The organism is Aureicoccus marinus, assembly GCF_002954325.1.
Taxonomy (GTDB): domain Bacteria; phylum Bacteroidota; class Bacteroidia; order Flavobacteriales; family Flavobacteriaceae; genus Aureicoccus; species Aureicoccus marinus.
Genome location: NZ_MQVX01000001.1, coordinates 474,710 through 532,380 on the forward strand (window position 1 = coordinate 474,710; position 57,671 = coordinate 532,380).

Below are 57,671 nucleotides of genomic sequence, written 5' to 3' on the forward strand. Positions count from 1 at the left end.
GATCCTATTCCAAGGTCTTGGATAAGGGCCTCCATCGCTTGTATGTGTTCTTCGGTGTCATCCAGGAAGACGGCTGGCATCAAAAACTGCCCTACTTTTTCACGTAGACTCAGCTGTTCTTTGGCCGTTGGGTAAGGAGGAATCATGACTGACCTTCTTCTAATGATTTTTTACCGAAATCAGCCGGGAAGTCCAGCTTGGGAAGGAGTAGTAAAGCAGGCACTCCAGAGACCAAGACCCATAAAAAGAAGTTGGTATACCCCAGCCATTCTTGCAGGTCGCCACTGATCATCCCCGGGATCATCATGCCTAATGCCATGATTCCAGTCGCCAGTGCATAGTGACTGGTAGAGTAGGGGCCCTTTGCAAGGTAAATCAGGTACATTAAAAAGCCAGCAAAACTAAAACCGTATCCAAACTGTTCAATCATGACCACCGCAGAAACTAGGGTATAGCTGTCCCAGCCCATAAAGGCAAGCAGGGCATATCCGGCATTGGGTAGATTTAGACTCAATATCATGGGGAGCATCCACTTGCCTAATCCGTCGCGAGAGATCACCCAGCCGCCTAGCAATCCACCGACAACCAACAGGATTACGCCGAGGGTGCCGTAAATAAAACCGACTTCTTTGGCCCCGTAGCCGAGTCCCCCCATCTCGTTACTGTCGAGCAAAAAGGGAGAAGTCATTTTAACCAGTTGGGACTCGCCCAAACGGTAGGTCAAAACAAAAGCAAGGGCTACCCCGATCTGTGGTTTCTTGAAGAACTCGGCGAAGACTTTAAAAAATTCTTTGAGGCTGGCTTCTTTTTTGGGCGCTTTCTCTTGTTCTTCTTTTTGAATTTTCAGTTTTGGACTGAGTAAGGCATTGGCGCTGGTTAGGGCAAGCATCAGAAGTCCGGTCGCGGTCATGGTAAAGGACCAGGCTTTTTGTGGAGCCATTTGTTCTTCCAGGTAACCCGCTAATACAACAAGGAGGCCCTGTCCGGTGATGACCGCCAGGCGGTAGAAAGTGCTGCGAATTCCAACAAAGAAGGATTGCTGTTTTTCACTAAGGGCCAAAATATAGAAGCCGTCTGTCGCGATATCGTTGGTGGCCGAGGCAAAAGAAATCATCCAAAAGCAGGCCAGCGAACTGATTAAAAAGGCGTTCCCCGGCAGCAAGAAACCCATCAGCACAAAAGTAGCGGCCATCAGGAATTGCATGCCCAAAAACCACTTGCGTTGATTCCCAAGCAGTTCCAAAATGGGACTCCAAAGGGGCTTGATCACCCAGGGCAAATAGAGCAGACTGGTGTATCGACCGATTTCTGCATTACTGATTCCAAGCTGTTTGTACATGATGACCGATACAGAGATCACCATGATATAAGGGAGGCCTTGTGTAAAATAGAGTATGGGTACCCACAGGCCGGCCGGGCTTTGGCGTTTTTTCATGTACCCGAAAATACGGGAATTTTACATCCGGTAACGCACAAAGCCTTCAATTGCTTCGTACTCCGCCATGCCGAGATCGTTGTATTTGTTCGCTGTTTCTTTATTTCTTTGTTCCGCTCTCTGCCAAAATTCCCTTTCGTCATTTCCGGGGAACATGGCACTGTCTTTTTGGGATTGGTGCTTAAAGATAGCGTTGCGTTTTCTTTCCATGTCCTTGGGCCCGATTGGAACCGCCATTTCCATATCGGCAATGTCCCATTCCTGCCAAGCGCCTCGATAGAGCCAGATATAGCAGTTTTCGAGCCAGGGCGATTCTTCTTCAGCGTGCAGTTCCAAGGCTTCGTACAGAATATTTAAACAGACACGGTGAGTGCCGTGAGGATCGGATAGATCGCCCGCTGCATAAATCTGATGGGGTTGTACTTGTTCCAGCAGATCGTAAATGATTTCGACATCCTTTTCAGTATAGGGGTTCTTTTTCACTTTTCCTGTTTCGTAAAAAGGAAGGTTGAGGAAGTAGGCATTCTTTTCTTGCACTCCGCAATAGCGACAAGCCGCGAGAGCCTCTCCTTGACGGATTAGTCCTTTGTATTCCAAAATCGCAGGAGAATCGACTTCTCCTGGTTTTTTGTTTTTGATAAAGTCCCGCACATTGACAATCTGGTTTCTCAGCTTTTCATCGTCTGGTTCAATGGCAGCTGCAAAGTCCAAAAAGCGGACCACCTCGTCATCGAAGACGGCAATGTTTCCGGAGGTTTGGTAGGCAATATGCACATCGTGCCCCTGATCGACCAGGCGCAGCAAGGTGCCTCCCATTGAAATCACATCGTCATCGGGATGTGGACTAAAAATAAGCGCGCGTTTAGGAAAAGGCATAGATCGTTCCGGACGTTGACTGTCATCCGCATTGGGTTTTCCTCCGGGCCATCCGGTGATGGTGTGTTGTAGTTGGTTAAACACCAAAAGGTTAATTTGTTCTGCTGACCCAATTTCGGCAATGAGGTTCCCCATGCCGTATTCGCTGTAATCTTCGTTGGTCAGTTTCAGGATGGATTTTCCTGTTTTTTCGGCCAGCCAAAGGCAGGCCTTTTTGATCAAAGGCTCATTCCAAACGCATTCACCGACCAGCCAGGGGGTTTTGATCCGGGTGAGGGAAGAAGCGGCGGCTTCATCCAGAATAAAGAGGCAATTGGGGTGGTGCTGCAAAAAGGTAGCCGGAACGGATTCGGTGATCTCCCCTTCAACCGATTCCTGAATAACAGCAGATTTTCCTTCTCCCCAAGCCATCAGGATGACTTTGCGGGCTTTCATGATGGTGCCCACACCCATGGTGATGGCCCGTTGGGGTACATATTCCAGGCCGAAGAAATCACTTGCGGCATCCAGTTGGGTTACCCGGTCTAATCGAATAAGTCTTGTTTTGCTGGTCAGGGAAGAACCCGGTTCATTGAAACCGATATGCCCGGTGCGGCCAATTCCCAAAACCTGAATATCGAGTCCTCCAGCTTCCTCAATTTTGTTTTCGTAAGACAGGCAGTATTTCTTGATCTGCTCTTCACTGAGTTGTCCGTTGGGAATATGAACATTTTCAGGTTCGATATCGATATGATCAAACAGATGTTCCTGCATAAAACGGTGGTAACTGTGAATACTTCCGGGATCCATGGGGTAGTATTCGTCGAGGTTGAAGGTGATCACATTTCTAAAACTCAGCCCGTCTTCCCTGTGCATACGAACCAATTCTTCATACACCTTAATCGGGGTAGATCCGGTTGCGAGGCCTAGAACGGCCATTTTACCCAAACCTTGGCGCTGTCGAATCAAGCTGGCGATTTCTTCGGCAACCACTTGTGAAGCGTGCAGGGAGTTTTTAAACACCTCGGTGGTTAATTTCTCGTTTTTTCTGACCTCTGGATCCTGGGGGTCCGAAAGAAAGCTCAAAGGCAAGGTGCGATGTGTCATAATGAAGGAATTTTCTGCAAATAAAGGCTATATGCTGTTTTTATGCAAGAATAAATCAATATAAATGCCGTTTTTAATCATTTAAATATTTAAAACAGCAAAAAACAGCATATTTAAGAAAAGGCTACCTTTGCTGAAAATCTCGTAACAAACCGCATGCTGAAATCAGAAAGACATCAGATCATTCTAAAGGAAGTCGAAAAGCGCAACCGGGTCCAGTTGCAGGATTTGGTTCAGCGATTAAATGTCTCGATCGATACCGTACGTCGGGATGTCAAAGAGTTGGATGGGGAACACAAGTTGCGAAAGGTACACGGGGGAGCTGTGTCTCTGGGTTTTGCCAGTTTTAGCCCGCAACGCAATAGCATCTACGCTTTAGAAGCCAAGACACATATTGCAGAAAAAGCCATTGGAATGGTATCGGAAGGGCAGGTGATTTTTTTGGACGGAGGGACGACTTGCTTAGAAATGGCGCGAAGTCTTCCGGCTGAATGGGAGCTTAAGGTCTTTACTCATAGCATCCCTGTTGCCCTGGAACTGCTTCAAAAACCTCGATACACTGTAGAGTTTATTGGTGGGACGCTTTCTCCAGAAAGCCATTTGGCTCAGGGGATTGCAGCGGTGCGTCAGTTGGCGGAGTTGCATCTGGATATGGCTTTTATTGGAACGGGTTATGTCGATGCAGAACACGGCTTGTCCGAATCGGTTTGGGAAACAGCCCAGATGAAAAAATCCCTGATTGAAGCCGCTCGAAAAACGGTACTTTTATGCATCTCGGAGAAGGTGAATTCTCATCACCGGTTTCGAAGTTGTTCCCTGGACCGTATAGCAACCTTAATTACCGAAAAAGACCCGGGAGACTCCGAACTCAAAAACTTCCAAAACCTCCAACTAGATCTGCGTTAAATTCATGAAAGACTTTACCAAAATAACCGAACAGTCCTCCAATCACGATGGGCTGGAAAACCTTTCTACCCGCGAACTCCTCGAAGGAATCAATCAGGAAGACCAGGGAATTGCCCTGGCTGTAGAAAAAGCGATTCCCCAGATCGAGGCTTTGGTGGAGGCGATTTATCCACGATTTCAAGAGGGAGGACGTTTATTCTATATCGGGGCCGGGACCAGTGGACGACTTGGCATTGTGGATGCTTCTGAGATACCGCCCACTTTTGGCCTTGACCACGGTCGAGTCATTGGGATCATTGCCGGTGGAGACCATGCTATTCGAAAGGCCGTGGAGTTCGCAGAAGACAATCCCGATCAGGCCTGGGAAGACTTGCAGGCCTTCGGTTTCAACGAAAAAGACTCCCTCATTGGGATTGCGGCTTCCGGAACAACCCCTTATGTACTCGGTGGAATTGCCAAGGCAAAGGAAGCCGGTTGGGTTACAGGAGGAATAACAAACAATCCCGGATCCCCTTTAGCTCTGAATTCAGAATTCCCCGTAGAACTTGCCGTTGGCCCCGAATTTGTCACCGGGAGTACTCGGATGAAAAGCGGCACGGCTCAAAAATTAGCTCTTAATATGATCTCTACAGCCCTGATGATTCGCATCGGCCGTATTCAAGGAAATAAGATGGTGGACATGCAGTTGAGCAATAATAAACTCGTCGACCGGGGTACCCGTTATTTGCAACAAGCCCTGGATCTTCCATACGACGAAGCCAAAGCCCTGTTGCAGGAACACGGCTCTGTACGGGCGGCCCTTTCAGCTCGTTAACTCTTCGGTACCAAGCGGTAAATACCCTTGCCTTCTACAGCGACGTAGATGTAGCCATCAGGTCCTTGGCGTACATTGCGTACCCGGCCCATGTCTTCCATGAGTTTGATACGCTCACTGACCTTGTCTCCATCCATAACCAATCTTTCTAAGTATTGGAAGGATAAGGAGCCGACCAATAGGTCGCCTTTCATACCGGGGTATTTGTCAGAATTGATAAAGACCATTCCGCTGGGGGCTATGGAGGGAACCCAATAGTGCTGAGGCTGCTCCATACCCGGACGCTCTGTTTCGTCGGTGATCGTCGTTCCACTATAATTGATGCCGTAGGTAATAACGGGCCAACCGTAGTTTTTTCCTTTGTGAATAATATTGAGTTCATCGCCTCCTCTTGGACCGTGTTCGTGATTCCAGAGAACTCCTGTTTCAGGGTGCAGGGTCAGCCCTTGAGGATTCCGGTGACCGTAACTATAGATAGCCGTTTTGGCTCCTGCTTCATGCACGAATGGATTGTCTGCCGGTACGCTGCCGTCATCGTTCAGGCGATAAACTTTACCTCCATCACGGGTAATATCTTGGGGGTTGACATCGCGAGCTCCTCGATCTCCTACAGTAAAGAAGAGATAGCCTTCTCGGTCAAATTCAATCCGAGATCCAAAATGCTGCCCTTTGGTCGTGTTGGGCCCCGCTTTGTAAAGGAGTTCTTTTTCGACGAGTTCAGTGCCGCTGATCTTGGCACGCATCAAGGCTGTATTTCCACCTGAGCCTTCGCCCTCAGGGGAGGTGTAGGTAAAGTAGAGCCATCCATTAGACGCATAATCGGGATGCAATTCCAAATCTAAAAAACCGCCTTGTCCAATTTGTCCGATTTCCGGCAAACCTGTGATTTCTGTTCTTTGCCCATCTTTGATCTTAAGAAGGGTCCCGGACTTTTCGCTAATGAGCATACTGCCGTCGGGAAGGAAGGCTAATCCCCATGGGATATTCAGGCTATCGACAACAAGCTCAGGTTCTACTCCGGGGATTTCGGGTGTTTTAATGTCAGAATCCGTCGCTTGACCGCAAGCCAAATTGAGCAGTACAACGAAAAAAAGCGCAGCGATTAGATTGTTTTTCATAAATTTATCGTTAAAAGGGTAGAAAATTCCGACAAAAAGCGAATTTAACCCTGGTGAATAGCCATTAAATCAATAAAAATAAGATATAAGAAGCAATAATACCTTAGAATAAAAGACCCCAAATCGAATTATTCTTAACCTAACACGAATTACTTATGCTCCCTGGAATGTTGAGACAAGGTCTCGGCCTTGTCCTGTTGTTTGCCGCATCAATTCTCCTTTCCTCGGCAGAGCATTTCCCTAAGAATCGTTTTGGAAGCCAGAAAGCTCCTGAAGTCACCCAAACACTTCAGAGATCATCTGCGTTTCTGAGCTGGGGAAGCGCCGAGTTTGACAGTTTTGATACCCTTTCCAGCCCCTTGTATACTACGATTATACAGGGAGCGGATCAGGAGGTGACATGTCCGAACGATGGGAGCACACTGGCCAAATTCTTCCTCTGTGGTGCCAGTGATATTCGAACAATTAGTGTCAATCAAAGCGGATCCAATTACGAGTGGCAACGACTTGATCCCAATACCTGTGCCCCAACTGTTGTAGAAGACTGCCCGACCATCAATACGGGATGTACATGGGACGCGGTAGGAAGTAACGCAACTTATGAGCTCAACAGCCCAGGAGAATACCGTGTACGGGTGGACTCCGGACCTTTCTTTTACTTTAAAGTCACCCAGAATCCCCTGAATCCTCAGGCCATTTTTGAAGATATTATTTGTGGAAACCCAGGAAGGGTAGAGGTGACCAATGTTCCAAGTGGGTACGAATACAGCCTTGGAAATCCCAGCGGCCCTTACCAAATCGATCCTTTCTTTGATATTACTTCTCCAGGGACTTACCAAGTGTATGTTCGTCTGCAAAACGTCGCCTCAACAGCCTGTGTCTTTCCTTCGAATCTAGTTACTGTTCAGGATTTAGATATTGATGTCTCGGTGCAGGCCAACGATATTTTGTGTAGTGGGGAGCAAGGAAGTATTGAAGTATCGGTCAGTGGTGTCCCTGGTTTCTACACCTACCGACTCATAAAGAATGGGGTGACTGTCGATACCTTTGGCCCAAATGCGGCAGACACTTATGTATTTGCGAATGTGGGATCCGGAACCTACGAAGTACGGGTGCAAACCAACAAGTGTGATATTCTAGTCGATCAGGATAGTTCTGGAAATCCTTTGGCCATCGGTTCTGGCATCAGCCCGATTGCGGTAGTTGCAACCGCCTCAGACAGTTTTGGGTGCGGAGCAAGTACAGTAGACGTCAATGTTGATACCAGCGGAGGTACGGCACCTTACCGCATGAGTCTAGACGGGGGGACGAGTTTTGGTACACCTTATACCGGTACAGATGTCTTTCAGGTGAGCTCGGCCGGGACCTATAACATCCTGATTGAAGATGCGAACGGCTGTCAACAAACGGCCTCAGTGGAGGTTGCAGATATTCCACCACCGAGTTTTACCGTGACGACACAAGACACGGATTGCGGTGGGGTGAACAATGGCCAGGTCAGTGTCAATGTGACCAATAGCCTGGGCTATGCTTTAGAATACAGTATTGACAATGGAGTCAGCTACCAGGTGAGTAGTGTGTTTTCCGGTCTCCCAGCGGGAACTTACCCAGTCATGATTCGGTACAGTCAAGGCAGTTTCAGTTGTACAACAGCCAGTCAGTCCGCTACCGTTGGCAGCCCAACCACCATTACGGCTACAGCAACAGCGACCGCTGAGCCCAGCTGTGCAGACGAGGTAGGAGGAGCCATTGATATTTCAGGAGTTAGCGGAGGAACTGCTCCTTATGAATACAGCATTGGTGCAGGATTTGGTCCGGGCACCAGTTTTAGTGGCCTGGGAGTTGGAAGCTATACACCACTCGTTCGGGATGCCAACGGTTGTGTACAAGCCCTCCCCATGATCACCTTTGCTCCCCTGGACAAACCCACCGACTTGGATTTTGTGCTGTCCAGTCTGGACTGTATCACCGGTACAGCAACCGTTGATTTAACCGTAACCGGAGGAAGCGGACCTTATACCTATGCCTTGATTTCTCCTGCTGTATCAGCCGTCAATAACGGAACGAATTCCTCCTTCACTGGATTGGGATTGGGAGCCTACATTTTTGAGGTGACCGATACGGAAGGATGTAGCTACCAAGAAAGTTATGCCATCACCGATATCAGCTCCATCGGTGTGCAGGCACAACAGCTGAGCCCTGTAAGTTGTTTTGGGGCTGCCGATGGTGGAGGCCGCTATTTGGTGGATGGTTTCGTCAATACTTATTCCTATCAAATTGACGCGGGTCCTCTGCAAACAGTTCAAACGAATAATGAAATAATTTTGAGCGGATTAGCCGCAGGTACTTACACCATTACGGTAACAGACGAAGACACCAATTGTACCGATACGGCTTCCCTACTTATTGAACAGCCCGCTGCTGCTTTTGTGATTGATCAAGTGGTGGTCGAGGACATGAACTGCCAGAACGGGAATATCGGTAGTGCCCAAGTACAGGTTTCTGGCGGTTGGGGTGGATACCAGTACCAACTGACTCAGCCAGATTCCAGTATAAGAGGACCTCAAGCAAGTGCTGTCTTTTCAGGACTGAGCCAAACGGGTCCGTACACTGTTGAAGTAACCGACCTCAATGGATGCGTTCTTACGGACACCTTTACCCTAACCGCTCTTCCAAGTCCTATGGTGAGTTTGGATCCGAGCTCTGATTTTTGCTACGACCCCTTCGATGCTGCGACCGTCATGCTGCTGGGAAGTGGGGGAGCCACTCCTTATGAATACCGAATGAATTCTGGTGTTTGGCAAAGTGGGGCGAGCTTTGCAGGCTTGGCACCTGGGAGCTATACCTTTGATATCCGCGATGCCAATGATTGCCGTGATCAACTCAGTGTGACCATTGCCCCACAGCTCAATGCTGAGGCTTCCGTTATTCAGGAGTTAGAATGCTCTGGCCCCGATGCCGAAATTCAAGTTAATATTTTTGATGGTTATCCTGCAGGAAGCAGTTATGTCTCCTATGAAGTAAGTATCGATGGGGCTCCGTTTACAACGGCCAGTAACCCCATTGCCGGAAACTCTTTCGTCCATACCGTACCTAATAATGGTTCCATTACTACGGCAACTACTTTTCAATTTGAGGTAACCGATAGCCAAGGCTGTACCGCTGTAACCAATACCGTGACTCTGTTGCCTCAGGAAACTATTGCAGGGACCCTGAATATTACCGATACCCAATGTGGGGATGTGAGCAGTGGAGTCGTGGAGATCGTTCCTGATTTCAATCAGGGAATCCCGCCCTATGAGTTTTCGAATGATGGAGGTCTGAGCTTTGGTAACCAAAATGTCTTTTCGGGTTATGGCCCAGGGAGTTATTCGGATTTTGTCATTCGCGATAGTCGAGGATGTACCAGTCCTGTCCTTACGGCGGTTATCGGAAACAGTGATCCCTTAGATGCCAGTTTAACCCCCGTACCAGCGACTTGTGCTGCGGGAGTAATCGAAGGAGATATACAGGCTTCGGTAGCCAATGGTACAGCGCCGTTTACCTACACGCTTTTTGATGCCAGTGGAACACAAGTGAGTACGACGACCACCGCTTCCACCAGTCATACGTTTACCAACTTAGCTCCAGGTACCTACAGTGTGCAGACCCAAGACGCACTTGGATGTACGGATCTGGACGTCGTGGAATTAGAAGATAGTGAGATTGATGTGGTTCCTGTACCTACCATTCCACCGGATTGTACAACGGACTTAACCAACACCATCACCATCGTGGGTGGAGTTGGTCCTTTCTTAATTCGCTTGGTCGGTGAAGGGGTACCGCGTTATTCTCCGAATAGTCCACCACGTACCCATACCTTCACTGGTTTGGATTTTGGAACCACCTACTACGTAGAAGTTGAAGACACCGGAACAGGCTGTTTGTATATCGAAGAGATTCCGCCCGTTGCAGCACCTTCACCGTTGGATGTGAGTATCAGTAGTACCGATGATTCCTGTGATATAGCCGGGAGTGGAACCTTAACCTATACCGTTAGCGGGTACAGCGGAACCAATGTTGATATCACGGTGCGCAATACAAGCGATGGCAGCATTGTGTTTGGACCTGCCACAGTCGCTGGTGCCGGGCCGTTCAGTCCCATTACCGGACTCGCTCCAGGCAATTACCAAATCACTGTTCAAGACCTCACTTCAGGATGTGAAGACAGTGATGTGACCACCATTGGAATCAATTCTCCGAGTATTCAAGTAGTGAGTAATATCCCGGCGAATTGCTTGGTCAACGCCCAAGTGAGTGTTCAAGGCTTCGGAGGGACGGCTCCTTATCAGTATGCTTATGTTCCCACCGGAGACCCCGCGCCATCCACTTTTGGGGCCAGCAGTACTTTCGAATTGGCCGGGCCTTATCCTGCGGATTACGATCTGTATGTTCAGGACGCGACTGGTTGTATAGCAATGACCACAGTTACGGTAACCGATTTAGGGGGAATCCCGACTCCGGTCGTGGATGTTGTCAACCAGTGTACAGCTACCAGCGGATACCAAATTGATGTTCTTTCTCCATTGAACACTGGCTCTGGACTACCGCACGAGACGTTCCAATACAATATTGGAGGAGGTTTTCAAGACAGCCCGAATTTTACGGTGAGCAACCCAGGGAGTTATACTATTGTCGTTCGCGATCAGAATGGTTGTACCAATACGGTAGTGGCTGAGGTCTTTGATTTCTTCTCGATCACCGCGGATGCTACCTCTGAACCTACTTGTAATGCGGGCGATGGGGTTATCACGGTGACGACCACAGGAGGGAGTGGGAATTTTGAGTACCAGCTTCGCGACGGGGGAACCTTGTTGCCTATAGGCGCTCCGCAATCCACCAACACCTTTACCGGAATCGCTCCCGGGTCTTACAATATTCTCGTTACAGATTTGAGTTCCAATACGACTCCTTTGTGTAGCGATATCTCTACCGTTGATGTGACGGTGGTTACGGCACCTGTTATAAGCGCTACTCCTTTGACTCAAGTGAGTTGTGCAGGGGCTGATGACGGTACCATTCAGGTGGAACTGCAGCCCGGAACCGATACGGATACTCCACTTATGTATTATCTGTATGCTGGAGCATCGGCAACTCCCTTGACAGGACCACAGAATTCGGCTTTGTTTACAGGCCTCGCCCCGGGTACCTATCAAGTAGAAGTGGTTTCAGATCGAGGGTGTACGGACCGTTCAGGGAATTTGGTCATTACTGAACCGTCTGCTTGATGGTCAATGCAACCGCACCTGATTTTATTTGTGTACCTGCAAATAACCAGTTTAGCACGACTACCTTGAGCGTATTTACCGATACCAATGGGGATGGTTCTGGTACCGCAACCGGTACGGCGCCTTATACCTACGCCTTGAATGATGGCACGGCCAATTTTGATGGGACCAACTTCCAAACCAGCAACACCTTTGAATTGGTCGATACGGGAAGTGTTCAAAACCTAATTGTCACCGTTCGGGATGCCAATGGATGTGAATCCTCTCATTCCCTTGCGGTTTCTCCTCCTGACGACCTGACCTTTAATTTTATGATCGATCCACTGAGTTGTGATGCGACAGGTGTCAGTGTGAATCCTGGCGGCATTACGGTGATCATCGATCAGGGGCCCGGGAACTACGAAGTTGAACTTTTGCCTTTGGGCTCTGGTACTCCATTGCTTTCGGGTGGAACAGATCGCGTGGTCTTTCCTATTTCAACTCCTGGGGATTACATTTTTGCGGTTCGTGATCTGGCGGCCGGTGGATGTACTTTCCTTACCCCAGTGGTTTCTATGCCGGAATACAACACTATTTCGGCTGATATTGCCGAGGTGCGACCGGTAAGCTGTTTTGGAGGAAGTGATGGTCAAATCAGTCTGGAGGTAAGTGGATACTCAGGAGTCTATACCTTCGAAGTATTTTCACGAGATAATACAGGGGCAGAAACTTCTACCGGTGTTACCGGAAGCTTTGATACCAACGCACCAATCAACAGTCCCGAAATCATTAGTGGAGTCCCTGCGGGTAATTTGGTGGTACGCATTGAAGCAACCGATTTTCCTTATTGTGATACGGTGAGTAATTCGACCACTGTGCGCGCACCGGACCGTCCTTTGACTTTGAGTGCTGTCCAAACAACCGATGTCAGCTGCGCCCTTCCAGGACGTGGAGAGATTACCGCTACGGCAGATGGTGGATGGGGAAATTACCAATACCGACTTACCGCACCGGATGGAACCACGGTATTAGTGGACTATCCAAACACCGAGAATATTTTTGACGCCTTGGACGCAGGTTTGTACACCCTCGAGGTCCAAGATGCCTTTGGATGTAATTCGACCACTCAAATTGATCTGCCCTTGCCGGATCCGATCAGCGCTTCTATGCAGGTGGCTCAACCTTTGCAGTGTAACAACGACAACGACGGGGCCGTAGAAGCCTTCAATATTGTTGGCGGCCAGGGAACGGGGAATTATCTTTTTCAATTGAACCGAATCGCAGATGGCAGTACCAGTGGATTACAGACAACGCCTTACTTTGGAAGTTTATCAGCGGGAACCTATACCATTACCATTTTCGATGGCTGGGACTGTAGTTTTACCACAGCACCTATTACTATAGAAGATCCTGAGGTGGTCATTGCTGAACTGGTAGAGTTACAGCCACCGGGATGTGGCGATGAGGGTCGCATGTTGCTTACGGTAACCAACCCAGAACCTGGAGTAGATTATTTCTACCGCAGATCGGGGACGACGGATCCTTTCCTTCCTTTTGGAAGTGGACTGGTTTCGGTAGAGATCACGGAGGATATTTTGGTTGATCCAGGACCTTTCCAGTACGATGTACAGAATTCTAATGGTTGCCCTTTTGAACGTTCTAACCAAATTTCTTTGGACCCTGCAGCTCCACTGGTGATTAATCTTGATCTTACGGGTGCAACGATTAACTGTGCTGGTGAGGCGACCGGAATTATTCGTTCTGAAGCCTTTGGAGGGATCGGAAATTACCAGTACTACCTGCTCAATAGCGACGCGGCTGGAGTTCCGAATAACAGCAATACGGTGCGTGGCCAGCAAGATTCTGGAATTTTTAGAAATCTTAACCCGGGGACCTACTATGTCTATGCGCAAAGTGGGGGGTGTCAGGCAATTTCTCCGCCAATTATCATTGAGCCACGTCCTCCTTTGGTCTTGGACTATTTTGAGGTTGTTATGTCCAGTTGCACGGGAGCAGCTAATGGTCAGATTATTTTGGAAGCCAGCGGAGGAACCGGGCAGATTCGCTATTCTATCTCGGATACCTTAAGTGAATTCTTTGAGGGAGACGATCCGACTGAACCGAATCGCAAAACCTTTAATGACTTAGCCGCTCGTCAGTACGATATCATTATACAGGATGAACTGGGGTGTACCATTACCCGTACGGTAACCATTCAGGAACCCATGCCTCTGGTGGCCAGTTTGGGTGCCTCGGCTCCAGAGACTTGTCTGGGCGATGATGATGGTTATATCGAGTTATCGGTAGTGGGTGGAACTGCTCCCTACTTCACCAGCGTGAACTCCTTAGAGGATGCCGATTTTGAACAGAACGATAATCTGCGTATCGATAACCTGGCGGGTGGGGAAACCTATACCATTTTTATCCGCGATTCCGCAGGATGTCAGACCCAGGTCATTGTTCCGGTGGGTATTGGAGTAAACATTCAGCCGGATATTCAGATTGCCTATGGCTGTTCGGGAATATTCCCGACGAATACCGTCTATGTCACCCTTGCGGATGAAAGCATGGCAGACCTATTGTTGTACAGCTTGGATGTTGATGACATCAACCTGGCGACCACTGAAAGACAGTACGGAAACCTAACGCCGGGCAAGCATATCCTCTATATCTACCATGCCAACGGCTGTGTCAATCCGGTAGAATTTGAGTTGGAAGACTACCAGCCATTAATGCTAGAGGCTGAAAAGACCGGCCCGAATGAATTGACCGCCAGAGCAGAAGGTGGTTTTGGAGATTATCGCTTTACGTTCAATGGGGAAGACCTGGGCTCACAAAATGTTTTCCGAATCTCTCAAACCATGGAGGTGGATATCATGGTGGAAGATGCCCAAGGATGCATCGCTCGATTAGTCATGCCTTTCGAGTTTAACGAAATGCCAGACATTCCCGATTATTTTACTCCGGATGGGGATAACCTCAATGAAGAATGGTTTGTCAACAACGCTGATTTATTTGCCGCCATTGACGTGAAGATTTACGATCGATACGGTCGGGTAGTGGCGGAGCTGAAAGAAGTGCCTAAATGGGATGGAACCTACAACGGCTCACCTCTACCTACTGGGGATTACTGGTATGTAGTCAATGTCAATAACGATGCAAACCAACGCTATGTTGGTCACTTTACCCTCGTCAGGTGATAATTCTAACCATTGAACGAAGCTCATGCGCCATTCATCTAAAGATTTATAGTATTCACCTTTAAATTTATCCCGTTCAACACATTTTAGGATCGCTTTTTGAATAAGAAGAGGTAGGTTTACATCGTAAGTGATACTTACACTATCCATTGACTATAAATTTCTTGGAATGCTGACAAAGACAGAAAAAGAAAAATACCCATTTCTGTCCATCTATTCCCTCCATCAGCATTCAATTTTATTTTATTTAAATTTTTTTCGCAGTAGCCCTCCGGGGCTACTGTTGCCTTTTCGTGTGCAGTACCAACTGGTTCTCCTGAGTTGGAAAAAGTGGGGTGAAAACAACCTGGATGAGTTTTGTCAGCGAGAAACCCAAAGCCATTTTCTCTTCAACCTAAGAGTGACAGTCCGGAGGCTAGAGAGGCCTATTGTGCTGAGATCAAGGCCTTTATTTCGGGCTTATAAGTCCTGTTTTTAAATGCCCGCTTCTTGGGCAGTTTTTCTTATTTTCAGGAAAATTTTCTCTACATGAAATCAATGCTTCTTGGAGCGGCCTTCCTCTGTTTTGGTGGGCTCATAGCTCAGGACAGTCTGCAACTAGCCGATTTGTCGAGCTTTAAAAGCCAGGCCGGGAACTGGCAGATCGTTGGAGGGGTAGAAATACATCCCTTTAAGGACATTCACGACAAAGCCCCGGAAAAGAAAAAACGCCGCTGGTGGCAAAAGAAGAATAAGAATAAAATGCCTGAAATCAAGGCCCTAAGTACGGAGCCCGGTACTGGTATTTTGATCAACCTGCCCAGCGAAGGAAAACAAGATGCTTTGATCACCAACTGGGAGCACGGTGACCTGATGTTGGAGCTGGAGGTAATGATGCCCAAGGGATCCAATTCAGGGATCTATTTACAAGGGCGCTACGAAGTTCAGCTTTACGATAGCTGGGGAGTGCAGTACCCTAAATTCAGTGATATTGGTGGTATTTATCGCAATTGGGAGAACGCACCGGAAACCGCCTTTGCCGGTATCGCTCCCTCGGCCAATCCGGCACGTCCACCCGGAGTATGGCAACAGATGAAAATTCATTTCCGCGCGCCGCGCTTCAATGATCAGGGACAAAAAACAGAGAATGCTCGCTTTGTCTATGTAGAACTCAACGGAGTTCCTATGCACGAAAATGTGGAAGTACCTCACGCTACAGGCGGGCCGATTTCGCAGCTAGAAGTTGCCAGTGGCCCTTTGATGATTCAAGGAGATCACGGGGAGGTCGCTTTTCGAAATATCAAATACACGCGCTTTCAACCGGCTACGGCTTCTGTCTCTGATTTGACTTTCAAGGCCTATCACGGAACATTCAACAGCATAGAAGAGTTGGACAAAGCCGAAGTCGTTTATGAAGGAAAGTCTCCTTTTATCGATGTTCGGGTAGCCGAAAAAGAAAACAACTACGGGCTGATCTACGAAGGAATACTGCATATTGATCAAGCGGATGAGTATTCCATCCTCGCCGGATATGGAGGAGGAGCCCGTTTGACCTTGAACGGGAAAGTGCTGGACGAAAACAACACCGCTTGGAGCTGGGGAGGTTTGCGTTCGACGACTTATTTAGAACCGGGACGCTATCCTTTTAAATTAGAAACGATTAAGGCTGCCGGCTGGTGGCCTCCAGTGCTTGGTTTCAGCATTTCGACCAAGTCTACAGAACCGGTAGACTTCCATACGGAGGAGTCTTTTTCGCGTCTAGCTTATATCGTACCGAGGATTTTGGTAGAGCCAGAGGCCGATCCAAAAATGCTTCGTGGCTTTGTTCGCTTTGAAGGAGAAAAATTAAAATCCCACACCATGGGTGTCGGTACACCAGAGGGAGTACACTACGTCTACGACCTGGAATCCGGCCATGTATTGGGCATGTGGAGAGGTTACTTTGTCGACGCGACTCCCATGTGGAGAGATCGCGGCAATGGATCCTTTAACCCCCAGGGCGATGTGAACTGGACTTTTGATGGGAAGGGCTTTTTGAATGCAGACGGGGAGCAGCAATTCCGATCAACAGGGTATTCGGTTGATGCCGAAACGCGCTTGCCGATCTTCCATGGGAAGAGCAAACACCTGAAGTATGCCGAAAAAATCACCCCTAACGCCAACGGTACCGGCCTGCAGGTTCAGATGTTAACCGAGTCCATCGCTGAAGGGACGCAATTGTCTCAGACCAGCTTACCGGTTTATGTGGTGGCTCAAGGAAAAATTGAATCCATCGAAGCGGGTCTATTTAAAGTTAATGAGCGTTATTATATCAAAACAGCCAATGCCGATGCTTTGCGCATGGTGGAGGGTGAGGGGAATACCCAAATGCTCACTTTTGATATGACCGGAACATTGACTTACGAAATCCTTTGGTAATCCTCTAAATGAATCACATGAATAAGATAAAATTTTACAGCCTTTGCCTGTTTTTCTTTTGTGGACTCTTTGGAGGGTCTTTCATTCAGGCACAACAAAAAACCAAGACTCCTCAGGAGTCCGATTATTACCGAATAACCACCCTGCCTGTTCCAGAAGGAATTAAGCTTGAAGGGGGAGGAGTAGCCGCCTTACCCAACGGAAAATTGGCCATTGCGACCCGCCGAGGCGATGTCTGGATGGTCGAAAATCCGACCATGGAAGGGGGGCGAAACCCCCGATACAAGAAATTTGCCATGGGACTTCATGAGCCTTTGGGATTGGAATACAAAGACGGATCTCTCTATACAGCCCAACGCGGTGAACTGACCCGGCTGACCGATACCAACGGAGATGGCTATGCAGATGAGTATTACACCATCTACGCTTGGCCACTCAGTGCGCATTACCATGAATACTCTTTTGGTCCTGTCATCGCCGAAGACGGTAGCTTTTTTGTTACTGCGAATGTGGCCTTTGGAGATGAAGAGTGGTGGAGAGGAGAAAGCCGCGTACTCTGGAGAGGATGGACCCTTCGAATTACCGAAGATGGAGAGATGACTCCCTGGGCCACAGGAATGCGTTCTCCTGCCGGTTACGGACAGTTTGAAGGCGAACTCTTCTATACCGATAACCAAGGGGACTGGAAAGGCTCTGGCGGGGTTTGGCATGTTCCAAAAGGATCTTTTACCGGGCACCCAGCAGGTCTTAAATGGAGTCACCTGCCTGAGTCACCAGTTAGTCTGACAGCAGATCAGTTCTATGCCAAGATCGATAAGCGACAAGAGAGAGCTTCCAATGGTCGCTACATCAAGCCAGAGAACATTCAGAATGAAGAGAATCCTGATTTCGAATACGAGGTCAAGGAGCTCTTCCCAGAAATGCAACCACCGGCGGTGGTCTTGCCCCACGGAATCTTGGGGATTTCGAATTCAGAAATCGTCGAAGATAAGAGTACCGGTCGTTTTGGACCTTTTGCCGGACAATTGTTTGTAGGGGATCAAGGCCAGAGTAAAATCATGCGTGTCGTTCTTGAAAAAGTGGATGGGCAGTACCAAGGAGTGGCCTTTGATTTCCGTTCCGGATTTCAATCGGGCGTCATGCGTATGGACTTTGATACCCAGGGCAACCTCTATGTAGGAGAGACCAACCGAGGCTGGGGCTCCGCCGGAACGACGAACGATGGTTTGGAGTACCTCACCTGGACCGGACGTATGCCTTTCGAAATGAAAACGGTCAAAGCCATGCCTGATGGTTTTGAAATTGAATTTACTATGCCGGTCGATAGGAGTTCAGCCGAGTACCTGGATTCGTATTTTTCCAAAAGCTATGTCTACAAGTTTCACCCGGTATATGGGAGCCCGCAAACCAATATGGAAGAATTGCAGCCCAAAGGTGTGCAGCTCAGTGAAGACGGATTGCGTCTGCGATTGGTCTACGACAACTTACGTCCTTATTACGTGCACGAAGTGGTTCTCACAGGAATTAAGGCGGCGGAAACAGGTCAAGGCTTGTTACACCCGGCTTTCTACTATACCCTAAACAAAATTCCTCAAGGCCAAAAGTTGTCAGCAGATAAGTTGGTTGCCAAACGCAAGCCCAAGAAAAAGGTCGTGAAGCGCGTGGTTAAAAAGAAGAAGCCAAGCAGCTCGAAAGTGGTCTCGGTTCCGACTTATAAGGAGGTTGAGCCCCTGTTGAGAAACAACACCTGCGTCGCTTGTCACCAAGTCAATAAACGCGTTGTTGGGCCATCTTACCGGGCTATTGCTGGCCGTAACTACAGCAATGAGCGTATTGTGGAGTTGATTTATAACCCAGAGCCCAAGAACTGGCCAGAATACGCCACACCCATGGCACCCATGCCCAACGTTCCTCGGGATGAGGCCTTGAAGATCGCGGCCTGGATCAATAGTCTGGATGATAAGCCATAGAAAGTAGCGGAAATTCTTTCTTGAAATTTCAATAGCCCTTCTCCAAAAGAAATCCTTTTCGAGAAGGGCTATTGCTCTTTTATTTCGGTAAGAAAGTCTTATTTTTGCCATCCAATTGCGGGATGTGGCGCAGTCTGGTAGCGTACGCGCATGGGGTGCGTGTGGTCGCAGGTTCAAATCCTGTCATCCCGACCGAGAAAAACCATTGTGGAGACACAATGGTTTTTGTTTTTTAAAGCGGAAAGCTCGCTTTCCAGCTTTATAAAAAACAAAAACAAAGGCCGCTAGGCCTGATGGTTTTTCTCGAGCAACGGCCCCTTTAAGATTGCGCCCCAAACGCAGTGCGGGGGCGAAATCCAGCTTTATAAAAAACAAAAACAAAGGCCGCTAGGCCTGATGGTTTTTCTCGAGCAACGCCCCCCGGATTCAGAAAAATATTTCAACCCCTTGTTAACCTTTTGTCTCCTTTCACAACCAAGGGCAAGGGATAACACACCAGAACATTTTAAACATTTAAAAACCGAAAAATGAAAAAGTATCTATTACTGCTTTTAGGTATTGCAGCACTACAAATAAACGCCCAAACCGTTGAGGGTAAGCTTACTTTAAACGGAAAATCAAAAACCACTCTGGAATTAGAAAGCAATTCTGCGGTTGAGCTTTTTAAAGCTTTTAAAGAAAAAAAGTATCAATTGCGCTTTGTCTACGAGGCCGATAATGTTGAGGGTCTATACGCTAAGAATAAAGAGAAGATGGTCATCTTTTTTAATGTGGTAACCACGGTAAAAAGAGATGGAAAACTGGTAAAAAATGTCATCCGAAAACAGCCTATCCCATACTTCCCTGGGGATATGTTCCTACCTGCAGAAGCTTTTGATTTTGTCTCTGTACTCTCTATGGTCAGCCAGAATGAGAAGGATACTAACTCTTTTCTCCCTGCTTTTAACGAGCAATTAGATGGTATGGAAGGGGAAAAGGAGATGCAAATCCTGAAAGAGGGGATGCCCGGCTATATGCAACCAGGATCTTATACCATTGAATTAAGTATGCAGCCTGTCGGTTACAAAGGCAGAATCAATCCGGTGGTATTCAATTTCATTCTCAGAAAAAGGCCGGGAAGGGCTAAGTATTAATTGCTAAAATCATGAAAATGAAAAATAGAGTTAGCCTTATTCTTGCATTTGTTTTTGGTCTAGCGACCCTTCAAGCGCAACAATTTGTAAAAATGGGTGGCCAGGCCACCGATATTGCGATCAACCCCAAAGACGGGAAAGTCTTTGTTGTATCGAATAAGAACATATTCACCAATTACAATACAATTAGCAAACGTTGGTCAACCTTTAGTACGAGAACTAATAAGGCGAATTCTGTTTCTGTGACCAGAGATGGGGCGGTCTATATGGTTTCGACAGCTGGAGAGGTTTTTATCGAGGTAAATAGAAGATGGATTAAGGTTCCAGGAATAAAAACAGCGGAATTAATAGCCTCGAAAGATGGTCGAATTTATGCCATTGATTTCAGTAAAAAACTCAGACAGCTATACAGAGGTCAATGGAATCAATTAATTGGCCAAAATAGAATTAGCAACGGACTGAACCAGGTGATTGGTATTGGGCCAAAAGAGCTCTATGCTCGAGCCAGTAATAATGCGTTTACCAGGTTTTCTGGAGGTAAATGGAGCACACAACAAGGATATCCTTTAAAAATAGCATTGGACCATGCGAACGGTAATATGTACGCTGTCGGTCAAAACCGAGGAATCTACAAATGGAATAAGCAAACGAAAAGATGGGACATGCTGCCCGGCAATCGTAGTGATTTTAAGGATGTTGCGGTACATAACGATGCCATATGGGCCATTGCTACGGATAAATCCATCTACCGCTATAAACCAAGAACAGTCCACAGCAATTACTTTGAAAAGGTCAGTGGCACGGCCACGGATGTCACCATTAGTGCAGGAAACGGGAAAGTCTATACGGTTAGTGGGAAAAATATTTACACCGACTATGATACCCGTGCCAAACGTTGGAAAGCTTTTGGACCAAAATCAAATGATACCAAACGTATTGCGATAGGACCAAATAACACCATGTACCGGATAAGCACAGCTAACCAAGTAGGCCAGTTGGTAGGTTCTCGCTGGAACTGGATGAGTAGTTTCTCTTTCGATATCGCTACCGATAGTAGAAGTAACCCTTGGGTCGCCATGAAGTCCGGCGGAGATATACAATCCTATAGAAGTGTCAGATGGATGCGTCCGCTGTCGAAAGTAATTATCAATGTATCCAGAATAGCCCCCTTGAACGATTACGAGGCTTGGGTCATCATGAAGGATAATACCATTCAGAGGTACAAAAACGGACGTTGGCAACGCATGCCGGGTAAGGCCATAGACATTGCCATTGATATCAGAAGCGAGGAAGTCTATATCGTAAATATGGTCAATGCTGTTGCCAAATGGAACAATAGCAACAACCGTTGGGATGTGCTGAGTGGTTCGCGAGCTGACGCAAAAAATGTCGCAGCTAATTTTAGGAAGGTGTGGATTACAACCACCAAAAACGAGATCTATTATTACAAAAATTAAGGCCGATCTCCTTAGCAAAAACTTTGAAGCTGTTCAGGCTGTCGCTGAGGATAATACTAGTTCACGCACTCAGCAACACTTTTAATTAGCGGGACTCATAGTCCAGAAGAATACCCTCCGAAATCCATTTTGCCAGGGCCTGGCGGTTATCGGGCTCCAGGATTCTCTGTTGGTCCTTCTTGTTGCGAATATTCCCGATTTCGATAAAAGCAGTAGCTGGATGGGTGTTCTTCACCATATAGAGCGAAGTTCGATTTTCGAAGGTTCCGGAATACGTTCTGTTGGGCTGGTACTTTTTGTACTTCTGCTTGAAGGTTTTGTGAATACTCTCCGCCAATCGTTTCCCGTTCTTGCTCTTTTTGTGGTGGTAAAAGAAGACATCAATGTTTTGGCCTTTGCTTCTGGAATCGATGTGGGTTACAATGAGCCTCTGAAATTTGCCCTTGTATTTTTGGTGCAGTTTGTTCACGACATCTACACGCTGTTTTAGCCGTTCACGCTGATTGAGCGGGATGGTCTTGTTCGGGTAGGCGACCTCGTCACGATCGATTTTCAGTACGCGTTGATCCCGAATCCCGTCGTCCTTGTCTCGGATGATAACATACACTAAAGCCCCATGGGTGATTAGTTCTCGAGCTAAACGCAGGGTGATATCATAAGCGTATTCATCTTCCGCAATGGATTGACCTGCATAAGTGGTCATTGCCCCAGGATCTGGTCCTCCATGACCAGCGACTAAATAGTAGACGGTCCCTTTTAAGCGTTCACTTTTTCGGTAAACAGGATTGTATTTTTTTCCGAAAATGGGGAAGTTCTCTCCTTTGGCTCCAGTTTCTTCATTTCGAGAATGCTCTTCCGATACTGCCGTAGTTTCCGTACCTAAAGGAATCTTGTAGTTTCGTCCAGCAAAGAGTTGGGTGCTATCCTTGAGATTTTCAATATTCAGCCCGACAAATTCCTCGTAGGCCTCGTAAGGGTTAACCCCATGCCGTCTGAGAAGTGATAGTATACCATCTCCATTTTGTGCCGTCACGGTTTTTAGTGAATCCTGAGCAGAGGTGCTGAGAAGGCCTAAGAATACCAATGTTCCAAGAAACAGTATGCTTTTTTTGCTTTGGGGATATCTCATGTAAACCCTTGATTTTTTGATTGATCGTCCGGAAACCCGAGGAACCATTAAATGAAGTTCGGATTTTCCTGAGCTTAAAATTAGAGAAATTTCTCGGTGCAAATAAGCCATTAGTCTTTCCACCACTCCTTTTGAACCAGGGTGGAGTCCTTGATCTGGGTGATTTGTCCAATCTCAGGGACCACATACTCCAGCTGTAATTCTTCTGCTTTGGCTTTGAATCGCTCCACCGGATCTGTCCAGGTGTGCTGCGCCAGTTTAAAGGCTCCCCAATGAATGGGCATGACTCGTTTGGCCTTGACATCGATACCCGCCTGCGCTGTTTCTTCAGGAAACATATGAACGACAGGCCAGAGGGTATTGTACTGCCCGCATTCCATCAAGGCAAAGTCAAAGGGACCGTACTTTTCGCCTATGGACTTAAAGTGATCGGCGTACCCACTATCTCCGCTAAAAAAGATGTTCTCGGATTCTGATTGAATGACCCAGGAAGTCCACAGGGTTTGATCGCGATCAGAAAAGCCTCTTCCAGAAAAGTGTTGTGAAGGGGTGCTCGCGAAAAGAAGGCCCTCGAAATTCACTTCTTCCGACCAATTCAGTTCAGTAATATCTTCTTTTGAAACCCCCCAGCGTTGCAAATGATTGCCTAGGCCCAGCGGGGTGAAAAAGTGTTTCACTTTGTCCTTAATCAGTAAAATAGAAAGGTGATCCAGGTGATCGTAATGGTCGTGCGAAAGCAATACAGCATCGATCTGAGGAAGTTTTTTGATTTCGATGGGCAACTTTCCAAAGCGTTTTCCGTCCAACCAAGGATGGGGGGCCGGGACTTGGCCGAACATGGGGTCAATCAGGATATTCTTTCCTTGCAATTGCAAGAGAAAGGTCGAATGACCGAACCAAACCAAGCGGGCCTCTCCACTGTACTGGGCAATATCGGTTGAGTCGATGGATTGAACGGGCAGGGGAGAAGCAGGACGGGTATTGGGTATACTCCTCAGCATGCCTTTCATGGCTTTCCACATATCCCCTCGAGCCATATCGGCTGTGACTCCGTCGATGTTTAAGAAGTTGTCACCGTTGTGGTTGTCGGTTTTGGCGTACTCTTTTTTCTGCTCGGCAGAGGGCTTTCTTCCAAATTGCGGGCTGAGGTTCATAAAGAGGACGATGCCCAAAAACAGGACACCGACGAGTATACCAATGTAGAGGAGCATTTTACGGAGGATTTTAAATACCTTCTTATTCATTGGATGGGCGAGGTGAAACAACAGCCAAAGATAGACATGCCTTCCCAAATCATAGAGATTAAGGCAACACCTGATTTTACGGACTGCAATTGCTTAGTGGTTCAATGAACTGTCTTCACTTTCGAGCTGTAGCAGATCAATCTGAACTCGCTGGTCCTTTGACTGGCCCAAGCGCCAGCATTGATTCTCGGAATCACAAGGCCATTCATAGTTTTGTCCATTGCCTTGGTAATAGCGAATACTTTGACGAGGGAATCCTTGAGATACCAAATACCATTCCACTGCGGCCGCTCTTTTTTCCGAGAGATTCTTGTTACTTTCCCAGTTGTCTCGCTCTCGGGTGTAGACCTGAATTCCTATTTCCATTTCTGTATAGCGATCGCGAACCAGACGAACAAGTTTGTCTAATTCTTTGCGTGCATTGCCCGGCAGATTGAAAGAACCTGTATTGAAATAAACAGGGCTAAAACCTGACAGTTCTTTGAGGTCGAATAGGGGATTCAACTCCACGATCTTTGATAAATCAGTTTGCCCCGTGCTTAGATCCCAGGTACTGAAGGATTCCAAATGGGTATCAAAAGAAGGATGACTGATTTCCAGGGCATAGAGCCGGTCTTCTTTCACTTCTGTGGTTAATGCTCCTGATGCTGAAGTCACCAAGATCTTTACCGTTTCATTTATACTGAGGTCAATCAACTTAATCTGTACGTCTTTAATCGCCTTCTTGGAAATTCGATCTAGGAACTCCCCTTTAAAAATCAGGGCCGGGTTGTAGGCAAAGGAATAGAGATCGTCGCTTCCCTTTCCTCCGGCGCGATTCGAACTGAAGAACCCTTCATATTGTCCTTTGACTTGGAAATAACCAAAGTCATCTCCTTTTCCATTTATCGGTTGTCCCAGATTGACTACGTTCTCCGGGATACCTAAATGATTGTTCAGTGTTTTAAAAATATCGAGTTGTCCATAGCCTGGATGCCCATCCGAGGCAAAGTAGAGCTGTCCTTCTTCGTCCACAAAAGGATACATTTCATTGCCTTCCGTGTTGACAACTGGACCGGCATTGATGGGGTAGGAAAGTCCACCTCTGGATCGTATTTCACAGTAAAAGATGTCGGATCCCCCATATCCTCCTGGGCGGTTAGAACTAAAATAAAGGCGTTTGCCATCGGGGCTTAAAAAGGGTGGGCATTCGAGTAGTCCGGACTGTTAATAGCCAAGTCACGGCTCATGTCCCAGGTGCCATTCTTTTTTTGTTCTCCTTTGTAGATTTTCAGGTTGTTGATCCGTTTTTTTCCTACAACGTATTGCCCACTTTTGAGGTTATTACGGGTAAAGAAGACCGAATTTTTCCCTTTGTAATCCTTAAAAAAGGTCGGGGAACTTTCGTGGTATTTGGATCGAATTCCACCCTCCAGAGCCTTGGGGGTTTGATCTAAGGAAGAAAGCGGGATGTAATACAGATCCAAATAGGGTTCATCGTACCAACTGTAATTGCTGTTGTTTTCTGGCGTTTTTCGAGAGGATGTAAAATAAAGGGTGTCATTGTAGATGCGGGCCCCGAAGTCGCTGTATTTGGAATTGAAAGAAACCGGCTCCACTTTGTATTCTTGCCTTTCGAGTAAGGCCACAGGGTGCCAAGTACTGTCTTGACTCAGCCGAGGAATCAAGGGATTCTTCAATTTGATCATCTTGCTGTAGGCCAGCCATTTTTCAGACTCTTCGATTTTTCCTTCCGCTTTTAATAGAAGGGCATACTCCCAGATATACCGTAAAGGAAGGTCGTCGTTCCCTAGAACCTCTTGCAGATGAGGTAGGGCTTTGTCAAATTCTCGGGTTTCAAAATAACAGAAAGCCAACTGCTTGTGTGCATAGGCCGTATTCCAATTGTGCTTGAGTAAATCCTCGTATTCATCCGCGGCCAAGGCATAGGCACGCTTTTGAAAAAGCCGGTCTGCTTTCGCTTCCACTCGCTTTTGCCCGAATACAAGGAGAGGAAAGATCAGCAGTAAGCTGACTGCCAATCGTTTGGTGTTGTTGTTTTTCATGATGTCGTACCCCATTATTCCCAATTTTTAAATGTAATTGGGATGGCGCTCTACATAAAGCAGTATCGACAGGCCGCTGATTTTTTCGATCAAAAAACGACCAGGCTTCTAGCTGTTTGTCAAAAGGGTAAAACGTGAAGGAATAGTCCTTTTTGATTTACTAAAGAATCCTTGATTTTTTTAGGACATTTCCTTCAAGTTCTCACCATGCTATCCTTTATTTAAAGAGGTTATATACCAGAGGTTTTATTCCGAGTAAACACAGGTAAAATAGCGGCTTGATCCGTATGGTGGGTGTTGTGTTCCTTGGCCTTATACACCCAATCGATCAGAGTTACATTAAAGGGACCACAAGTGATTACCTCATCAAAGCTGCCCGGATCCATTCCTCCGATACCTTCCAAGGCAAAATCATAACTCTCTGTTATGATTCTGAGCACCTCTGCTTTACGGTGTAGTTCGGATTCCTTAACCGGATTTTTTTGAGCATAAGGATTGGTTTGCCCTGTGCTATTTGCCACCAAGCCATACATTCCCTGGGCGGTATGGAGCATGTGTTCTGCTAAGGTCATGGCGCTATCCGTAGCCCGGTAATTAAATTGATCTTCAGGCATGGCCTCGATATGAGCCAGAGACAAGGTTTTGCCTCTCTCAAAATCAATTTTTAGTCGGCTGATTTCGCTGTCCTGTGCAAAAACAAAAGTGCTGCAACAAAAAATAGCGAGGTAAAGACGTGTTCTCGTGTGATAACTTATTGATTAGGAGTCTTAAAGTAAGTAATACCTAGAAGTTGAGAGTTGAACCTATTAAAGCCTTAATAGGGAACTTGGAGGATATTAATGCTCTTAGGTTGTGGCAACAATTGAATCGGCATATAGAACTTAGTATGAATCAAGAAAAATTTAAATCCTCCTATACAATAGAACTTTTGTTATGAATACGAACTTATACCCTCTTTAATTTCACCTATACAAAACCCATACATTGCAAGGTAAAAATAGAAATCACCACCTGAACAAGCCGCTATGACTAGCTTTGAGAAGGATGCTGTTTTTTGTGTTCAACTTTTTTCTCATATGCATGTAGTAGAAATGTCAAGTTCTTTTTTTTGGCGATTGGCGCCCTTTTAAAATAAATTAGTGGACAAGGTTGAAAATTGCATAAATGACAGTTTTTAGACCGTTTTTTTTTCAAATTCACAGCAGCAAGGTTTTGCTGTTCCAGATTAACCAAGATCATCATTTATGATAACACCACTGAACAAAAAAGTTCAATTGGATGCTTTAGAAATTCAAGGAGAAACCTTTTATAAAATAGAAAACTACGATGCCATGAATCCCTTCTTCATGAGTATTGTTAGTGATACCAATCACTGGTTATTCATTTCAAGTAACGGTGGTCTTACAGCGGGAAGAAAAAATAGTGATTATTCTCTTTTTCCGTACTACACTGAGGACAAGCTCAGGGATAATTCAGAAGTCTCAGGAAGTAAAACCATTGTAAGAATAAAAAGTCAGGGCAAGCACCTGGTTTGGGAGCCTTTTTCCAATTCCTATAGGGGCGTTTATGGCTATACGCGTAATCTCTATAAGAGTGAAATAGGGAATAAGTTGATTTTCCAGGAAGTGAATCACGATCTGGATTTAACCTTTGAATGCGAGTGGAATTCAAGCGCACAATTTGGTTTTGTTCGCAAGGCTCGTATTATCAATTCTGGTTCTGAGTCAAGAACGATTGACTTATTGGATGGTATTCAGAATATTTTACCCTATGGAGTAGGGCCTGAATTGCAGAATACATACAGCAATCTAGTAGATGCCTACAAGAAGAGCGAATTGATGAAAGATTCAGGTTTGGGGATCTACGCTTTAAGCGCCATTATAGTGGATAGAGCGGAGCCAAGTGAGGCATTAAAAGCGAATACGGTTTGGTCTTCAGGTCTGGACGGATGTCGTTACCTCATTTCGAGCTTACAGTTGGATCAATTTAGAGAAGGGTTTGAAATTAAAACTGAAGAGGATGTCCGTGCAGAAAGAGGAGCCTATTTTCAGGTTGCTCAAGTGGAGTTAAGTGCTGGTGGAACAGAGAATTGGATGCAAGTAGCCAATGTTAACGCAGGACCATCTCAAGTGGCAAACCTGCATCACCAGTTACTTAAGGGGCAACCAAGCCAATCTGAGGTTTTTGAGAATATTGAGAAAGGAAGTAAGTCACTCTCAGAATTGGTCGCCAGTGCAGATGGGATTCAGTGTTCTGCGGATTCTAGAAGAGTAAGTCGCCATTTTGCCAATTCCATGTTCAACATTATGAGAGGTGGGGTGTTCGATAACTCTTACGCGGTTGAAAAGTCAGATTTTCTGCCTTATCTCCAAAAAGCGAGCCGTTTCCTTTACCAAGAATTCAAGAACGACCTTAATAAATTGCCTGAAGAAACAACCATTTCTGATGTTAGGGCTTGGGCACAGAGTACAGGTAATGATGATCTTATTCGATTGGCCGGAGAGTACCTTCCTTTAAAGTTCAGTAGAAGACACGGTGACCCGAGTCGACCTTGGAACCGGTTTTCGATAAATACTCAAAGCGAAAAAGACGGGTCCAAGATTTTGGATTATCAGGGTAATTGGCGAGATATATTCCAGAATTGGGAGGCCTTAGCTTTCTCCTTTCCAGAATTTATCGACGGAATGATTTACAAGTTCTTTAATGCCACAACTTTTGATGGTTACAATCCTTACCGTGTAACCAAGGATGGGTTTGATTGGGAGATTATCGAACCTAATGATCCCTGGTCTTATATTGGTTATTGGGGTGATCACCAGATTATTTACCTCCTTAAGTTTTTGGAATTCAGTGAAGATTTTTTCCCTGGAACACTCCAGAACAGTTTGAATAACTCCTGTTTCGTCTACGCACATGTCCCTTATAAGATCAAGGAGTACAAGGAAATTGTTCGCAACCCAAAGGACACCATTTTATTTGATGAAGAGGCCGATACAAAAATTAGAAAGCGAAGAGATGAAATAGGTGCTGATGGAGCACTTTTACAATCGCAAAGCGGAAGTTTGCATCGAGTTAATTTAACCGAAAAGCTTCTGGCAACTTTCTTGGCAAAGTGTTCCAACTTAGTACCTGAAGGAGGTATTTGGATGAATACCCAAAGACCGGAGTGGAATGACGCAAACAATGCCTTAGTGGGTAATGGTTTGTCCATGGTAACGTTGTATTACTTGCGAAGATTTGCTCAGTTTATGAGTAAAATGCTTGCAGGTTTGGAAGGGCAGTTTGTCGATATTTCAGTGGAGTTATTGCAATTCTATCAAGGTGTGGAAAACACTTTAAGCGCTGCAGGTATTGTTTCTGGAAGCCGAGTAAGTAATGAGCAACGCAGAACCATAATGGATGGTTTAGGTGAAGCAGCTTCTGAATTCAGAGCAGGAATTTATGCGAATGGATTTAGCGGAGCTAAAGCGTCTTTAGGATTAGGGCAAATCCAGAATTTTTGTGCTCTTGTCGTCGATATTCTCGATCAATCTATAGAGGCCAATAAGCGCCAGGATGGATTGTACCACGCTTACAATTTGATCACTTTAAGCGAGAATTCGGCCGAAGTCTCCTACCTCAGCGAAATGCTTGAGGGGCAGGTAGCTGTATTGAGTTCGGGATATCTTCAACCAGAAGAATCCTTGGCCGTTCTCGACGCTTTAAAAGGCAGTTCTCTGTTCAGGGAAGATCAGTATTCCTACATACTCTATCCGAATAAAAATCTTGCTCGTTTTCTGGATAAGAATACTTTACCGAGCGGGGCGGTTGAGGCCAATCCTCTTTTGTCAAAATTGATAGCAGATGGCAATACCGAATTGGTAAATCGGGATGCTCAAGGAGAGGATCACTTTAATGGGGATTTCAATAATGCGGACAGTGTTGATCTTGCAATGAGCCAATTGCCAGAGAAGTACTCAGAACTTGTTAAAAAACAACGTGAAGCTGTTCTCGTTCTGTTTGAAGAAGTCTTTAATCACAAAGCCTTTACCGGGCGTTCAGGAACCTTTTTTGGTTATGAAGGCTTAGGGTCCATCTATTGGCATATGGTATCCAAACTTTTGTTGGCGGCGCAGGAATGTTGTTATGCGGCCTATAAAAAAGAGGGGAATAGTGAGGTCACCAGTCGTCTAATCGATCATTACTATGAAATTCTTGCCGGAATTGGTGCTGACAAATCTCCCGAACTCTATGGAGCCTTCCCGACCGATCCCTACTCTCATACCCCCTCACATCGAGGGGCTCAACAACCAGGAATGACAGGACAGGTGAAAGAAGATGTGATTGCCAGGTTTGGTGAGCTTGGAGTTGATGTTAAGGAAGGACGTGTTTCTTTTGATCCTTATTTGCTCAACCGAAAGGAGCTTTTGCAGGAAGCCAGAGAGTTTTCCTATTACACCAAGGACCATGGTAAAGCATCCATAAATATTCCCGCAAATGCAATGGCCTTTACCCTGTGTCAAGTGCCGGTTGTATACCATTTCGGAAAGTCAAGTGAAATACGAATTGAAAAAGAAAGCGGAGAGTCCGTCAAATTGGAGGGCAATCGACTGAATTCCGACTTGAGTAAAGAGCTCTTTGGCCGAGGAGGAATCAAAAAAATCGAAGTTAATTTTTCGTAATACATAGAATTTCAGAATGAAATGGACAGTTCGATTCTTATTAATAAATAGTTTACTCATGTTTGGTTGGGCTTGCAAAAAGAAAGAAGTAATTGAAACTATTCCCTGGATAAATCTGCGGAAGAGATCCTTGGGAATCCGGACTACCTTGCCATTTCTTATGGTGGTTACAGGCAAAACACCCGAGATATTCAACCGACGGTTGATGAACTTAAGGAAGATATGCTGATCCTTAAGGCTATGGGGGTAGGGATGTTACGTACCTACAATACTCATTTTGAACAGGCAGGGAATATACTCCAGGCCATTCGGGAATTAAAGAATGAGGACCCGCAGTTCGAAATGTATGTGATGCTTGGAATATGGATCAATTGCGAAAATGCTTTTACTGGTGTTCCCAACCACGATAATCAAGATATAATTTCCAATACAGCGGAGGTAGATCGTGCCGTTGAGTTGGCTAAGACCTACCCCGACATAGTTAAGGTTTTAGCCGTCGGAAACGAAGCGATGGTGAAATGGGCAGCCAGTTATTTTGTGCAGCCCGGTGTCATTCTGGGTTGGGTGAAGTACTTGCAAGATTTAAAAGTTCAGGGTGTCCTTGATCGCAATCTCTGGATCACCTCTTCTGATAATTTCGCCTCTTGGGGCGGTGGGGGTCAGGAATACCACGTCGATGCTTTGAATCAGCTTTGGGAAGCAGTCGATTACGTATCGATGCACACTTATCCCATGCACGATACCCATTACAATCCTTCCTTTTGGGGAATGCTTCCCGACGAGCAAGTTCAGGAGAAGAAGGTGAAAATTGAAGTGGCTATGGAAAGGGCTCTGTCGTATGCCCAGGCGCAATACGATAGTGTGGTCGCCTACGGAAAACACATTGGTGTTAACAAGCCCATTCATATTGGCGAGACGGGCTGGGCGACTTCTTCAAATGGATTCTATGGTGAAACGGGGTCCAAAGCTACTGATGAGTACAAGGAGGGTCTTTACCACCGTATGATGCGGGAATGGACCAATAAAAATAATATCAGCTGCTTCTTTTTTGAGGCTTTTGATGAAAATTGGAAAGACGCGCTCAATCCGGGAGGATCTGAGAATCACTTTGGACTTATCACCATAGATGGTACAGTGAAATACGCCCTTTGGGATTTGGTGGATCAAGGCGCTTTTGAAGGTATTTCACGGGGAGGTAATCCTTTGAAAAAATCATGGGGAGGAAATTTGGATTCACTCTTGAGTAATACTGAGGTTCCACCATTAAATGAAAGAATTGATTAAGTGTTTATGAAAATGAAATTAAACTTCTTTTCATGGTCATTTGCTGTAATAATGGTATTCATTATTGCGGGTAGTTGGTTGAATTCATGCAAGAGTTTACCGGTTGCAAATGCTATCAAAACAGAAGGAAGACAATTGCTGGTTAATAATCAACCCTTCTTTATCAAGGGGATCTGTTATCATCCTGTTCCTCCAAACAAAACAAAGAGGTCTTTTGATCGTATTGAAGAAGACCTGGACCTCATGTTAAAAGCTGGGATCAATACCATTCGGGTTTATGAACCTATCCAGGAAAAAGAGGTCATGGATTTAATTGCTGAAAAGGGACTCTTTGTGATTGTAGGCTTTGGTTATAATCAAGGTGGACAATTTGACGTGCTTTCTGGAACTTATCTCGATTATGTGCGCTCCTACAAGAATCACCCGGCTGTTCTTCTTTGGGAATTGGGTAATGAGTACAATTATCATCCGGAATGGTTCTCGGGAGACATAAAAAACTGGTACAGAGCTATGAATGAAGCTGCCAAGGCCATTCATGCAGAAGATCCTGCACATCCTGTTACAACGGCTCATGGAGAATTACCTGACAAGCTCGCTTTGGCCATGGGAACCGAAATTGATATTTGGGGAATGAATGTATATCGATGGGACAAACCAGGCCCCATTTTTGATCAATGGAAGCAAATAAGTACTAAACCGATGTACCTCTCGGAAGCAGGAGGAGATAGCTATATGACCTACGGAAGTCATGGTTATGACCAAGGGCCTAATCAAAAAGCTCAGGCAGACGCTAATGCCAATATTCTGAAGGCCATATTTGCTAGAAAAGATATTGGTTCCGGTGTAGCCTTGTTTTCTTACACCGATGGCTGGTGGAAGGCCGGCAACCCAGATAAACAGGATCCCGGAGGATTTGCCCCTAACAGCAGCGGAGTACCTTATGACAGAACTGCCAATGAGGAGTATTGGGGAATTGTTGATCTAAACCGGAAGCAGAAAGAAGCCTTTCAGGTGGTGAAAAAATACTACACAGATGAAATTGATTAAAACCAATCTCTTATGGCTAGGTCTTTTAACCGTGGTTATTCTTGGAGGGTGCGGAACAAATATCTCCGAAATGAAGGTTGAGGTTTTTGAAACATCAGCTTCGGGCAATAGTCTAAGCAAAAGAACCAATTTTAGTCCATCAGCAGATCGTACTGCCATCCGTATTTCTATTCAACCAGAAGAAAAATTTCAAGAGATAACAGGTTTCGGAGGAGCATTTACTGAAGCCTCGGCTCATCTATTGAATCAAATGAGCCAAGACAAAAGAGATGAAATAATGGAAGCTTACTTCGGTGAGAGTGGGGCGCGTTATTCTCTTACCCGTACACACATGAACTCTTGCGATTTTTCACTTTCGAACTATTCGTATGCAGAAGTTCCGGGAGATACCGAATTGTCACATTTCAGTATAGAGCCGGATTTGGATGATTTAATCCCCATGATTAAATCGGCTCAAGAGGTTTCAAAGGAAGGGTTTAGAATATTAGCTTCTCCTTGGACTGCTCCTCCTTGGATGAAAGACAACAACGCCTATGTAGGGGGTAAATTATTACCTGAAAACCACAACTCCTGGGCTCTATTTTTTTCGAAATACATCAAGGCCTATCAAGAGCAGGGTATTCCCATTTGGGGCGTGACGGTAGAGAATGAGCCTTTAGGAAACGGAAACAATTGGGAGAGTATGCACTACACCCCAAAGGAGATGACGGATTTTGTACGGGATTATCTAGGACCCAAATTGAAAACAGATGGATTCGGAGAAGTCAAAATTCTCGGATATGATCAAAACCGCGAGCACCTAAACGAGTGGATAGACGCCATGTACAATTCCGAAGAAAATGCCCAATATTTTGATGGAACCGCAATTCACTGGTATGCCAGCACCTATGAGGTGTTCCCTGATGCCTTGCAATATGCGCACAAAAAGGCCCCTGGACAACATTTGATTCAATCGGAAGCTTGCGTAGACGCAGAAATTCCTCATTGGCAAGAAGATGCTTGGTATTGGGAAAAGGAAGCCACAGACTGGGGTTTTGATTGGGCCTTGGAAAAAGACAAACACCTGCACCCTAAATATGTACCGGTTTACCGCTACGCGAGAGATATTATCGGATGTTTGAACAATTGGGTTGATGGTTGGATTGATTGGAATATGGTCCTTGATAGACAAGGAGGGCCCAACTGGTTTAAAAATTGGTGCGTCGCGCCGGTGATTGTGGATCCGGAGCAGAACCAGGTCTATTATACTCCGCTTTTTTATACCCTCAGCCATTTTAGCCGGTACATCCGCCCAGGAGCATACAGGGTCGGATTTGAGGTGTCGGAGTCTGACTTAGAAGTTACCGCTGCTGAGAATCCGGATGGTTCTTTAATTGTAGTGCTCTTTAATTCTACGGAACAGTCCAGGTCTTATAGTCTGGAAATTGACGACTCTTTGTTTAGCGGCGATATTAGCGGACAGGCAATACAGACCTTGGTGGTTAAAAGAACGTCCTTGATTAAAAAGCAGGACGGATAAAAAAAATAGGGATGGGTAAATCAAAAACCGCTTCAAGAGATCGGGTAAGTTTAGTTCAAAAAGCAGCATTTGGTTCGGGTCATTTAGTGAACAACCTGTTGCCGGGTGCCCTGAGCTTTTTTATGTTTTTCCTGTTGACGGCCTTTGGAATGGATCCGGTCAAGGCAGGATTATTGGGTGCCCTCCCGAGGGTATTCGATGCCCTTACAGATCCCATAATGGGCTTTATATCGGATAATACGACTTCTAGATGGGGCCGTAGAAGACCCTATATTTTTATTGGAGCTATCCTTAGTGGGGTGCTTTTTGCCATATTATGGCAATTAGATGAAAATAATTCTCCCGATTACAATTTTTGGTACTTTCTGATTGTCTCTATGATTTACCTCATAGGGAATACCATGTTCTCGACTCCCCTGATTGGGTTGGGGTATGAGATGACCTCTGACTACAACGAAAGAACACGGTTGATGGCCTTTTCACAGACGGTAGGGCAAATAGCCTGGATGATAGTCCCCTGGTTCTGGGTTATTATCGCGGATCCTGATATTTTTCCATCCCAGGCAGAAGGTGTACGAACCATGTCTCTTTATGTTGCAGGTGCCTGCATTATTTTGGGAGTTTTGCCGGCTATTTTTTGTAGAGGTATTGATTCCTCTAAAATGGAAAATCGAAAAGAGATCTCGTTCCGGACCCTTTTCACAAACTTATTTGATTTGTTCAGAGGGATTGCACAGGTGGCTAAGAACAAGGAATTTGTCCGACTTTGTGGAGCGACATTCTTGGTTTTTAATGGTTTTCAACTCGTTGCTTCTTTCGCAACCTTTATTATCGTATTCTCTATGTACAACGGAGATTATGGGGCCGCGAATCCTTGGCCGGGATGGTTCGCAACCATACAGGCTATATTAACAGCCTTCATCGTTATTCCTATTATTTCTTGGATGGCCAACCGTTGGGGTAAAAAGAAGGCTTTTGTGATCTCTACCTTAATTTCTGTTGTTGGTTATGGAATGAAATGGTGGGGATTTGATTCTGCAGCCAACGCGCGTTTTAATGAAACATCTCTAGGGAAGTCGCTCAATTCTGCTGTGGGATCAGTATTTGAATACTTGAATCCCTTTTTGGATTCGATGAATATGTCTTGGTTTAGTATAGACACCTCTGCTGGAGGGCCCTGGTTGATATTTTTGCCTTTGCCCTTAATGGCATTTGGTATTGGAGGGTTATTTACCCTTATGATGAGTATGACTGCTGATGTATGTGACCTGGATGAGTTGAAGAATGGTATGCCCAGAAAAGAAGGTACCTTCGGTGCAATTTACTGGTGGATGGTTAAGCTCGGCCAAGGATTGGCACTTATATTAAGTGGGCTAGTTCTCAAGTTTGTTGGATTCGATCAAAATATTACGGTTCAAGCAGAAGAGACCATGATCAATTTGCGTATAGCGGATATTATTATCCCTATAGCAACTGCGCTTTTGGCGATCTGGGTCATGTATAAATACGGGCTCTCAGAAAGGAAAGCCAAAGAAATCAAAGCTACCTTGGTAGAAAGAAGAGGAGAATTATAAATAGTTGGAAATAGAAATTATATTAAATGTCTTTTAAAGGAGAACGTACTTTTGACGATAAGTTTAGAGAAGACAAAGTGTTGTCGCTTACCACGCGAAAGGCTTTGGAGGAGAGGAAGAATCTTAAAAAACGTTTTGGCAGGTTCTGGAAAGAAGGAATACACGGTTTGTGTTTCAGTCCTTATGAAGAAGGACAGTCTCCAGGGGATATTATCAGTGAGGAGCAAATTAGAAGAAGAATGGCTCTCATTGCGCCTCACACCGAATGGATCAGGTCGTTTTCGTGCACAGAAGGCAATGAGCATATTCCACGCATTGCACGTGAGTTTGGATTAAAAACTCTTGTGGGAGCCTGGTTGGGAACCGACGCGGAAATCAACAAGAAAGAAGTACGTGGCTTGATCGATTTATGTTCTGAGGGAATGGTTGATATCGCTGCGGTGGGGAATGAAGTGCTCTATAGAGGGGATTTATCCCGAGAAGAGCTCCTGGACTTTATTCATCAGGTAAAAAATAAGGTTGACGTTCCTGTTGGTTATGTTGATGCCTATTATGAGTTCACCGATCATCCGGATATAACGGAGGCATGCGATGTCCTTCTTGCCAATTGTTACCCTTATTGGGAGGCCTGTCCCTTTGAATACTCTTTACTCTATATGAAAGAGATGTATGCTCAGGCCAAGGCCGCAGCAAATGGTAAGCCTGTCATTATATCAGAGACCGGCTGGCCCAGTCAAGGTGCTGGTTTGCATACCGCGCTGCCATCTAAAGAGAATGCAATGGGTTATTACATCAACACCCAACAATGGACCAAACAAGACGATATCCCCGTCTTTTACTTCTCTTCCTTTGATGAATCCTGGAAAGTTGGAGCCGAAGGTGATGTCGGAGCTTATTGGGGTATTATGGACAAAGAAGAAAAACTGAAGTTCTAAGGTATTTCGATTTGTCAAAAAGGTATAGGGGCCGCTTCTTAGGAAGTGGCCTTTTTTATGTGTCCATATCAGTGACTTGAGAGTTCTGTTTTGTCAAAATTGACGATTAAACTATATTCGTCAAAACGTAAAATTTGTCAACAGCACGAAATAAATGGCTCGATGCCGCAGAGGTCACTTTTCAGAAGTACGGTTACCAAAAAACTTCCTTGGAAGCAGTTGCCCAGCAAGCTCAGAAGGCGAAAGGGGCGATTTACTATCACTTTGGCAGTAAGGAGCGACTATTTGAGGAGCTGGTCCTCAAAGACCTGGAAAAGGTCAAAAGAACCTTGGAAGAGGTCTTCTTGATGGAAAAAGCAGATGCCAAGGAGCGGATCCGCTTTTATATGTTGGCCCGAATGAAAGCCTTTTACGATTCTCCTCATTACCGCGAAACCTTAAGACCCGAATTTTACGAACACCACCGATTTATGGACGCCCAAAAAGAGGCGCTGGCTCAGTGGGAAATTGGTCAAATCCTTTCTTTACTCGAAAGAGGAGTTTTAGCAGGGGACCTGGAATTACCCGGTGAGCTACGGGTCTATGCTGAGGTTCTGGTCATGCTCTTGCAGGGGCTGGAGGCAGATTTCTTTTTAAAAGGCAATTACGACCGCCTAGAGCCTCATTTTGATAACCTGATCGCTATTATTACCCGCGGCATTTCACCTTGTCCGCCCAATTAATATATATCTCATGCAGCTGATTCAACGTTTCAAGTACCTTTTTGTCTACACCATTCCCGTAACGGTTTGGATTGCCTTTCATCAGGAGGGCTGGATTACCTTTTTACCACTGATCACCTATTTTGGATTTGTTCCCTTATTGGAGTTATTGGTAAGTCCCGACAGTAGTAATTGGGACAAGAGAAAAGAGGAGGATGAAAAAAATCAGGGGCTCTACGACTGGATTCTTTTTGGGACCGTTCCGGTACAGCTTTTCTTTTTGATTTACTTCTTTGATGTCATCGCTCAGACTCCGTTTGGCAGTCTGGAGTTCTACGGTCGTGTTACGGCGATGGGATTTATGTGTGGAGTCGTTGGGATCAATGTAGGTCACGAACTGGGGCATCGCCCGGAGCGCTGGCAACAGTTTTTGGGAGAAATCCTTCTTCTGACTTCCTTGAACACCCATTTTTTACCTTACCACAATGCCGGACACCACCGCAACGTGGCTACCCCCGAAGATTCAGCAACCGCTCGAAAAAACGAAATTCTCTTTATCTACTGGTTCCGCTCTCATTTTGGGAGCTACTTGGAAGCGTGGTCTCTGGAAAACGCCCGAATGAAAGCCGAAAACAGATCTATTCTTCACTGGTCAAATCGAATGGTGATCTATTCCCTGGCGAATATTCTGGTTGTAACGGGCATTTACTTTGCTTACGGAACAGAAGTCCTTTGGGGTTTTCTGGGAGCAGCCGCTCTAGGGATCATTTTGCTGGAAACGGTCAATTATATCGAACACTACGGACTCTTGAGAAAGAAGAAAGAGAACGGGCGTTATGAGGCCGTTCGTCACCAGCACTCCTGGAACTCAGACCATCCCATAGGGCGTACCTTACTATTTAATCTATCTCGTCATTCGGATCACCACTACAACGGAAGTAAAAAATACCAGATACTCAAGTCCCATCCATCGAGTCCCAAAATGCCCACGGGTTATCCGGGCATGATGCTTTTGGCCCTGGTACCGCCGCTTTGGTTCTTCGTTATGAATAAAAAACTAGCGCCCTTCCGTCCCGCTCCGGAAGAACTACTCAAATAAAATATAGGTTGGGGTAGGGGCTTCCAATTGATCGGTAAATTCCAATAAACCGGTTTCTTCGTCCCTTTTAAAGCAGACCAGGGAACCGCTGTCTTGATTTCCGACCACCAAAAATTTACCGTCTGGCGTCAAAGAGAAATTGCGCGGGGTATCTCCACGTGTTGGGGTCCACTTCACAAGTTTGGTTTTGCCCTGCTCATCCAAAGAGAATACAGCAATACTGTTGTGTCCGCGATTACTGACATACAGAAAGCGTCCGTCGGGAGATATTTTTACCTCTGCCGTGGTGTTGGCACTTCCATCGTAATCTTCAGGTAAAGTGGGTAAGGAGGATACATAATTCAACCGGCCTTCTTCAATGCTGTACTGTGTAATGCGGGAGGTCAATTCATTGAGTACATAGAAGTAAGGCTTTTTGGGGTGAAAAGTGGCGTGGCGCGGGCCTGAACCCGCCGCAACGACAATGGAGTCCTGTAATTGAAGGGTGTTGTCTGGGGTAATGGCCGTTAGCCACAAGCGATCTGATCCCAAATCCAAGGTGATCAAATGTTTAGAATCCGGCCAAAAATGAGTGGAATGGGCGTGGGCCTTCTCCTGGCGTCCTGTGGGGCCGCTCCCTTCAAAGACGAGGGTGTCCAAGGGCTTGGTCAACTGGCCATTTTCGATGATTTGATGCAAAACAATAGAGCCTCCAGAATAGTTCGAGCTGACAACATAACCTGCTCTGTTCACCGCGATATGGCAAGGGTGCGCTCCGAGCGTTGCAGAGCTGCTGAGACGTTCAAGACCTGCCTCCGAAATGGCAAAAGAACTCAGTAGACTTTGGGGTGGTGAATTCTCCTCCACAGCCATCAGGTAGGTGGAGTCCGGCGAAAAGGCGAGAAATGAAGGGTTGAACACCTCTGCCTGTAGCTTGAGATCTGCGAATTGACCTTCACCATCCAGCTTCAGTTTGTATATGCCCTCGCTTTCGCCACGGGTATAGGTTCCCAAATAAAATGGATAGGAATTTTGTTTTTGATCTGTTGTACATCCTACTACCATTACTAGCGCTATTAAGGTGGGGCCTCCTCTTTGAAGGAGGCTTTTTCTTATATCCATATAAAATCCAATAAAAGGACACCCGCAAGACCGACTAAACCAATCACCGTTTCCATCACGGTCCAGGACCGCAAGGTATCTTTTACACTTAAATTAAAGTACTCTTTAAATAACCAAAACCCGGCATCGTTTACATGCGATAGCATGAGACTCCCAGAGCCAATTGCCAAAACCATCAGTTCAGGGCTGGTCCCCGTTTTGGCTGCGATGTCCACCGCAATACCGGCAGCGGTTAGGCCAGCAACTGTTGCAGAGCCAATCGACACTCGCAAAAGGGTGGCAATTAACCAAACCAAGAGTAAAGGGTGAACCGGCGAATCTGCAGCTAAGTCTGCGATATAGGCGCTGGCTTGACTGTCTATTAAAACTTGTTTGAGGCCACCGGCTCCGGCAATGACTAATAGGACCATGGTGATGCTGCTGACCGAATTGCTCATCGAATCCATAACCTCTTTCATGCCCCTGTTTCCACGAAGACCTAAGGTAAAAAGAGCAAAAAGAACAGAAATTAACATGGCGATTACCGGATCCCCAACGATGTGGGCTACAGGAGTGACCGGGCCTAAATCCATCACCTCGCTCAAGGTGCCTAAAAGGATCAGAAAAACGGGCATAAGGGCCGCTAAGAAACCGATGAAACGAGTAGGTAATTGATCCTCTGGCAAGGGATCAGAGTAAAAAGCTTTGATCGGATGAGCTTCAATTTTCTTTACGGTCCGGGAAAAAATGGGTCCAGCGACAATGATCGCAGGAATGGCGACCAATATGCCATAGGCCAGGGTTTTGCCTAGATTGGCGCCCAGTAATTCTGCCACTCCGGTAGGCCCCGGATGAGGCGGCAGATAACCATGGGTCACAGACAAAGAAGCCAGCATGGGCAGTCCCACGTAGAGGAGGGGTAATTTGGTGCTTCGGGCTAGGGTGAAAATAAGGGGGATCATCATCACAAAACCCACCGAGTAGAAGAGGGGAAGACCGATGATGAAACCGGTGAGCATAAGCGCCCACTGAATGTATTTTCGACCGAACTTATCAATTAAAAAGTTGGTGATTTGTTGGGCAGCTCCGCTGTCGGCGATAAGTTTCCCCAACATAGCACCCAATCCCAGGATGAGTACCATAAAGCCCAAGGTGGCTCCCATACCATTTTTAATGGCCGTCACCACTTCTTGAATACTCAATCCCAAACCGAGTCCAACACCAATAGACACGAGAATAAAGGCCAGAAAGGCGTTGAATTTAAAACGAACAGTTAAGAGAAGCAGCACCAGAATTCCGGCCGCAATGATGAGCAAGGGCATGGTCAGATTTTGCGGGAAGATAGCAGAAAATTGACAATCCACCCTTACCTTCGTTCTATGGTAAATACCCCGCAAGAACAAAAAAGAAAGGCTGCCTTAGCAGCTCTGGAAGTCATTGAATCAGGAATGAAACTCGGACTGGGAACGGGAAGCACAGCCGCCTTTATGGTTCGCGGTTTGGGGCAGCTCTATCGAGAGCACAAGCTAAACGATCTGATTTGTGTGCCTACTTCTGTTGCAACCAGGAATTTAGCGCAGGAGCAGGGATTGCCCCTCACGACAATAAATGATGTGGACCGCTTGGATTTGACCATTGATGGTACTGATGAATTTGATCCGCAGCTGAATTTAATCAAAGGGGGTGGTGGGGCTCTTTTAAGAGAAAAGATCGTCGCCTCGCTTTCGGACCGTTTTGTTATTATCGCGGACGCCTCTAAAGAAGTTGATCAATTGGGTCGTTTTCCGCTGCCGGTAGAAGTGGTGCCCTTTGCATGGAAAACAGTGGCCCGGCACATTGAAAACTCTGGTATTCAGGCCCTTTTGAGAGCATCTATGAATCCTGGTGATCCCTACAAAACGGATCAAGGAAACTACATATTGGATTTGCAGACCGGAGGCATGCCCGATCTACCCAAGATGAAGTGGATGCTCGAGGGACTTCCCGGAGTGGTTGAACACGGACTTTTCTTGGATATGGCCGACGAGGTGTTTCTTGGAAAAGAAGACCGCGTGGAGCGGATTACCAAGACGAACTAAGAGGGGGATGTACGCTTTTCTAGAAGAGAGAGGCAACGGAATCCAGCGCTACGGCAAATCCCCAAAAAACACCTAAACAAACTATTCCAGTTATCATATCTGCGATGAATTCTGCAAGCAGATCTTTGTTAACTCGTACTTTCATGGTTGATGGTTTTAGTCCAGATCCTATGGATCTATTGTAAAATTAGAGGGGCTTAAGTGTCGATCGCCGAGCGACTTATTTTGTTATTAACAAGTAATGAACAGAAAAAACGCCGCAATTTGCGGCGTTTAATCATGCTCCTTTCTTCTTTTTATTTGACTTTTTTTTACGTCTTTTTTTCGGGAGCTTGTTCTTCACCCGAGTGATTTCTTCCTCGGCAAACCGAACAAAGTCATTGTTGAAAGCTAGGCCTTTACTGCGCTTCAAAGCAGAAATCGCAGAAGTAAATTGGCCAAGACCTTCGTACAATTGCCCTTGCAATAAATGCAAGGTGGCTTTATCGGTTCCCTTTATGGTCAAAGCGAAATCAATCAATCGCTGAGCCTGATCATAATCTTCGTTAGCGAGTAACAAGCGGATGTAGTCAGGGTAAATGCCCGGCATTTCCAACTGACTGCTCATCGCTTTTTCGTAACAAGACTTCGCCGCATTGTAGTCCTCCAATTGCTCGGAATAGACCCGAGCCATAAGGCACAATGCTTTGGTGTTATCCGGCTCAAACGATAAGGCGTAATTCAACGCCTCAATCGCCTCTTCCAGTTCATAAGGATAGGCATCCAGGGCTTTAAACAAATAGGTGTTGAATACGTTTTCCACGGTACTCGAATTAATGATTAATAAATACGGGCTTCCGGGACTCATGGGAAGTGTTCCGGTACAGGGAATGGGAAACGTGTAGAAAAAAAGAATCCGAAACCCTGAGATCAGTGCTTCGGATTACTTCCCTAGTGAAAGTACGCTAGGAGAAATACCGAAGCCACGTTCCGCTGCCTAGCAGGGAACTCACGAACTGTGTAAACTGTTTAGTACGCATTGGACTTCATTTTGTTTATAACGAGAGGCAAAGATCTAAAAATTCTCCTAACTGCCTCATAGAAAGAGTCTAAATTAAGAATGAGGTTGTGCATAATTCACCTGTAAGGAAAGGACCAAATCTCCTACTTTTGTAAGATTACTAATTGCTAGATGAACAATACAATGAGTGAAGGAATAGAACGCATCAAAACCTTGATTATCGGATCCGGTCCTGCGGGATATACTGCGGCAATTTATGCAGCGAGAGCAGATTTAAAGCCGGTCGTTTATACGGGTATGGAGCCTGGAGGTCAGTTGACCACAACAACGGAAGTAGACAACTTCCCCGGTTACCCCGAAGGAGTTGACGGTCCGAGTATGATGGTCGATTTGCAAAAGCAAGCAGAGCGTTTTGGAACAGAGGTGCGTATTGGAATGATCACCTCAATTGAGTTGAGCGACCAGGCTGGTGGTATTCACAAGGCCATGGTGGACGATAAAACCCCTATTGAAGCCGAAACGGTTATTATTTCGACGGGAGCTTCAGCCAAATACCTTGGACTGCCTAGCGAGCAACGCTTGCGCGGTGGAGGGGTATCGGCCTGTGCGGTTTGTGATGGCTTCTTTTACAAGGGGCAGGAGGTTGCTATCGTCGGAGGTGGAGATACGGCAGCGGAAGAGGCGTCTTACTTGGCGAATATTTGTAGCAAGGTCACCATGTTGGTTCGCAAGGATCACATGCGGGCTTCCAAGGCCATGCAGCACCGCGTCAACAGTCTCGAGAATATTGAGATTCGGTACAATACAGAAATCGAAGAAGTACTAGGAGAACAGGTAGTAGAAGGCATCCGCGTGGTCAATAACCAAAGTGGTGCTACCGAGAACATTCCAATCACCGGTCTTTTTATCGCGATTGGTCATACTCCAAACACTTCGATTTTCGAGGGGCAACTGGACATGGATGATACGGGTTACATCCAGACGGTAGGAAAGTCTACCAAAACCAATAAGCCCGGAGTTTTCGCTTCCGGAGATGTTCAGGACAAAGAGTACCGTCAGGCCATTACTGCGGCCGGAACTGGATGTATGGCGGCTTTGGATGCAGAGCGTTATTTGGCACTAGTAGAGTCCAATTAACAAGATATTGAAGCAATTAAAAAAGGCAGCCCTTGGGCTGCCTTTTCTCGTTTATATACTGGGTAGATTAGATCTTACTCACATTACCAGAAACTGAATTGCTCTGAGAAACCTTGGGTTCACCTTTGTAGGCAATGTTTCCTCCGCTGCTTGCATTGGCGGTAAGGGATTCTGTTACAAAGATGCGAACATCTGCGCCTGAACTGGCCGACGCGGTGCAGTTCTTGGTTTCGAAATCTTGAGCTCTAATATTCGATCCTGAAGAAGCATCTGCACTTAATTCAGAAGCTTCACCGGTGATTTGAATCATGGCTCCACTGCTGGAATCTACTTCAACCGACTTGGCCTGGATACTGGCAATGAGGTCAGAACCACTGCTGGCATCCAATTCAATCTCATCCGCCTGAATCGTTCCTTTGACTTCTAAGTCAGCTCCGCTGGAGGAGGCCAAGGCAGAAACGGCCGGCATGGTGATGTAGATATTTTTGGTTGCATTTCCGATGTTCTCTTTGGTGTGAACACGAAGCTTTCCGTTACTGATATCGGTGGCGATGAGGTCGATGATGTTCTCATCCGCTTCTACGCGAATTTCAAAATCAGTTCCTTGGGCAACATAGACATCAAGTCCTTCTGATGCAGAAACCTTGGTGAATTCTTCACTAACTGTTCTTGTTTGTTCTGCCACTACACCGTTTCCTGCTTTTCCAGCGCCAAAATTGACATCAAAAGCACAGGAGGCCGTGGTAAGGGCTAAAAGAACTACGGCTAATCCTTTTACGATCGTTTTCATAATTGTGTTTTGTTTTTAGATTGATTCTTTGAGACGAAGCTCATTAAATAGACGAGCTAATCCTACTTTTGTTTCACCAATTGTCAAAATTTCTTGCTGAATTGTCAGAATTCGGCTTTAAATGTTGAACAAAAGGCCCATTATTCCTCGATTTGCGGCAGTTCAACTTCCTCAAGAATTTCAGCTGCCGATTCCTCGATCACCTCTTCTTCAAGGACTTCTTCAACCTCCACAGGTTCTTCTTCCTCTTCCTCCTCGATCGGGCAATCCAGGCAAATAAGTTTTCCTTCCTTGGTCATCTCCCACAGGTGATCAATCATTTTGTAGGAGTAGTAGCCATTGGCATTAAGAGTTCGGTAGCCCAAGTGATATCGGGTATCGGATTTCAATACGATCTTCTGACCAACAGGTAGGTAGAGCTTGATGCGAATTTCCTGGTCCCTGAATTTATTGGCCCAATCCGTCAGGAGGTAATCATCCAGGATTAGTCGCTTATCGTCAAATCGGTAATTGTAGATGATTTTTTCGGCCATTTCCCGGGCTTCTTTATAATTAGCCCCATTGGCATTGCGTACGATTTCGATGCGCATTTGATCATCTTCGGAAGGAAGTATATCAAAACGGACATCCTCGGAGTGCAAAATCTTTTCTCCATCGCCATCGTATTGCATACTCATTCCATCGATTTCCATATTGAATTCGCTGTTGTAGTACTCGTACTTGCCCATGCTAATCGATAAGGTGTCAATAGGAGTGGAGGTGATCAAGGCCTTATCCTCCCTGATCTGTCCTGTATAGGCGTGCATACTAGCCTGTTTTACTCCAATGACAACCAGGGTTCCTACCGCGGCTACCCAAACCAAAACCAAGACGGCCTTTGCCCAGCCCCCCAAGGACTTGAGGTTGTTGACAAGAATCTTCAACCCCAGATAAAAGAGGAAGAAGAAAGGGATTCCCACGACAAAAAATACCAGGGTAGAAATCGCCCAGGCCGGTATCCCTGTGATATTCATCAGGTTGTAAAAGTCCACCCCGGGAACGTGAATCACGTCCACCACCCCTGCTGTAAACAAACCAATGAACAGGGCGACCAAGGTGAAGGCTCCCACAATGATCAAGATGATACCGATGAATTTACCGACCAGGCTCACTAAAAAACCCAGAACCGAACTTAAACCCTCAAAAAAGCTACGGGATCCGCTTTTCACGCGGTTTCCCATTTTATCGTAATCGACGTTTTTGACTTTTTCGGCCACATCGTCAATTCCTTCTTTTACCTTCTTTTCGATATTGCTAATATTAATCGGTTCCCCTCTCATATCCAGCTTCTCAGCTGTAGTCGTCGCCTCCGGAACCAGGATCCACAAGACGAAGTAAAGGATGAGTCCAAAGCCACTTCCAAAAATGGCCAGGATCAAAAACAGAATACGAATCCACAGCGCATCGATTCCTAAATAGTGCTGCAGACCGGCGCACACACCGCCGATGTATTTGTTGTCCCAGTCACGGAATAGCTTCTTGGATCGCTTTGTTTCGCTTTCGGAGCTCGCTGATTGAGGCTCGTCAAAAAGATCTTCGTCCACGTGGTAGTCTTCTGGTTGACCCATGACGGTAATCACGTCGTCGACTTCCTTCATGGTGATCACCTGACGGTCGTTTTCCATTTTTTCGCTGAACAACTCCGCGATACGTGCTTCGATATCGGCAATGATCTCATCACTTCCCGGTGTACCATCGAAGGATTTCTTGATGGATTCCAAATAACGCCTTAGTTTGGCGTAGGCCTCCTCGTCGATATGAAAGAAGGTGTTGGCTAAATTGATATTTACTGTCTTGTTCATGGTTGCTGCTATTTTGTGTGTGTGACTAAGTTCACGGCCTGTTGAAGGTCGTCCCAGGTACTGTCTAATTCCTTTAAGAAGATTTGACCGGTTTCAGTCAAAGCGTAGTACTTGCGTGGGGGGCCTGAGGTGGATTCCTCCCAGCGGTATTGCAGTAGTCCTGCATTCTTTAGTCGAGTAAGTAAGGGGTAGATGGTTCCTTCCACCACGAGCATTTTGGCGTCCTTCAAGGTCGACAAAATTTCAGAAGCGTACTTGTCGCTGTCTGTGAGGATGGAGAGAATGCAATATTCTAGAACCCCTTTGCGCATTTGCGCTTTTGTGTTTTCAATATTCATAACTGCCGGATTCGGTTAAGGTGGCAGACGACACCTTGGGTTACTGTTCGTTTAAAACAGCCGGGAGAGCCGACTCCCGGCTGTTGCAACCACACTGCTGTGGTTAGGTTGGTTGTTGTTATAGGTTGATAAAACAACAAGGATGAAGTGGTGATTAATTGGTTGATTGATTGGATGATTGATTGATGAATAAACTGGCTTTGTTTACTTGATGAATTTGATACTAAGCGGATAATTGAACAACTGACCGTCTGCGGTTCGGACTGTCGCCAATATGGAGTAAACAATATTGAGGACAATCAATGTCAGGTGAACAAGTCCGGTAATACCTGCTGGCAAAAAGGCCCGACTTAAGCGCCAACCGCCGTCACCGTGAAAATGAACGTTCAGGCTGTTGAGTTCATTCAGACTGCCTAGGTCCAGGAAGCCGTCGTGAAATAAGTTGGGCAAGGATCCGATGATGAAGGGGATCCCAATCATTCCCGCGATGATGGAATAAAGCAGCATACTTAACTGGAAATTCAATGCTTCCCGACCATTGTGATCAACAAATGCATAATCGCGTTTGTTCGCTGACCACAAGAGTAGGGGAACAATGAAATTCCCAAAAGGGAAAATGTACTTGCTAAAAGTGGAGGCGTGGATGAGCGCCCCCAAATTCCGTTCGTGTTTACTGATTACTTCTGCCATGATTTGATTGATGATGAGCAAGCTGTTTCATTAGCTTACATGGCAAATATATATCCAAAAGACAGTACTATGCAAAGCAAAGTACTGTAATTTAACAAAGTATTAACATTTCAATACTAGCCTAAAATGACCTACTTTCGAGCAAACTTCCCGTATGAAAGCAGCTCAGTTCAATCGTTTCTCCTTTTTCAAATTGCCAAGTGCCTGGTGGTGTGGGGTGCGTTTGAGAATCATAACTAAAGAGGAGGCTAGCGTTACGGTTACCCATCGCTGGTTCAATCAGAACCCCTTTAAATCGATGTTTTGGGCCGTGCAGGGGATGGCTGCTGAATTGAGCACAGGAGCGATGGTGATCGATCAAATCCGCGACAGCGGAAAGTCGATTTCGATGCTTGTCGCGAACAACAAGGCCAACTTTTCAAAAAAAGCCACCGGTAAAATTACCTTCGTCTGCAAGGACGGTCACAAATTAGCCGATGCGATTGACAAGGCTATTGAGACCGGTGAAGGTCAGACGGTTTGGATGCAATCCATCGGTACCAATACCGAAGGAGTGGTGGTCTCTACATTCGATTTTGAGTGGACTTTGCGTTTACGTCAAAAGAAGTAGGCCGCTTACGAAGCGGCGGCAATCTTCCTTTTTTCCAGTTCAGCACGAACTTCATTCGCCTTTTTCTCGTCTACCGAGTATCGGCTCATGATCCACATGGCCAATAAAGTACCCACCATAGGGAAACCGGAGAAGATTAAACGCAGGCCTGTGATGGCGGAATCGGTTTGTACAGACGCTTCAGAATCGAATCCAACCAGCCACATAAATAAACCGGCCAATCCTCCTGCAAAGGCAAATCCAACCTTGACCATCCACCAGTAGATGGCACCCAATTGGCCTTCTCGTCGAAGTCCTGTATTGAGCTCATCCAAATCGATGACATCAGCAGTCATGGACATCATGATGGTGAAGAGACTTCCAATTCCAAAAGAAAAGAAAGGCAGAGCGTAAAGGAACATATAGGGCTTGCCTGGAACCATAAAGAACCACAGCATAATGTAACCGATCAAGGAGATGGCTTGACCCATCATAAAGGCTTTTTTCTTCCCCATCGCTTTGGACATTCGGGTGATGATAGGGATCACCATGAACGTAGTGAACAAGGCCCCAACGCATCCAAAAAGGGTAGGCCAGAGGCCTGCTGCTCCCGCATCTCCTTTAAAGAGGTACCAAACGATAATAAAGAAAGAGAAACTCGCAACGGTGTTGAAACTGTTGTAAATCAAAAAGGTGGCGAAACAAATTTTGCGGAAGGCCGGAATGCTAAAAGCTGCTTTAATTCCAGCAAAGATTTCGCCGAAGCTTCCCAACACTGATTTTACGGTGAGCTCCTTATAGTCTTCGTTTACGGTAGACTTGGTTTTAATAAATAGGGCGGGAACCATGGCGAAGAGGGTGCAGGCAATACCTACATAGATAGCCAATTCCCTTGTCGCCACATCGGCCGATTCGAACCATTCGGGGTCGTACATAACCACCCACAACCAGGGGGCCAAAACCCAGGCCCATTGCCCAATCCACTGAGCAACTGCCATGATATGCGTACGCTCATGGAAATCAGTACTCATCTCGTAGCCCATGGCCACATAGGGTACACCGAAGATGGTAATCCCCAGATAAAAGCCAAAAGACCACAACAGGAAATAGGTGAAGTTATAGTCCAGGCTGTTTTCGCGGTAGAGTTGCCACATGGCAATAAAACAGATCCCCATCACAATAGAGCCAATAAGAACGTATTTCCGTCGTCTACCCCAGGTCGACTTCGTATTGTCCGAGATAAAACCCATCAGCGGATCTGTGATGGCATCAAAAATCCTAGGCAAGAAAAAGAGCACTCCCCACATCCAGGGTGGAAAGCCCAGATCTTGGACCAAAACAACCATAAATACACCCAGTGCTGCGGGGAACATTTGATTGGCTAACATGCCGATTCCAAAAGCCACTTTTGCGCCGAAAGACACCTTGCCGCCATCGGATTGAAGGGATTCACTCATTGCGAAGAATTACAATTTTTCAAACGAAATTTTAAGTATACACAAAAATCATGGATCAAAAAAGAAAGGACCGAAATCCTGGAGGAATTCTTTTGCACTTTCCAGAAATTACGATCTTTACTTTTCATCCCCCTGAAGATTTGAAGGGCATTCAATTAAAAAACGAAAACATGGAAAATCACGAAATCGATTACGAAATATTTGGAGAAGAGATGCAGTACGTCGAGGTAGAGCTCGATCCGGATGAGGCAGCGATTGCCGAGGCCGGAAGCTTTATGATGATGGACAGCGACATCAAGATGGACACCATCTTTGGTGATGGCTCCAACCAGGAAAAAGGTGTGCTCGGAAAGTTGTTTTCGGCAGGGAAGCGACTGCTCACTGGCGAAAGCCTCTTTATGACCGCCTTTTTGAATATTGGGCAAGGAAAGAAGCGCGTTAGTTTTGCTTCGCCTTATCCCGGAAAAATTATACCCATAGATCTGTCTGAAAAAGGGGGGAAATTCATTTGCCAGAAGGACGCTTTTTTGTGCGCGGCCAAGGGAGTCTCGGTAGGGATTGAATTCTCCCGAAAACTCGGACGAGGGTTTTTTGGAGGTGAAGGCTTCATCATGCAGAAGCTGGAAGGTGACGGTATGGCTTTTGTCCATGCAGGCGGTACGATGGCTCGCAAAGAACTAGCAGCAGGAGAAACCATCCGTGTAGACACCGGTTGTATCGTTGGTTTTACCAAGGACGTAGATTACAATATTGAATTTGTCGGCGGGATCAAGAATACGGTTTTTGGCGGGGAAGGACTCTTTTTCGCGACTTTGAGAGGGCCAGGCGTTGTCTATGTACAATCCTTGCCTTTTAGCCGACTCGCCTCACGTGTTTGGGCTGCTGCACCTCAAATGGGGGGTAAAGACAAGGGGGAAGGCAGTGTACTTGGTGGTCTCGGAAATATACTCGACGGAGACAACAGCTTCTAAATCACGCTATGAAATACGGAGAAGTGAAGAATATCCGCGAGGAGTTGCTTTCGAACAATTGGCACTGGCTTAAAAAGGTCAGTTTCGACTACCGTCGGGAAGACGGCAGTTGGGAAGCCCAGGTCCGGGAAGTCTATGATCGTGGCAACGGAGCCGTTGTCTTGCTGTACAATACCGAAGCAAAAAGTGTCGTCCTTACACGACAATTTAGAATGCCGACCTACTACAACGGTAATCCGGATGGGATGATGGTGGAGGCTTGTGCCGGAATCCTGGAAGACGAAAATCCCGAAAAAACCATTATCAAAGAGATAGAGGAAGAAACCGGTTACCGAATTACCCAACTGGAAAAGGTTCTGGAGTCCTATATGTCACCCGGCTCCGTTACCGAAATTCTTCATTTTTATCTGGCGCCCTATACCGCAGCGATGAAAGTCCATGAAGGTGGGGGCGTAGAAGATGAAACCGAGAATATTGAGGTGCTCGAAATGCCCTTTCAGCAAGCCTTGGATTGGGTAGCCGATGGCCAGATCAAGGATGCCAAAACCATCCTTTTGCTGCAGTACGCTGCCCTGCACAAGATAATGTAAACTCTTTAGTACTTTAGGTAGGCCTGATGCAGTAAAGTCGCTACCCGACGTCGGATTTCGACGGTGGGTTGTAGGTAGTGGTTTTGCATGAGGGCAAAGACCAAAAGGTTGCCTTTTTCGGTATACAAGAAACCCGTCAGGTTGTAGTTGTTCCCGACATAGCCAGACTTGGCAAATACCACGGCGCTGTCCTTCGTACTCTTTTGAAGCTCCCAAGCGGTTGAATTTCTTTGCACAAAAGAATAAGCCGGGAAGAGATTTTGCAGTCGACTTTCCGGAAAGTCCTTTTTTAAGGCGAGGAGGGTGTTGACCAAATTGGCCGGGCTTTGCAGATTGTAGCGTGAAAGCCCTGATCCGTCCACCCAGCGCGATCGATCCCGCAAGAAGGGCAGGTGCCACTTGATGATGCTATCTCTCGATCTTCGGAAAGAAAGGGTGTCGGAGAGGGTAGAGGCCGACATCAACATGATTTGCTCGGCCAGAAAGTTGTCACTCTCGGCCATCATATACTTATAGAGAGAATCCGATACCGCACCCAAAAGGACTCTAAAAGGCGCCTCAAGGGCCGTACTATCCGTAAGGGAAGGAGCTATACTGTCAGGGGCTTTATAGAGGGGCAGTCCGAGTTCATTGGACAAGAGCGCCAGACTCAAGGAATCACTGGTGATGTAGGGAACAATCAAGGTGTCTCGCAGCGCTGTGCTCGGAAGGCTAAAGTCATTAGAAAATCGTTCCCTCCTGGGTTGTCTTTTGATGGATCGTTTTACGCGACTGCTCATCAGCGAAGGCAAAACCTGAAGACTGCTGTCCTTTTCAATAATTTCAACGGTATTCCCAAAAAGAGGAAAGGCCGAGCGGTCAGGCGAAAAATAGTAAGGATAGTCCTCCCATGCCCAACCCGGTCCCCAGGCATTTTCTTCAAACAATTCCCAATGGATCTGAATGGGCGGAGCTTTTCTCAGAAACCGAAGCGCTGTACTGTCTTTGAAATAGGGGTGTAACTGGGTGGGATCTCCAGTGGGAATAAGTTCTATGCGATCCTCTTGAAAGCGGTATTTTAAAACCGGTAGTCTGGTGGGGAGTAGTTTCATCCCCGTATAGAGCGTAAATACCTTGGTGGTGCTGGCAGGAATAAAGAGTCTTTCGGCTTGACGGGCAAGAAGGGTGTCTCCTTCGGCAGTATTTAAAATCAAGATTCCTTCCAGGACTCCATTCTCCTGTGCAGAGGATTCGAGCCAATCCCGAACTTCTCTATCCCTCTCCATGCGATAAACGCTCTTACACGAGCTTCCTAATAAGAGCAGAAACAGGCTCGAAAACAGGAACTTACTAATCTTCATTTTTCTGATGGTTTCACTCAAAATTAGGAAGTTTTAAAGAGGATTTTCACGAAGGTTTAACGAATTGCTCTCAGACTGATTAAAATTAATTAGCTAAATTTATAACTGACCTAACGAACTAATAAATCTTTGACATTATGGCGAGAGCGATGTTGGAGTACACTAAAACTGTATTGCAAAAGGTGAGTTTTGACTCACAATTATTCACACAAGAGGTAAAAAAAGCGGTTCGACGTTTGTTGCCAGACGAAATTAAAGAACTGCGGATTTGGATGGTTCGCTTTATTTACGATAAACCCGAATTACACTCCAGTTTACACTTACTCAATCCCTAGTTTTTTGCCTTAGGACTTATTATTTCCACTTCTTGGAAGATGATTGCGCTTTTAACAGCCGCCTGAATAGCGTCTTTTAAGGCATTGGTGATCTGTATTTTGAGCTCATTGGTGTGGTAGATTAAACTGATTTCCCTCGCGGGAGCTGGGGCTTCAAAATGAATGAGATTGGCTTTTTCTTCTTCCTTTAACTCCAAGGTGTGGAGGTAGGGCAAAAGGGTCATACCCAGTCCTTCGTTGGCCAGATTAATCAAGGTTTCGAAACTTCCGCTTTCTAATTGAAAAGAGGCGTTTTCTTTTGCGCTTTGGTGCCTGCAAAGGTTGATGACTCCTTCTCTGAAACAATGCCCGTCTTGTAATAAGAGTACATCATCCAGCTGAAGATCTTGGGGCAGCAGCATTTTGTTGCTGTGCAGGCGATGGCTCTCGGGCACATAGCCTACAAAAGGTTCGTAATAAAGCGGCCGTTCTTCGATAAAATCCAATTCCAATGGAGTTGCAGCAATAGCTCCGTCAAGATTACCTTCCTTCAGGTTTTCGACCAGACTTGTGGTGGTCTGTTCTTTAATTACCAGCTGCACTTGGGGATATTTTCGCATGAAATGAGCCAAAAAGAGCGGGAGAAGAGTGGGCATGACCGTTGGTATTATACCCAAGACATACTCTCCGCCGATATAGCCTTTTTCTTGATCGACAATGTCTTTCATGCGGTTGGCCTCCGAAACAATGCTTTTGGCCTGGGCCACGACTTTTTGCCCCACCTCTGTGATGCCAATGGGTTTTTTGGAACGATCAAATAAACTCACATTGAGCTCTTCCTCAAGTTTTTGAATTTGCATGCTCAAGGTGGGCTGGGTGACGAAACACTTTTCGGCAGCCAAAGTAAAATTCCGGTGTTCGGCTAAAGCCAGAACATAGGTTAACTGGGTAATGGTCATAAAAGCTAATCTGACTCTAAAGATACCCTAGTTTTCGGTTTAGCGCATAGAAAAAGCCCGACGAGAGCCGGGCTTAGGGGTTGGTTGGGTTGTTTTTTAGAAGCGGATATTCATCTCCAGGTCTTCTCCGTTCACCTCGAATTTAGCGCTGTCAAAGCTCGGTGGGCCAAAGCTCATATCGTTTCCGGACATTCCATAGCTCTCGATGGGCATTCCATTAGATTGAAAGTCCATCTGTTTGTTGTTGTTGGCGTCGTGCATGGCCATGATGGCGTAGGTGCCCGGTTCTACATTTTTAAAAGTCAGCTCAACCTTTCCGCCTTTAATGATGCTCTCGAGGTTAGCTATTCCAGGGCCCTTCATAAAGGTGTCGGCGGTGTGCAGAGAGATCAAAACCTTCCCTTCATCATTGACCACATTGTCAATGGTAATGGTGATATCGATGCCTTTTTCCTGAGCGAAGCCCAAGCTGGTTAAACAAGCGAATGCGAATACAAAGAATAAATTTTTCATGTTTTTTGATTTGTGATTACGAAGCAAAACTGCAAGAATTGTTCAAAAGGTAAAAGCGGATCTGACCGAACTGTCAATATTCCTTCCTGAACTGTTGGGCTGCAAATCAGTCCGTAAAACGGACAATTCAGTCTTCTTTCTTTGAAGCTCTTTCCTAAGGAATAGAGATTTGCCCCAAACATCAATCAAATGACAATCAATCAATCAACCGCTGCTCGCACTCTAGCTACGCTGGGTGCTTTTTTATTAACCCTGGCCACCTGGGCACAAAACCAAGTGGCCGGCCGGATTCTAGATCCTGAAGGTGTTGCCGTGGTGGGCGCCAATGTGTATTTAGAGGGTACCTATGACGGAGCTTCCACCAATGAAGAAGGCCGCTTCGCTTTCGAAACCACTGAATCAGGTACCCAGACCCTGGTGATTTCTATGCTGGGTTTTGCAACCCGATACGAGGCAGGAGACCTCAGTTACTTTACGGATATACAACTCATCCTACAGCCGGCGGTAAACACCCTGACAGGAGTGACTTTAACTGCCGGTACTTTTGAAGCCGGCGATAATTCCAAGGTCTCTGTGCTCAAGCCTCTCGATATTGTAACCACTGCTGGAGCAGCTGGAGATTTTGTGGCCGCCTTACAGACCTTGCCGGGTACCACTCCCGTAGCCGAAGACGGCCGCCTATTTGTTCGCGGAGGGCGGGCGGAAGAAACCCAGGTATTTATTGATGGGATGCGGGTCTTTCAACCTTTTAATGCGACCGCCAATAATATTCCTACCCGGGGTCGTTTTTCGCCTTTTTTGTTCAAGGGCATCACCTTTAGTACCGGGGGGTATTCGGCGGAATACGGGCAAGCCCTGTCCAGTGTGCTTTTGCTCAATACCACGGATTTGGCCGACCAAACCAAAACAGATCTCTCTGTGATGTCGGTAGGTGGAAGTCTTGCTCACACGGCTCTTTGGGGAAAACAAAGCTTGAGTTTTAACACCTCCTACATTAACCTGAAGCCCTATGAGGCGATTTTGCCTTCTACCCAGGGAATACAGTGGCAGAAACCCTACGAATCCATATCGGGTGAAGCCGTATTTCGGTCTCAAGGGGAGCAGGGAATTCTAAAGCTGTACACCGGATTTAACCGAGCGGAATTGGCCTTGGAACAAGACGATATCAACTTCGAGGAAGCAGTGCCTTTTCGCTTGAAAAACAACAACCTTTACTTCAATTCTACCTATAAATACTTTTTGGAAACGGGTTGGAGTCTCCGGGCAGGGGCCAGTGTTTCGTACGACAGCAATGACATAGGAATTGCTTTTGGCGAAGTCGAGGCACGGGAAGTGGCCAGTCACTTCAAGATGGTTCTGACCCACCAGCCGTATAACCGCTTTAACCTACGGACGGGGGCAGAGGTATTCATCACCGATTACCAAGAAAATTTTCAATCTGTTTTTGAGGGTGCACCCCTACAGGAAGGCATGTTCCAAGAAAAACTTGCCAGTGGTTTTGCGGAGTCTGATCTTTTCTTCTCGCAGCGATTAGCGCTTAAGGCCGGTTTACGCTTTGAGTATTCCGATTTGTTGCAAAAGGAATTCTGGATGCCCAGAACCTCCTTGGCTTGGAAAACTTCCGAAAAGGGGCAGGTTTCTTTGGCCTATGGACAGTTTTACCAATCCCCTCGTCAACAAATTCTCTTGTACAGCGCCTCCCCCGAGGCCCAAAGGGCGGAGCACTTTCTTTTTAACTACCAGTATACAAGTTCCGGAAGAACTTTTAGGGCTGAACTGTACAGAAAGAATTACGAAAGTCTCAGCCGATACAATACTCCTTTTATTGAGTCTGGTTCTAACTTTTCTTTTGATGGGAACGGCTACGCCCAGGGGTTGGATCTCTTTTGGAGAGACAACAAAACCGTCAATAATTTAGAGTATTGGCTGTCGTACAGTTACCTGGATACCCAGCGACTGGCCGAAAACTATCCGGTACAGGCTCAGCCTAATTTTGCCCCTCAGCACAATGGCTCTTTGGTGACCAAACTTTGGGTGAATGATTGGAAGTCCCAGCTCGGGCTGACCTACAGCTGGAGTTCTGGAAGGCCTTACGAAAACCCCAATTTACCCGGTTTTCAGGAATCCGTAACCCGGGATTTCCACAACCTGAGTTTCAATTGGGCCTATTTGATCGATCAGCAAAAGATTCTGTACTTCTCGGTCAACAATATTTTGGGGATTCAGAACATCAATAATTATCAGTATGCCAATAGCCCCAACAGCAGTGGTTTCTTTGATCGCCAGGCCATTCGCCCCCCCGCAGACAGCTTCTTCTTTGTGGGCTTCTTTTGGACCTTAAGTAATGACAAGACCAGCAATCAACTCGACAATCTATAAGGCCTGATCCAACCAAACTTTTTGCCGATGCGGTAATCCAGGCTGTACTTTCCGCCTCCAAAGTAGAGCAAGAGTAAAGAGAAGGTTACAAAGACTATGGGAAAGGCGTAATTAAAATCACTTACATAGGGGTAGTTATAGAGGTAGAATGCCGCGACCAGAAAATAGCAAACCCCGATGATTCTCGTGCTAAGTCCAAGGATGATAAGAAGACTGCCCAGGGTTTTGGTCAAACTGAAGAGGTAACCAAAAAAGTACGGAACATCAGAAATAGGTGCGCGGTAACCACTCATCTCCTCAATCAATAGAGGAGAGATTTCAAAAAGATCAAGACTGGAACGGTTCAGGTTCCAGGGCATACCAATGACATTGGGGTAGACCACAAAGCAGATGTAGAACGCCAAAAATATCCGCTTTAAGGCCAATACTAAATTGAGCCCCATAGAATCAATCGTATAGGGTACGATGATGGGCCGAAGAATCGATTTTAAATTAAGGAATATCCCCATTTAGATGTTTGTCTTTACAGTAGACAACAACCGGGTTAGTGTTTAATGGGGGGATTTACATAATACCTAGTATCAAGATAGGAAATCTTCAGAAAAACACCGCTAAAACACGATTGGAAATTGATTTTTCTATTGCTATTCAATGGTCTGGCCTTTTTTTCCTTGGCATTCGACCAGCCAATAGACCAATTGGGAGATACCCCCAAAGATCACAAAGAGA

Annotated in this window: 46 protein-coding genes and 1 tRNA gene (2 of these 47 running past the window's edge); 24 read left to right on the forward strand and 23 right to left on the reverse strand. The window is 46.1% G+C overall.

The features are described 5' to 3' along the window. The 3 genes in view from BST99_RS02280 to nagB are tightly spaced (at most 21 nt apart) and all read right to left on the reverse strand, a layout consistent with a single transcriptional unit that may run on beyond the window. Positions 1-146, reverse strand: the 5' end (the start) of a protein-coding gene (locus tag BST99_RS02280) for a glycoside hydrolase family 3 protein (protein WP_105000358.1). The gene continues 1,378 nt to the left of window position 1, outside the view; only the first 146 of its 1,524 coding nucleotides appear in the window; its start codon is at positions 144-146; the stop codon falls past the left edge of the window. Beyond that, complete coding sequence (locus tag BST99_RS02285) at positions 143-1,435, reverse strand: MFS transporter (protein ID WP_105000359.1); 1,293 nt, start codon at positions 1,433-1,435, stop codon at positions 143-145. Before BST99_RS02285 ends, BST99_RS02280 begins: the two co-directional genes overlap by 4 nt. Positions 1,436-1,456: 21 nt before the next feature. Next, positions 1,457-3,397: a glucosamine-6-phosphate deaminase gene (gene nagB, locus BST99_RS02290; RefSeq protein WP_105000360.1), complete on the reverse strand. Its 1,941-nt coding sequence runs from the start codon at positions 3,395-3,397 to the stop codon at positions 1,457-1,459. A 156-nt stretch (positions 3,398-3,553) separates the two neighbouring features. On the opposite strand from nagB, the gene BST99_RS02295 reads away from it, so the two are divergent. Both BST99_RS02295 and murQ read left to right on the forward strand, forming a co-directional pair. Further along, positions 3,554-4,303, forward strand: a complete 750-nt coding sequence (locus tag BST99_RS02295) for a DeoR/GlpR family DNA-binding transcription regulator (RefSeq protein WP_105000361.1) — start codon at positions 3,554-3,556, stop codon at positions 4,301-4,303. A 4-nt stretch (positions 4,304-4,307) separates the two neighbouring features. Continuing rightward, the gene (gene murQ, locus BST99_RS02300; protein WP_105000362.1) at positions 4,308-5,117 is read left to right on the forward strand and encodes an N-acetylmuramic acid 6-phosphate etherase; all 810 of its coding nucleotides are present in this window, start codon (positions 4,308-4,310) and stop codon (positions 5,115-5,117) included. On the opposite strand, the gene BST99_RS02305 is transcribed toward murQ, so the two are convergent. Continuing rightward, positions 5,114-6,235, reverse strand: coding sequence for a PQQ-dependent sugar dehydrogenase (locus BST99_RS02305; RefSeq protein WP_105000363.1), 1,122 nt, complete (start codon positions 6,233-6,235; stop codon positions 5,114-5,116). The two genes, murQ and BST99_RS02305, sit on opposite strands and share 4 nt — an antisense overlap. Before the next feature lie 167 nt (positions 6,236-6,402). On the opposite strand from BST99_RS02305, the gene BST99_RS02310 reads away from it, so the two are divergent. The 7 genes from BST99_RS02310 (at position 6,403) to BST99_RS02345 (ending at position 21,638) form a co-directional block, all read left to right on the forward strand. Then, on the forward strand, positions 6,403-11,502 hold the full coding sequence (locus BST99_RS02310; protein WP_219843801.1) for an RHS repeat domain-containing protein: 5,100 nt from the start codon (positions 6,403-6,405) through the stop codon (positions 11,500-11,502). Continuing rightward, a complete protein-coding gene (locus tag BST99_RS02315; RefSeq protein ID WP_105000365.1) occupies positions 11,502-14,681 on the forward strand; it encodes a T9SS type B sorting domain-containing protein in 3,180 nt (1,059 codons plus the stop codon). Before BST99_RS02310 ends, BST99_RS02315 begins: the two co-directional genes overlap by 1 nt. 528 nt (positions 14,682-15,209) lie before the next feature. Continuing rightward, positions 15,210-17,078, forward strand: coding sequence for a family 16 glycoside hydrolase (locus BST99_RS02320; RefSeq protein WP_146106181.1), 1,869 nt, complete (start codon positions 15,210-15,212; stop codon positions 17,076-17,078). A 17-nt stretch (positions 17,079-17,095) separates the two neighbouring features. Further along, positions 17,096-19,048 (forward strand): c-type cytochrome, encoded by a 1,953-nt coding sequence (locus BST99_RS02325; RefSeq protein ID WP_105000367.1) that lies wholly within the window; start codon positions 17,096-17,098, stop codon positions 19,046-19,048. A 118-nt stretch (positions 19,049-19,166) separates the two neighbouring features. Beyond that, positions 19,167-19,240, forward strand: a tRNA-Pro gene (locus BST99_RS02330). A 335-nt stretch (positions 19,241-19,575) separates the two neighbouring features. Beyond that, positions 19,576-20,181 carry a hypothetical protein gene (locus BST99_RS02340; protein WP_105000369.1) on the forward strand — a complete coding sequence of 202 codons (606 nt, stop codon included), beginning with the start codon at positions 19,576-19,578 and terminating at the stop codon, positions 20,179-20,181. A gap of 17 nt (positions 20,182-20,198) precedes the next feature. Further along, a complete protein-coding gene (locus tag BST99_RS02345; protein ID WP_146106182.1) occupies positions 20,199-21,638 on the forward strand; it encodes an SMP-30/gluconolactonase/LRE family protein in 1,440 nt (479 codons plus the stop codon). 85 nt (positions 21,639-21,723) lie between these two features. On the opposite strand, the gene BST99_RS02350 is transcribed toward BST99_RS02345, so the two are convergent. The 5 genes from BST99_RS02350 to BST99_RS02375 form a co-directional block, all read right to left on the reverse strand. Continuing rightward, entirely contained in the window at positions 21,724-22,767 is a 1,044-nt protein-coding gene (locus tag BST99_RS02350; protein WP_105002403.1) for an N-acetylmuramoyl-L-alanine amidase family protein, read from the reverse strand. A gap of 110 nt (positions 22,768-22,877) precedes the next feature. Continuing rightward, positions 22,878-23,978: an MBL fold metallo-hydrolase gene (locus tag BST99_RS02355; protein WP_105002404.1), complete on the reverse strand. Its 1,101-nt coding sequence runs from the start codon at positions 23,976-23,978 to the stop codon at positions 22,878-22,880. A gap of 126 nt (positions 23,979-24,104) precedes the next feature. Then, positions 24,105-25,037, reverse strand: a complete 933-nt coding sequence (locus BST99_RS02360; protein WP_105000371.1) for an OmpA family protein — start codon at positions 25,035-25,037, stop codon at positions 24,105-24,107. 146 nt (positions 25,038-25,183) lie between these two features. Next, positions 25,184-26,071 (reverse strand): tetratricopeptide repeat protein, encoded by an 888-nt coding sequence (locus BST99_RS02370; protein ID WP_105000372.1) that lies wholly within the window; start codon positions 26,069-26,071, stop codon positions 25,184-25,186. Between the two features lie 215 nt (positions 26,072-26,286). Then, positions 26,287-26,811, reverse strand: a complete 525-nt coding sequence (locus BST99_RS02375; protein WP_317046184.1) for a DinB family protein — start codon at positions 26,809-26,811, stop codon at positions 26,287-26,289. A 489-nt stretch (positions 26,812-27,300) separates the two neighbouring features. On the opposite strand from BST99_RS02375, the gene BST99_RS02385 reads away from it, so the two are divergent. The 8 genes from BST99_RS02385 (at position 27,301) to BST99_RS02420 (ending at position 38,876) form a co-directional block, all read left to right on the forward strand. Then, positions 27,301-30,717 (forward strand): hypothetical protein, encoded by a 3,417-nt coding sequence (locus BST99_RS02385; protein WP_105000375.1) that lies wholly within the window; start codon positions 27,301-27,303, stop codon positions 30,715-30,717. Between the two features lie 222 nt (positions 30,718-30,939). Further along, a complete protein-coding gene (locus BST99_RS02390) occupies positions 30,940-32,001 on the forward strand; it encodes a glycosyl hydrolase family 17 protein (protein WP_317046099.1) in 1,062 nt (353 codons plus the stop codon). 51 nt (positions 32,002-32,052) lie between these two features. Continuing rightward, positions 32,053-33,048 carry a glycoside hydrolase family 2 TIM barrel-domain containing protein gene (locus BST99_RS02395; RefSeq protein WP_105000377.1) on the forward strand — a complete coding sequence of 332 codons (996 nt, stop codon included), beginning with the start codon at positions 32,053-32,055 and terminating at the stop codon, positions 33,046-33,048. Then, positions 33,035-34,567, forward strand: coding sequence for a glycoside hydrolase family 30 protein (locus tag BST99_RS02400; RefSeq protein WP_105000378.1), 1,533 nt, complete (start codon positions 33,035-33,037; stop codon positions 34,565-34,567). The genes BST99_RS02395 and BST99_RS02400 overlap by 14 nt, the downstream gene beginning before the upstream one ends. 11 nt (positions 34,568-34,578) lie before the next feature. Continuing rightward, the gene (locus BST99_RS02405) at positions 34,579-36,141 is read left to right on the forward strand and encodes an MFS transporter (protein ID WP_105000379.1); all 1,563 of its coding nucleotides are present in this window, start codon (positions 34,579-34,581) and stop codon (positions 36,139-36,141) included. 26 nt (positions 36,142-36,167) lie between these two features. Further along, a complete protein-coding gene (locus BST99_RS02410; RefSeq protein WP_105000380.1) occupies positions 36,168-37,076 on the forward strand; it encodes a glycoside hydrolase family 17 protein in 909 nt (302 codons plus the stop codon). Between the two features lie 134 nt (positions 37,077-37,210). Next, complete coding sequence (locus BST99_RS02415; protein ID WP_105000381.1) at positions 37,211-37,798, forward strand: TetR/AcrR family transcriptional regulator; 588 nt, start codon at positions 37,211-37,213, stop codon at positions 37,796-37,798. 10 nt (positions 37,799-37,808) lie between these two features. Beyond that, on the forward strand, positions 37,809-38,876 hold the full coding sequence (locus tag BST99_RS02420) for an alkane 1-monooxygenase (protein ID WP_105000382.1): 1,068 nt from the start codon (positions 37,809-37,811) through the stop codon (positions 38,874-38,876). Here BST99_RS02420 and BST99_RS02425 read toward each other — a convergent pair. Both BST99_RS02425 and BST99_RS02430 read right to left on the reverse strand, forming a co-directional pair. After that, positions 38,865-39,920, reverse strand: a complete 1,056-nt coding sequence (locus BST99_RS02425; protein WP_181044130.1) for a lactonase family protein — start codon at positions 39,918-39,920, stop codon at positions 38,865-38,867. The genes BST99_RS02420 and BST99_RS02425 overlap by 12 nt on opposite strands. A 47-nt stretch (positions 39,921-39,967) precedes the next feature. Then, the gene (locus tag BST99_RS02430; RefSeq protein ID WP_105000384.1) at positions 39,968-41,278 is read right to left on the reverse strand and encodes a gluconate:H+ symporter; all 1,311 of its coding nucleotides are present in this window, start codon (positions 41,276-41,278) and stop codon (positions 39,968-39,970) included. Between the two features lie 57 nt (positions 41,279-41,335). On the opposite strand from BST99_RS02430, the gene rpiA reads away from it, so the two are divergent. Next, a complete protein-coding gene (gene rpiA, locus BST99_RS02435; RefSeq protein ID WP_105000385.1) occupies positions 41,336-42,034 on the forward strand; it encodes a ribose-5-phosphate isomerase RpiA in 699 nt (232 codons plus the stop codon). A 19-nt stretch (positions 42,035-42,053) separates the two neighbouring features. Here rpiA and BST99_RS14765 read toward each other — a convergent pair whose 3' ends face one another. Then, positions 42,054-42,179: a hypothetical protein gene (locus BST99_RS14765; protein WP_262494643.1), complete on the reverse strand. Its 126-nt coding sequence runs from the start codon at positions 42,177-42,179 to the stop codon at positions 42,054-42,056. A gap of 132 nt (positions 42,180-42,311) precedes the next feature. After that, on the reverse strand, positions 42,312-42,836 hold the full coding sequence (locus BST99_RS02440; protein WP_181044131.1) for a hypothetical protein: 525 nt from the start codon (positions 42,834-42,836) through the stop codon (positions 42,312-42,314). 381 nt (positions 42,837-43,217) lie between these two features. Between BST99_RS02440 and trxB the strand changes: the two genes are divergently transcribed. Then, positions 43,218-44,171 (forward strand): thioredoxin-disulfide reductase, encoded by a 954-nt coding sequence (gene trxB, locus BST99_RS02445; protein ID WP_105002405.1) that lies wholly within the window; start codon positions 43,218-43,220, stop codon positions 44,169-44,171. Positions 44,172-44,238: 67 nt separating this feature from the next. Here the strand turns inward: trxB and BST99_RS02450 are convergent, their stop codons facing one another. The 4 genes from BST99_RS02450 to BST99_RS02465 form a co-directional block, all read right to left on the reverse strand. Next, the gene (locus BST99_RS02450) at positions 44,239-44,961 is read right to left on the reverse strand and encodes a head GIN domain-containing protein (protein WP_105000387.1); all 723 of its coding nucleotides are present in this window, start codon (positions 44,959-44,961) and stop codon (positions 44,239-44,241) included. 140 nt (positions 44,962-45,101) lie between these two features. Then, the gene (locus tag BST99_RS02455; protein ID WP_105000388.1) at positions 45,102-46,802 is read right to left on the reverse strand and encodes a PspC domain-containing protein; all 1,701 of its coding nucleotides are present in this window, start codon (positions 46,800-46,802) and stop codon (positions 45,102-45,104) included. 8 nt (positions 46,803-46,810) lie between these two features. Then, entirely contained in the window at positions 46,811-47,140 is a 330-nt protein-coding gene (locus BST99_RS02460; RefSeq protein WP_105000389.1) for a PadR family transcriptional regulator, read from the reverse strand. Positions 47,141-47,344: 204 nt separating this feature from the next. After that, entirely contained in the window at positions 47,345-47,830 is a 486-nt protein-coding gene (locus BST99_RS02465; RefSeq protein ID WP_105002406.1) for a DUF4870 domain-containing protein, read from the reverse strand. 154 nt (positions 47,831-47,984) lie between these two features. Here BST99_RS02465 and BST99_RS02470 point away from each other — a divergent pair, with 154 nt between their 5' ends. Further along, on the forward strand, positions 47,985-48,440 hold the full coding sequence (locus tag BST99_RS02470) for a DUF4442 domain-containing protein (protein ID WP_105000390.1): 456 nt from the start codon (positions 47,985-47,987) through the stop codon (positions 48,438-48,440). Positions 48,441-48,445: 5 nt separating this feature from the next. On the opposite strand, the gene BST99_RS02475 is transcribed toward BST99_RS02470, so the two are convergent. Next, positions 48,446-49,876: an MFS transporter gene (locus BST99_RS02475; RefSeq protein WP_105000391.1), complete on the reverse strand. Its 1,431-nt coding sequence runs from the start codon at positions 49,874-49,876 to the stop codon at positions 48,446-48,448. A gap of 170 nt (positions 49,877-50,046) precedes the next feature. On the opposite strand from BST99_RS02475, the gene BST99_RS02480 reads away from it, so the two are divergent. Next, positions 50,047-50,847: a TIGR00266 family protein gene (locus BST99_RS02480; protein ID WP_105002407.1), complete on the forward strand. Its 801-nt coding sequence runs from the start codon at positions 50,047-50,049 to the stop codon at positions 50,845-50,847. Between the two features lie 8 nt (positions 50,848-50,855). Next, complete coding sequence (locus BST99_RS02485) at positions 50,856-51,437, forward strand: NUDIX domain-containing protein (RefSeq protein WP_105000392.1); 582 nt, start codon at positions 50,856-50,858, stop codon at positions 51,435-51,437. A 5-nt stretch (positions 51,438-51,442) separates the two neighbouring features. Here BST99_RS02485 and BST99_RS02490 read toward each other — a convergent pair whose 3' ends face one another. Further along, complete coding sequence (locus BST99_RS02490; protein WP_181044132.1) at positions 51,443-52,702, reverse strand: D-alanyl-D-alanine carboxypeptidase; 1,260 nt, start codon at positions 52,700-52,702, stop codon at positions 51,443-51,445. 212 nt (positions 52,703-52,914) lie between these two features. Between BST99_RS02490 and BST99_RS02495 the strand changes: the two genes are divergently transcribed. Continuing rightward, positions 52,915-53,112 carry a hypothetical protein gene (locus tag BST99_RS02495; protein WP_105000394.1) on the forward strand — a complete coding sequence of 66 codons (198 nt, stop codon included), beginning with the start codon at positions 52,915-52,917 and terminating at the stop codon, positions 53,110-53,112. Here the strand turns inward: BST99_RS02495 and BST99_RS02500 are convergent. Continuing rightward, positions 53,109-54,050: a LysR substrate-binding domain-containing protein gene (locus BST99_RS02500; protein ID WP_105000395.1), complete on the reverse strand. Its 942-nt coding sequence runs from the start codon at positions 54,048-54,050 to the stop codon at positions 53,109-53,111. The genes BST99_RS02495 and BST99_RS02500 overlap by 4 nt on opposite strands. Before the next feature lie 96 nt (positions 54,051-54,146). Next, entirely contained in the window at positions 54,147-54,563 is a 417-nt protein-coding gene (locus BST99_RS02505; protein WP_105000396.1) for a DUF2141 domain-containing protein, read from the reverse strand. 189 nt (positions 54,564-54,752) lie between these two features. Here BST99_RS02505 and BST99_RS02515 point away from each other — a divergent pair, with 189 nt between their 5' ends. Then, a complete protein-coding gene (locus BST99_RS02515; RefSeq protein ID WP_105000398.1) occupies positions 54,753-56,942 on the forward strand; it encodes a TonB-dependent receptor in 2,190 nt (729 codons plus the stop codon). Here BST99_RS02515 and BST99_RS02520 read toward each other — a convergent pair. Both BST99_RS02520 and BST99_RS02525 read right to left on the reverse strand, forming a co-directional pair. Next, positions 56,924-57,451, reverse strand: coding sequence for a TQO small subunit DoxD (locus BST99_RS02520; RefSeq protein ID WP_105000399.1), 528 nt, complete (start codon positions 57,449-57,451; stop codon positions 56,924-56,926). The two genes, BST99_RS02515 and BST99_RS02520, sit on opposite strands and share 19 nt — an antisense overlap. A gap of 135 nt (positions 57,452-57,586) precedes the next feature. After that, positions 57,587-57,671 carry the final stretch of a hypothetical protein gene (locus BST99_RS02525; RefSeq protein WP_105000400.1) on the reverse strand. It continues 290 nt past the right edge of the window, so only the last 85 of its 375 coding nucleotides appear in the window; the start codon falls outside the window, past its right edge — the gene reads right to left on this strand; its stop codon occupies positions 57,587-57,589.

Coding starts and splice junctions, on each gene's coding strand:
- BST99_RS02455 (WP_105000388.1), bottom strand. CDS start 46,802: ATGAACAAGACAGTAAATATCAATTTAGCCAACACCTTCTTTCATATC.
- BST99_RS02485 (WP_105000392.1), top strand. CDS start 50,856: ATGAAATACGGAGAAGTGAAGAATATCCGCGAGGAGTTGCTTTCGAAC.
- BST99_RS02315 (WP_105000365.1), top strand. CDS start 11,502: ATGGTCAATGCAACCGCACCTGATTTTATTTGTGTACCTGCAAATAAC.
- BST99_RS14765 (WP_262494643.1), bottom strand. CDS start 42,179: ATGAAAGTACGAGTTAACAAAGATCTGCTTGCAGAATTCATCGCAGAT.
- BST99_RS02425 (WP_181044130.1), bottom strand. CDS start 39,920: ATGGTAGTAGGATGTACAACAGATCAAAAACAAAATTCCTATCCATTT.
- BST99_RS02360 (WP_105000371.1), bottom strand. CDS start 25,037: ATGTATCCTTTTGTGGACGAAGAAGGACAGCTCTACTTTGCCTCGGAT.
- BST99_RS02325 (WP_105000367.1), top strand. CDS start 17,096: ATGAATAAGATAAAATTTTACAGCCTTTGCCTGTTTTTCTTTTGTGGA.
- BST99_RS02410 (WP_105000380.1), top strand. CDS start 36,168: ATGTCTTTTAAAGGAGAACGTACTTTTGACGATAAGTTTAGAGAAGAC.
- BST99_RS02390 (WP_317046099.1), top strand. CDS start 30,940: ATGCTGATCCTTAAGGCTATGGGGGTAGGGATGTTACGTACCTACAAT.
- BST99_RS02370 (WP_105000372.1), bottom strand. CDS start 26,071: ATGGGGTACGACATCATGAAAAACAACAACACCAAACGATTGGCAGTC.
- trxB (WP_105002405.1), top strand. CDS start 43,218: ATGAGTGAAGGAATAGAACGCATCAAAACCTTGATTATCGGATCCGGT.
- BST99_RS02480 (WP_105002407.1), top strand. CDS start 50,047: ATGGAAAATCACGAAATCGATTACGAAATATTTGGAGAAGAGATGCAG.
- BST99_RS02395 (WP_105000377.1), top strand. CDS start 32,053: ATGGTATTCATTATTGCGGGTAGTTGGTTGAATTCATGCAAGAGTTTA.
- BST99_RS02470 (WP_105000390.1), top strand. CDS start 47,985: ATGAAAGCAGCTCAGTTCAATCGTTTCTCCTTTTTCAAATTGCCAAGT.
- BST99_RS02405 (WP_105000379.1), top strand. CDS start 34,579: ATGGGTAAATCAAAAACCGCTTCAAGAGATCGGGTAAGTTTAGTTCAA.
- BST99_RS02430 (WP_105000384.1), bottom strand. CDS start 41,278: ATGCCCTTGCTCATCATTGCGGCCGGAATTCTGGTGCTGCTTCTCTTA.
- murQ (WP_105000362.1), top strand. CDS start 4,308: ATGAAAGACTTTACCAAAATAACCGAACAGTCCTCCAATCACGATGGG.
- BST99_RS02460 (WP_105000389.1), bottom strand. CDS start 47,140: ATGAATATTGAAAACACAAAAGCGCAAATGCGCAAAGGGGTTCTAGAA.
- BST99_RS02515 (WP_105000398.1), top strand. CDS start 54,753: ATGACAATCAATCAATCAACCGCTGCTCGCACTCTAGCTACGCTGGGT.
- BST99_RS02400 (WP_105000378.1), top strand. CDS start 33,035: ATGAAATTGATTAAAACCAATCTCTTATGGCTAGGTCTTTTAACCGTG.
- BST99_RS02420 (WP_105000382.1), top strand. CDS start 37,809: ATGCAGCTGATTCAACGTTTCAAGTACCTTTTTGTCTACACCATTCCC.
- BST99_RS02500 (WP_105000395.1), bottom strand. CDS start 54,050: ATGACCATTACCCAGTTAACCTATGTTCTGGCTTTAGCCGAACACCGG.
- BST99_RS02305 (WP_105000363.1), bottom strand. CDS start 6,235: ATGAAAAACAATCTAATCGCTGCGCTTTTTTTCGTTGTACTGCTCAAT.
- nagB (WP_105000360.1), bottom strand. CDS start 3,397: ATGACACATCGCACCTTGCCTTTGAGCTTTCTTTCGGACCCCCAGGAT.
- BST99_RS02340 (WP_105000369.1), top strand. CDS start 19,576: ATGAAAAAGTATCTATTACTGCTTTTAGGTATTGCAGCACTACAAATA.
- BST99_RS02285 (WP_105000359.1), bottom strand. CDS start 1,435: ATGAAAAAACGCCAAAGCCCGGCCGGCCTGTGGGTACCCATACTCTAT.
- BST99_RS02465 (WP_105002406.1), bottom strand. CDS start 47,830: ATGGCAGAAGTAATCAGTAAACACGAACGGAATTTGGGGGCGCTCATC.
- BST99_RS02520 (WP_105000399.1), bottom strand. CDS start 57,451: ATGGGGATATTCCTTAATTTAAAATCGATTCTTCGGCCCATCATCGTA.
- rpiA (WP_105000385.1), top strand. CDS start 41,336: ATGGTAAATACCCCGCAAGAACAAAAAAGAAAGGCTGCCTTAGCAGCT.
- BST99_RS02320 (WP_146106181.1), top strand. CDS start 15,210: ATGAAATCAATGCTTCTTGGAGCGGCCTTCCTCTGTTTTGGTGGGCTC.
- BST99_RS02350 (WP_105002403.1), bottom strand. CDS start 22,767: ATGAGATATCCCCAAAGCAAAAAAAGCATACTGTTTCTTGGAACATTG.
- BST99_RS02310 (WP_219843801.1), top strand. CDS start 6,403: ATGTTGAGACAAGGTCTCGGCCTTGTCCTGTTGTTTGCCGCATCAATT.
- BST99_RS02505 (WP_105000396.1), bottom strand. CDS start 54,563: ATGAAAAATTTATTCTTTGTATTCGCATTCGCTTGTTTAACCAGCTTG.
- BST99_RS02355 (WP_105002404.1), bottom strand. CDS start 23,978: ATGCTCCTCTACATTGGTATACTCGTCGGTGTCCTGTTTTTGGGCATC.
- BST99_RS02345 (WP_146106182.1), top strand. CDS start 20,199: ATGAAAAATAGAGTTAGCCTTATTCTTGCATTTGTTTTTGGTCTAGCG.
- BST99_RS02450 (WP_105000387.1), bottom strand. CDS start 44,961: ATGAAAACGATCGTAAAAGGATTAGCCGTAGTTCTTTTAGCCCTTACC.
- BST99_RS02385 (WP_105000375.1), top strand. CDS start 27,301: ATGATAACACCACTGAACAAAAAAGTTCAATTGGATGCTTTAGAAATT.
- BST99_RS02295 (WP_105000361.1), top strand. CDS start 3,554: ATGCTGAAATCAGAAAGACATCAGATCATTCTAAAGGAAGTCGAAAAG.
- BST99_RS02475 (WP_105000391.1), bottom strand. CDS start 49,876: ATGAGTGAATCCCTTCAATCCGATGGCGGCAAGGTGTCTTTCGGCGCA.
- BST99_RS02495 (WP_105000394.1), top strand. CDS start 52,915: ATGGCGAGAGCGATGTTGGAGTACACTAAAACTGTATTGCAAAAGGTG.
- BST99_RS02490 (WP_181044132.1), bottom strand. CDS start 52,702: ATGGAGAGGGATAGAGAAGTTCGGGATTGGCTCGAATCCTCTGCACAG.